We start from the raw sequence: 44,166 nt of genomic DNA, 5'->3' as shown, positions 1-44,166 counted from the left end.
CACCCACACCATGACCGCCTCCCTCTACCTGCCCGCCTCCCGCCTGCGCCCCTCCGCCCTTACCCTGCCCGGCTCGAAAAGCATCAGCAACCGCACGCTGCTCCTCGCCGCCCTGTCCGACAACGCCTGCCGCATCGAATCGCTGCTCGATGCCGACGACACCCGCCACATGCTCGCCGCGCTGCAAGCCCTCGGCGTGCGCATTGAAAAACACAGCGCCCACAGCGTAACCGTGCACGGCTGCGGCGGCCGTTTCCCGCAGAATCAGGCCGACCTGTTCCTCGGCAACGCCGGCACCGCCTTCCGCCCGCTCACTGCCGTGCTCGCCCTGCTCGGCGGCCGCTACCGCCTGCACGGCGTGGCGCGCATGCATGAGCGGCCGATTGGCGATTTGGTGGACGCGCTGCGCGTGGCCGGCGCCGATGTGCAATACGAAGGGCAGGCCGGCTACCCGCCGCTGCGCATCGGCGCATACCGCGAAAGCGGCGTGCGGCGCATACCGGTGCAGGGCAACGTGTCCAGCCAGTTTCTCACCGCGCTCTTGATGGCGCTGCCGCTCACCGGAAAGGTGCACGAAATCGAAGTGCGCGGCGAGCTGATTTCCCAGCCCTATATCGACATCACGCTCAAGCTGATGGCGCAGTTTGGCGTGCACGTAGCGCACGAAGATTACCGCCTGTTCAGGCTACCTGAAAAAGCAAAATACCACGCCCCCGCCGCGCTGCACGTGGAAGGCGACGCTTCCGGCGCATCCTATTTCCTCGCCGCCGGGCTCTTGGCCGCCGCGCCCGTGCGCGTATATGGCATCGGGCGGCACAGCATCCAGGGCGACACCGCCTTTGCCGCCGAACTGGCGAAAATCGGCGCCACGGTGGAATGGGGTGAAAACTATATTCAGGTAGCCCGCCGCTCCGGCCAGCCAATCCGAGCCTTTGATTTGGATGCCAACCACATCCCCGATGCCGCGATGACGCTGGCCATCGTGGCCTTGGCCACGGGCAAGCGGTGCAGCCTGCGCAATATCGGCTCGTGGCGCGTGAAGGAAACCGACCGCATCGCCGCCATGGCCGCCGAATTGCGCAAACTCGGCGCGCGGGTGGAAGAAGAAGCCGAAGCCATCCACATCACCCCGCCGCCACGCCTGGCCGCCAACGCCCGCATCGACACCTACGACGACCACCGCATGGCAATGTGTTTCGCGCTGGTGTCGCTTTTGGGTGTGCCCGTGGTCATCAACGACCCGCAATGCGTAAACAAAACCTTCCCCACTTATTTCAAAGTGCTTGCGGGCATGGTGGCATAAGGCTGCCCGAGGCGCAAAAGGCTACCTGAAAAATAGTTTTCAGGTAGCCTTTCAGCCTTTTGGGTTGAAGCAGGTTTGATCCGTTGAAACCAAGCGGCGCTTATTTCCCCGGCGCTTTCATCAGCTGGTCGAACACGCCGCCGTCGCCGAAGTATTTGGGCATGATTTCCTTCCACGGGCCGAACACATCGGTGGGGCGGAAGGTTTCCACCGGCGGCAGCGTGCTAGCGTGGGCGGCGAGCACTTCGGCATTGGCCGGGCGCAGATACAGGCTGGCGCCGAGCTCTTGCGCCTCCTTGCTCCACAGGTATTGCAGGTAGGCGGTGGCCGCTTCGCGCGTGCCGCGTTTGTCCACCACGCTGTCCACCACGGCCACCGGGCTTTCCATACGCACCGAGTAGGCGGGATACACGATTTCAAACTGCCCTTCGCCAAACTGCTTGGTGGCGAGCTGGGCTTCGTTCTCAAACGTTACCAACACATCGCCAATCTGGCGCTGCACGAAAGTGGTGGTGGCCGCGCGGCCGCCGTTGTCGAACACGGGCACGTTGTGCATTACCTTGCCCACGAATTCGCGCGCTTTGGCATCGTCGCCGTTGTTGGCCTTCAGCGCGTAGCCGTAGGCACCGAGGAAGGAATAGCGGCCGTTGCCGGTGGTTTTCGGGTTGGAGATGATCACCTTAATGCCGTCGCGCGCGAGGTCGTTCCAATCGCGGATGTTTTGCGGGTTGCCCTTGCGCACGAGGAAGACGGTGGTGCTGGTAAACGGCACTGCGTTGTCCGGCAGGCGGCTCTGCCATTCGGGAGAAACGAGGCCTTTCTCCACCAAAAGCTCGATGTCGGAGCTTTGGTTCATGGTGACCACATCGGCCTGCAAGCCGTTGGCCACGGCCAGCGCCTGCTTGCTGGAGCCGCCGTGCGACTGCTTAATGGTGATGTCGGGGTGTTGCTGGTTAAACAGGGGGTTGTATTGTTCGTAGAAATTGCGCGCCACGTCGTAAGACACGTTGGTGAGCACGATGTTGCCGGCGGGCGCGGCGGCATTGCCGGAAGCGGCAGAGGCGGCGGAAGCGCCGTTGCCGGAGGCGCCTTCTTGCGGCGAGCAGGCGGCCAGCAGCGCGGCGGCGGCCAGCAATGAGCCGAATTTGCGTATCGACATGATGTTTCCCTTTCGGATGGATTGGATTGCAGACAGGTGCTACTCTACCGAGCGGCGGCACAAAAGGGAAAGAACCGTTGGTTGTTTGTTTAGACGGTTTGCTTATATGGCGGGCGGCGATGCGCCAAGCGGGTAGTTTCTTTCGCCGAGCATGGTAAAGGCTACCTGAAATTTATTTTTCAGGTAGCCTTTTATCAATTCAAACCCAGCAAGAGTAGGCTGCCGGTAGGGTGTGTGGCGCAGCCACGCACGCGGCGGAGAATACGCCCAAACCGCGTGCGTGTGTTCCGCACACACCCTACGGTTAGGCTGAAATTTTAGGTAGCCTTTTCTTTTCAGGTAGCCTTCCATCCTTTCAGGCAAACCCATTCAAGGCTACCTGAAACCTTGCCGCCTCAGCCCGCCTGTGCGGCCAGCTTTTGCGAGAAGGCGGCCACTTCGTCGCGTTTGGCACGGGCTTTGCCGCTGTCGATGGCTTCGCGCGCCATGTCCACGCCTTCGTCGAGCGTGGCGGCCACGTTGCCGGCGTAGAGCGTGGCGCCGGCGTTGAGCAGCACGATGTCGCGGTATGCGCCCGCTTCTCCGGTGAGCACGCGGTTCATCATGGCGAGCGATTCGGCGGCGGAGGCCACTTTGATGTCGTCCAAATTAGCGCGCACGGGGAGGCCGAATTGCTCGGGGTGGATGTCGTATTCGGCGATGAGGCCGTCTTTGAGCTCGGCCACGCGGGTGGGGCCGGTGAGGGTGATTTCATCCAGCCCGTCGCAGCCGTGTACCACGAGGGCGTGCTTGCTGCCGAGCTGCTGGAACACGCGGGAGAGGATGCCCACCAAGTCGATGTGGAACACGCCGATGAGCTGGTTGGCGGCGCCGGCGGGGTTGGTGAGCGGGCCCAACACGTTAAACACGGTGCGCACGCCGAGCGCGCGGCGCACGGGGGCAACGTATTTCATGCTGCTGTGGTGGTTGGGGGCAAACATGAAGCCGGCGCCGCAATGGTCGATACATTGCCCCACCTGCCCGGGCGTGAGCGAGAGGGAGATGCCGGCCAGCTCCATCACGTCGGCCGAGCCGCTGGAGGAAGACACGCTGCGGTTGCCGTGTTTGGCCACTTTGGCGCCGGCGGCGGCGGCCACAAACATGGCGGTGCTGGAAATATTGAAGGTGTGAGCGCCGTCGCCGCCGGTGCCGACCACGTCCACCAGCTTATCGGGCTCGGCCACGGGCACTTGGGCGGCAAATTCGCGCATCACTTGGGCGGCGGCGCTGATTTCAGACACGGTTTCCACTTTGATGCGCAGGCCGATGAGGATGGCGGCAATCAGCTCGGGGGCCACTTCGCCGCGCATGATTTGGCGCATGAGGCTGGTCATTTCGTCGTGGAAGAGCTCGTTGTTGCTGAGCAGGCGCTGGAGGGCTTGTTGGGGGGTGAACATGGTTTGTGCTTTCTTTGCGGTGGGTTGGATATATTGGAAGAAACTGGCTTTGCTCGTTTTCAGGTAACCTTTGCGGAAAAAAGGAAAGGCTACCTGAAAAATGTTTTGGGTTTCAGGTAGCCTTTTGCCTGCGCTATTTTTGCAGGGCGGCTTTGAGCAGGCGGCTCACGTCGCTCATGTCGGCTTGGCCAGCGAGGCGTTTTTTCAGCACGCCCATGGCTTTGCCCATGTCGGCCATGCCGGAGGCGCCGGTTTCGGCAATGGCGGCGGCCACGGCGCTTTGGATTTCGGTTTCAGAAAGCATTTCGGGCAGGTAGCGCTGGAGGATGGCTACTTCGGCCAACTCTTTGTCGGCCAGGTCTTGGCGGCCGGCTTGGTGGTAGATGGCGGCGCTTTCTTTGCGCTGCTTGATCATTTTGCTAAGCATGCCAGTGATTTTGGCGTCGTCGGCTTCTTGGCGCTCGTCCACTTCGTAGCGTTTGATTTCGGCATTGGCGAGGCGGATGGTGGAGAGGGCGAGGGTGTCGTGGGCGCGCATGGCGTTTTTCATATCTTCGGTGAGGCGGGCTTTCAGGCTCATGATTTTTCCTTTGTTTGCGATGGATTGGGATGGGCTGCCGGGCTGGAGTTGCAGGCAGCCTTGGCGATTTTAACGCCGGGCGTGCTGTTTGAGGAAGTTGTTGAGCATGGCGTGGCCGTGTTCGGTGAGCAGGGCTTCGGGGTGGAATTGCACGCCTTCTATGGGGTGCTGTTTGTGGCGCACGCCCATGATTTCGCCGTCTTCGGTCCAGGCGGTGATTTCGAGGCATTCGGGCAGGCTGGCGCGCTCGATGGCGAGGCTGTGGTAGCGGGTGCAGTTTACGAGGTTGGGCAGGCCGGCAAACACGCCGCTGTTGGTGTGCCGCACGGGTGAGACTTTGCCGTGCATGAGCTTTTGCGCGCGCACGATGCGGCCGCCGAAGGCTTCGCCGATGGCTTGGTGGCCGAGGCATACGCCCAAAATGGGAATCTGCCCGGCAAAATGCTGAAGGGCGGGCACGGAAATACCGGCTTCTTTGGGCGAACAGGGGCCGGGGCCGATCACAAGGTATTGCGGCTGCATGGCGGCGATGTCGCTAAGGCTGATGTCGTCGTTGCGGCGCACGCTGATTTCTTGGCCGAGCTCGGCGAAATATTGAACGATGTTGTAGGTGAAGGAGTCGTAGTTGTCGATAAACAAAAGCATGATTTGGATATACTGCTGATTTAAAATTGATTGTTTGATACACGGCAGCTGATGCCCGCTTCTATTTTGCCGGTTGCTGCTGCGGTTTCAAGAACCTAATGCTGGATTTCGCTCTCCAGCGAATGCGTGATTCTGCCACCTTTTCGCCTTCTGGGGAAAGTGTCGTTTTCATGCAATGGCAAATTTTGCTGATGTTTTAGCCATCCATATAGCGGATTTCAGGTAGCCTGATTCGTCTTTCTGCTTGCTTTTTCTCTTCAAACTAAAAACCATCTGTCGGCAGCCAACCATCTGTTGCAACAGAGCTTGTTCGGCAAAGACATGAACGCGGTATCGCGCGAGCTGCTGGCCTTCTTTGAGGAACACAAACGCAGCGGCAAGGCTATTGCCGCGCTGCTGCGCAACTATTACGAGGCCTTGGCAGCGCAGGGCAACCCGAACCAGCAGGATGTGTTCGGCGAGCAGGCCGCACCCGACAAACAGCAACTTTTGGAAAGAACGATACATGACTACGAACAAGAACACGGACGAAACGCAGGCAGCGGGCAACTCTTCGAGCGGGCAGACGAGCGACCCGCTGGCGAGCCTGTTTCAGAAACTGAACCGCAACCCGCAGGCCGCCGAGGCGATGAGGCAGGCGCTGGCGAAAACCAAGGCGGAACTGGGCGAGACGGAGGACAAAGCGGAAGAGTAGCGGAGGAAGATGCGCCGAGATTCAGCCGTAGCGCGATGAAAGATATCGCGGCAAACATCCGCCGCGGGCGCGAGGCAATGAACCGGGCGCTGACGGAGAAAACCACCGTACACCGCGCGATGTACCGCAACGGCATCGGCTGGGTGGATTTTGTGTGGGGAAATGAGGGGGTTGTCCGTCTACGACCTCAACCGCTCCGACAACGTAGACACCGTATTCACCGGCAGCGGCTACACCCTCTCCGCCGGCCAAATGGACGCGCAAAACTACCGCAGCCAAAACGGCATCATGGTCACCGCGCCATCCAACCGCATCGCCTATAAAGATTGCAGCCCGCGCTAAACATCAAGCCGCCCGCCAAAGCAAACCGCCTGCCGGGGAAAGAACCGCAGGCGGTTTGCCTTGCCTACCAACAGAGGCTACCTGAAAAAAAGAAACCACCGTTTTTCAGGTAGCCTCTAATCATCCCCAGCTGCAAATTGCTAGCCCGCAGCCGCCTACCTTATACTGCTTCCCGGCATGCAGGCTACCTGAAAGAGTGAGCTTCAACGAAGTGGACCGATGTCTTGCGAAGCAAGGCTGAGTTCCTGCAAAGCCAAAACCTATCCCACTATTCTTAATAAGGATTTCCCCATATGCACACCCTCCCCCTTGCTAACAGCGTAACCATCCCCCTCGTCGGCTTCGGCGTGTACCAAATCGCCCCCGAAGAAACCGCCCGCGCGGTTGCCGATGCCGTTCAGGCAGGCTACCGCCACATCGACACGGCGCAGGTTTATCTGAACGAAACCGAAGTCGGGCAAGGGATTGCAATGTGCGGCGTACCGCGCGAAGAATTGTTCGTTACCACCAAAATCTGGGTGGAAAACGCAGGCGAAGCCGCCACCCGCGCCTCGCTCGACCGCTCGTTCAAACGCCTGAACCTCGACTACATCGACATGGTGCTTATCCACCAGCCCTACGGCGACGTCTATGGCACATGGCGCGCGCTGGAAGAAGCGCAGGCGGCAGGCAGAATCCGCGCCATCGGCGTGAGCAACTTCGCCCCCGACCGCGCCGTCGATTTGGGCACATTCAACCGCGTCATGCCGCAGCTCAACCAAATCGGCATCAACCCCTTCCGCCAGCGCGCCGACGAAATCGCCGCCCTGCAAGCCGAAAACATTGCCGTATCCGCCTGGTCGCCCTTTGCCGAAGGGCAGAACGGCATCTTCCAAAACCCCGTGTTAAGCCGAATCGGCGCGAAATACGACAAATCCGTGGCGCAGGTCATCATCCGCTGGCTGGTGGAACAGAACATCATCGTCCTGTCCAAATCCACCAAGCCCGAACGCATGGCGGAAAACCTCGACGTGTTCGACTTCGCCCTTTCAGACGACGACAAAGCCGCCATCGCCACGCTGGACGGCACATTCTCCACCGCGCCGCGCTATCAGGGCGTGGAACGCGTGAAGTGGATGGCGGAACGAAAATTCGGGCAGTAGCCGCCAAGCAGCAGGCTACCTGAAAACTCTTTTTCAGGTAGCCTCTAAACCAATCTCACACAAGGAAATCCCATGAAAACCCTCATCATCCTCGCCCATCCGAATCTCGCCCAATCCACCGTAAACCGCCGCTGGCTTGCCGAATTGGCGAAACACCCCGAACATTACACCGTCCATAAACTTTACGAAGCCTATCCCAGCGGCAAAATCGACGTGGCGCGCGAACAGGCCTTGGTGGAAGCACACGACAACTTGGTATTCCAATTTCCCGTGTACTGGTTCAACTGCCCGCCGCTGCTGAAACAATGGTTCGACGACGTGCTCGCCTACGGCTGGGCATACGGCTCGAAAGGCAAAGCCCTTGCAGGGCGCAAAACCGGCATCGCCGTCTCGCTCGGCGCGCCCGCCGCCGACTACACCGCGCAAGGCTCGGTCGGCCACACCGTTGCCGAAGCCCTGCGCCCCTTCGAACTTTCCCTGCGCTACTGCAACGCCGATTGGCAGCCCCCGTTCGCCTTCCACACCATCGACAGCAACGCGGGCTACGATGCTGCCGCCGAACAGCTCGTCGCCCAGAGCGCGGCGGATTATCTGGCGCACCTGCAAAAATATTTCGGCTGAACCCATTGAGGCAGCCTGAAAACACCCCGCTGTTTTTCAGGCTGCCCCGCACACAGTCCAACCAAAAGGAACACAACATGAAAGCCCTCGTTATCGGTGCCACCGGCGCAACCGGCCAAGCCCTGCTGCCGCTGCTCGCCGCCGCGCCGCAAATCGCGCAAATCGACAGCTTCGGCCGCCGCGCCCCCGATTTTGCCCACGAAAAGCTGCACAACCACATCATCGATTTCAATAATCCGCAGGATTGGGCAGACGCGGTGCGCGGCGACGTCGTGTTCGCCTGCCTCGGCACCACGCTCAAAGCCGCAGGCAGCAAACAAGCGCAGCGGCGCATCGATTTCGATGCCAACCTTGCCTTTGCCCGCGCCGCACGGGAAAACGGCGTGCAGACCTTGGTTTTGGTGTCCGCCGCCGGCGCAGACCCCACCTCGCGCATTTTCTATCCGCGCATGAAGGGCGAACTCGAACAGGCCGTTGCCGCGCTGCACTTTCCGCACCTGCTGGTTTTCCGCCCCCCGCTGCTCATCCGCCCGGGCAGCGACCGCTTCGGCGAAAAACTGGCCGAACGCCTGTTTGCCGCGTTCAACGCCGTCGGACTGCTGCAAAGCCAACGTCCGCTGCCCGTGGCAGATTTGGCGCGCGCCATGTTGCAGGCCGCCCTGAACCCGCCGCCCCGACCGGTGAAGATTTACCCGCCCGCCGACATCCGCGCCCTGCTTGCCAAGGCTGCCTGAAACCCCGCCCGCACAAAAAACGGCTTGAAACCGTCCCATCCGGTTTCAAGCCGTTTTCGTATTGCTTGGGGCTGTTAGAAAGGCATATCGCTTTTCACGTTCACGCCTTTGCCCGTGATATAAAACTGCCCGCCCGCCACATAGTGCAGGTTTTTCAATTCGTCGCCCACTTCGTCAAATTCCCAATGCCCGTTGCGGAACACGCGGTCGTCGGCATAGGCGGCGATGACTTGGCCGATAAACAAATCGTGCGTCTGCTGGTTGTGCGGCTCGGGGATGAGTTTGCACAGAATATAGGCGGAGCAGCCTTTAACCAGCGGAATGTCCGCATCGCTTTGGTAAAACAGTTCTATGCCATTGTCGGCGAGCTTGTTCGGGTTGTCCTTGCGGCTTTGCCCCATGGCGATGACGGTTGCCGCCTGATTGGCAAACGGCACTTGCAGGGCGAAATAGCCGCTGCCTTCCACCAGAGAGCGCGTGTAGGCGGCTTTGTCCAAAACGAGGGTTACTTTGGGATTGGGATAAAAATCCAGCACGCAAGACCATGCGGCGGACATGACGTTTTCCACGCCGCCGTGTTTGGCGGACACCATCACGGTGGGGCCGTGGTTGAGCAGGCGGTAGAATTTTTCCAAGGGTACGGGTTGCAGGGCCATATTTTTCCTCAATGCTTGTTGGAACGGGAACGGGATTATAGCCGAATACCGCTTTTCCCCCGATGCGGCGGCAAGCCAAACGGAACGCCGGCCGCAGGCGTGCCTGCCAAGCGGTTTCAGGCTGCCTGAAAAACCGCTTTCGCGAAGCCGGAATTTTTCAGGTAGCCTATTCTTGTTTTTGGCCGGCATCCGCTTTCCTTGAAAAGCCCGCCTGCCGCCCCCATTCTATGCCTGCCTGTGTTTGATTTTGTTAAAGCTTACGCTTTCGGGCAGCCTGCATCCGCAGGTTTTTTTAACCACATTATCAAGGAATAACAATGACCGAACTGTCCAAAACCCCCGTCCCTGACCGTGCCGAGCACAACGCGTTTTTCCCGTCCGAATACTCCCTGTCGCAATACACCGCCCCGAAAACCGACTACGACGGCGTGAAATTCGACAAGCCCTACACCGGCGGCAAGCATAAAGTGTTGATGGTCGCCACCGATGAACGCTACCTGCAAATGCAGAACGGCAAATGGTTCTCCACCGGCAACCACCCCGTCGAAACCCTGCTGCCCATGCTGCACATCCACAAAGCCGGTTTTGAAATCGACGTAGCGACCCTCTCCGGCAACCACGCCAAATTTGAAATGTGGGCGATGCCGCAGGAAGATGAAGCCGTTGCCGAAATCTACAACGAATACCTGCCCAAATTGGACAAACCCGCCAAGCTCGCCGACATCATCGACCAAGTTACCGCTGCCGACTCGCCCTACATCGCGGTACTGATTCCCGGCGGACACGGCGCGTTCAACAAAATCCCCGAAAGCCGCGAAATCAAACGCCTGCTGGATTGGGCGTTGGCAAACGACAAATTTGTCATCACCCTGTGCCACGGCCCCGCCGCACTTGCCGCCGCCGCGATTGACCGCGCCGACGCGGACTTCCCGTTCAAAGGCTACGAACTCTGCGTCTTCCCCGACGCGCTGGACGAAGGCGCGAACATCGACATCGGCTATATGCCCGGCAAACTGCCCTGGCTCTTGGCAGCGCGCTTGGAACAACTGGGCATGAAAGTGATGAACCAAGGCATCAGCGGCCAAGTCCACCAAGACCGCAAACTGCTGACCGGTGACAGCCCGCTGGCCGGCAACAAGCTGGGTATTTTGGCGGCACAGGAGCTGCTGAAAGCGGTGGGCGCGGAATAATCGGCCGGCCCGTTTACAGCACGAAAGGCTACCTGAAAAATGCGCCATCGTTTTTCAGGTAGCCTTTCCAAGCAAACAGCCTGAAACCCTTCATCATGGTTTCAGGCTGTTTGCCTTTCTCCTGCCGAAAATTTTTCAGGTAGCCTTCCATCCATTAAAGGCTACCTGAAAATCCATCAAAACGGCTTATACACCACCAAATACAGCGCCGCCGCCATCACCAGCACTGGAATCTCGTTAAACACGCGATGCCAGCGGTGCGAATAGCGGTTGCGCCGCTCTTTGAAATCGAGCAGCAGGCGGTAGCAATAGAAATGGTAGCCCAAGAGGATCACCGCTAGCGTGATTTTGGTGTGCACCCAGCCCTGCCCCCACCAGCCGGTGAAAAACGGAATCAGCAGCCCAAACAGCACCGCGCCGATGCCCAGCGGCGTCATGAATTTAAACAGACGCTGCGCCATGCCCAAAAGCTGGCGGTATTCCGTGCTGTTCGGCGGCACGGCAGCTAGGTTCACATAAATGCGCGGCAGGTAAAACAAGCCGGCAAACCACGAAATAATAAAGAAAATATGCAGCAGTTTGAACAGCAAATACATAAGAGGCTACCTGAAAACGATGTCTTGCGAAGCAAGGCCGAGTTTCTGCGAAGCTAAAACGTGTCTTGCGAAGCAAGGCCGAGTTTTAATGAAGCTAAAAAATATTGAAGCAGATGAAGGGAAACCAACAGCGGCCTACTGCGCCGCCCCCTCGCTCATAAACGACAAATTGTCCCGCCCGTATTCCAGCGCGGTTTCGCCCACGCGCCACCACTGGAACGCCATCAGCGACAGCACTTCCGTGACCATAAACTTGGCGCCGTTGCGCCCGCTGTAGCGGCTGCTGGGCGTGGGGTCGGTTTGGTAGTCCAGCCCCACATAATCGGCCACGGCGGCAGCGCGGGCGAGGTGGTAAGGGTCGCTGATGATGACAATACTTTCCAAACCGTTGTTGTATAGCAAAATTTTGGTGTTTTCCAGATTTTGCTGCGTATCGCGCGAAGTGGTTTCCAGCAGGATGTCTTTGCTCGGCACGCCGTGCGCACGGGCATAGCGCCGCCCCACTTCAGCCTCGGTCATATAGCCCGGCTTGGGCGTGCCGCCGGTGAAAATCAGCTTGCGCACCAAGCCGTTGCGGTAGAGCGTGATGCCATGGTTGATACGCTCGCGGAACACGGGCGAGGGATTTTTGCCCCATGCCGCCGCGCCCAACACCACGGCCGCATCCGCCGGCCGCTGAGCCGTGCGCGTGCTGTAGCGGTACACCAGCCAGGTACACCACGCGGCCTGCGCCAGCAGCAAAATCAGGCAGAGCTTGATGCCCCGCCAGATTTGGCGCAACAGGGAACCGCGGAAGAAGGGCAGCATGGCAGGCTCGCTCGCTTAGTCAAACAGCGCGATGATGTTTTCCAAAGGCCGGCCGATGGCGGCGCGTTGGCGGTACACCGCGATGGGGCGTTGCAGCAGCGCGGGATGGCGGTGCAGCGCGGCAATCAGCTCGTCTTGGCTCAGGCCGGGCCGGTTCAGCCCCAGCTCGGCGTAGGCAGCATCGGCGGTGCGCATGATGTGGCGCACGTCGTCTGTGCCGAGCCGGTGCAGCAGTTCGCGCAATTCGGCTTCGGCAGGCGGGTTGGCACGGTAATCCACGGTTTGCACGGCGATTCCGGGCTGCTGTTGCAGCCAGGCGAGGGCGGCGCGGGATTTGGAGCAGTGCGGGTTGTGATACAGCAAAACGGTTTCGCTCATGGCAGGCTCATTTGGAGATTGCGGGGTGCTATCGTACAATAAACGCCGTTGTTTTCACAATTTGGAAGCCTGTTTTGAAAAAATATGTTGGATTGGCCGCCCTGCTTTTGGCCGCCCCGCTTTATGCTGCGGATTTGGTAAACCATGCGAACAACCGCCCCGCTTCGCTCGATGCCGGTGCGCAAAAGCGGGTGCAGGTGGTGATGTGTGGGCCACTTGGTGCGCACCCTGCCGGCGCGAGATGCCGGCGCTGTCGCAATGGTATGCCGCCGAGCAGGGGCGGCGGCGCGGCGTGCGCGTGGAGATGGCCGGCGTGGCGCTCGATAAGCCTGCAGAAGTGAGCCGCTTTTTGCAGGGCACGCCGGTGCGCTACCCGGTGTGGCGCTACACCGGCGCCGACAGCACGGCCTGGATGCGCGGTCTCGGCAACCCCACCGGCGCCCTGCCCTTCACCGTCGTCCGCGCGCCCAACTGCGGCAATTTCCGTAAAACGCTGCTGGGCGAAGTTTCCCCGCAGCAGCTCACACAGGCGGTGGAAGCCGCGGCGGCACAGTGTAAGGCTTAACGTTCCCTGCCCACCCAATCAGAGGCTACCTGAAAACCGACTAGAGATAGGCAACGGTTTTCAGGTAGCCCTTTTGTTTGCACGCCATGCTCAATGCCGCCCTTATTTTTCAGGTAGCCTCACCCCGCGCCAGAGGCTACCTGAAAAATCCAAGCGCACTAGTATCACCAAAAGTAATATTCAATCTGGCGAAAATAAACTTTACTTTTCCCGCAAAGCCCCGTAGCATTCCGCCAACCCAACCCGCCGCCATCAGCCCCATGACCACCCGCCTGCCCCTCCGAACTGCGCCGCCGCAACCTGCGCGAATGGATCAACCGCCTGCACCAAGGCCGGCAGGTCGATTTCGTGGCCGCCACCGGCATCAACCAAGGCGAACTCTCCGCCCTTTTGAAAAACAAAGCCTTCGGCGAGCGCAAAGCCCGCAAAATCGAGCAGGCCGCCGGCATGCCCGCCCTCTGGCTCGATGCCGACCACAGCGCCGCCGCGCCCGCCCCTTCCCATTCATCCCAAAGAAAGCCACAAACCATGCCCGCCCCCATCGCCACCATCCCCGAAATCCTCGCCGACCTCAAAGCCGGCAAAATGGTCATCATCACCGACGCCGAAGACCGCGAAAACGAAGGCGACCTCCTAATGGCCGCCCAATTCGTTACCCCCGAAGCCATCAACTTCATGATCAAACACGCCCGCGGCCTCGTGTGCCTGCCCATGGCCGAAGCGCTGGTAGACAAACTCAAGCTCCCCCTCATGACCCAGCAAAACGGCGCCCAATACGGCACCAACTTCACCGTATCCATCGAAGCTGCCGCCGGCATCTCCACCGGCATTTCCGCCGCCGACCGCGCCCTCACCATCCAAACCGCCGTTTCCCCCGCCGCCCAGCCCGAAGACATCGTGCAGCCCGGCCACATCTTCCCCCTGCGCGCCCAAAAAGGCGGCGTGCTGGTGCGCGCCGGCCACACCGAAGCCGGCGTCGATCTCGCCCAAATGTGCGGCCTCATTCCCGCCGCCGTCATCTGCGAAATCATCAACGACGACGGCACCATGGCCCGCATGCCCGAGCTGACACAGTTTGCCGAAGAATACGGCCTCAAAATCGGCACCATCACCGACCTCATCGAATACCGCAGCCGCACCGAAACCCTGCTCGAAGAAATGGGCAGCAGCCCCATCCGCACCCCCTGGGGCGATTTTCGCCAACACGTTTACGTAGACAAACTCTCCGGCGAAACCCACCTCGCCCTCGTCAAAGGCAGCCCCACCCCCGAAACCGACACCCTCGTGCGCGTGCACGAACCCTTCAGCGCCATGGACTTCCTGCAAACCAACCCCCGCCACTCCTGGCCGCTGCCCCGCGCGCTCGAACGCATCCAGCAGGCCGAACACGGCGTGGCCATCCTGCTGCACCGCACCGAAGACGGCGCCGCCCTGCTCGACCGCACCCTGCCCAAAGGCAAAAACCAAGCCCGCCAGTGGGACAGCAAAACCTACGGCATCGGCGCCCAAATCCTCGCCAACCTCAACGTGAAAAAAATGCGCGTGCTCGGCCAGCCCTCCTCCCTCACCGGCCTCACCGGCTTCGGGCTCGAAGTGAGCGGCTTCGAAAGCGCAGAGTAAGGCTTTGCTGGTGCAATAAAAAGGCTACCTGAAAACGAGCTTCGCGAGTTTCTGCGCAGCTAAAATTTTCAGGTAGCCTTTTACTATTACTTCGGTGCTTACTCATCAAAAAACAATCGGTTGTTGTAGCCTTGGCTGGTAAACTCTTCATCAAACATAACCTGCATCGTGTAACGCTCAGAACAAATTTCACTGCGCAGCAAGCGATGTGGCCCCTTCCACACCTCCACCCCTCTTACTAGCTCATAAGGTATATTCTTTTCATTGCTCAACACATATGCATCATATTGCTTTGAACCAGGCACGCGATGATATTCCTCATTCCTTGTCCCATCCAGCAGAGAATAAACACGATATCGGTAGCCCTTGTCCACCAACACCATCGCCATCCACTTTCTCCATCCCGCATAACGGCCACGCGGACTTTGCGCAATCACTTGTTGACGGGTATTGATGAACACCAACTGAGGCGGCTGCCCTTCCCTACCAAAACTATAGCGATACACACTACCCACACGCGCCACCTCCACCTGATTTCCCTGTTCCGTAGTACAGGAAAACACAGTATGCGGCACCATATTCGCCAAGGCGGGCATACATATACACAAAACAAACAGCCCGCAAGCTATCATTCGTTTCATATTCACCTCCCTATCCAAAGCTCAATAAATACCCATAGCGAATTCTACAACTCTGCTAAAAGATAACCAATCCACCCACACCCAAATAAATAAAGGCTACCTGAAAACGAGCTTCGCGAGTTTCTGCGCAGCTTGTTTTCAGGTAGCCTCTTCCTTTGCCTGCCAATCAGCCCGGCAAACTACACATCATAAGTGCCCATCAGATACGCCTCGGCCAAGATATGCCCGCGCATGGCGAAGTGCAGGTCGTTGTAGCGGAAGCCCTGCGGCAGGTTGAGCTTGGTGTCGAGCGCATACACGAAGAGCTCGTAGCGGTGGCGGCAGTTGGGCGGCGCCATGCCGCCATAGGCCGAGGCTTCCTCCGGCTCGAATTTGCCCAACACGCTGGCCCAGCTGTTGGCGCCCTGCACATAATCTTTGGCGCTTTGGCTGTCGTTTTCCGGCACGGAGGTGCGCGTGAGGTCGGCAATCAGCCAGTGCACCCACACGAAGCCGCTGGCGGTAACGGCGTCTTTGTCTTCCAGCACCACGGCGAAAGACTGCGTGCCGGGCGGGGCCTCGCTGATTTCAAACGGGATGGAATAGGTGGGCATGCCGTTGGGGCTGAACTGGCTGCCGCGCTTGCCGAAGCGGTCGGCGAAGGCGCCGTTTTGAATGGCGGAACTGCTGACTTTCATTGGAAATCCTCCTTGGGTTGGGATGAAGCAGGGTGAGCCCGATTATAGCCAATCCGCGCGGGCATGCGGCAAACGGCGTTGGCTTGGCGGAAAATTTTTCAGGTAGCCTCAAACACATCAAAGGCTACCTGAAAAATATTTGGCTCGTGAGAGCTGGCTTTCCAGCTTGGTTAAAGCCGACTCTTGCAGCCGGCCTCCTCCTGCAACAGCAGCCGCGCAATTTGCTCGTCAGCGGGCCAGGTGAGCTTCAGGTTTCGGCTGTCGCCCTGCACCAGCAGGGGCTGCAAACCGAGCCGCTCGATGGCGGAGGCTTCGTCGGTAATCTCGGCGGGGTTGGCGGCGGCGAGGGCGCGTTGCAGCAGGCCGGCGGCGAAAAGCTGCGGCGTTTGCGCCTGCCACAGGCCGCTGCGGCTCACAGTTTCGGCAATGCAGCCGCTGCCGTTGTCGCGTTTGAGCGTGTCGGCGGCGGGCAGCGCGAGAATGCCGCCCACTGGGTGTTCGCCCGCCTCGTCCAGCAGGCGTTGCAGGGCTTCGTGCGGCAGGCAGCAGCGCGCGGCATCGTGCACCAGAATTTTGTCGCCCTCCCGCGCCAGCCTCTGCGCCAGCAGCGCGTTCAGGCCGTTGGCCACGCTTTCGGCACGGCTTGCCCCGCCGCAGCGCAACGCCATCAACCGCGCCGCCAGGTTTTCAGGTAGCCTGATGTGCCGTTCAAACCATTCGTCGCCCGGCGCCAGCACCACGGCTACCTGAAAAATTTGCGGTGCCGCCAGCAAACGGCGCAGGCTGTGCTCGAGCACGCAGCGCCCGGCAATCGGCACATACTGCTTGGGCAGCGCGGCGCCGAAACGGCTGCCCACGCCCGCCGCCGGCACGAGGGAGAGATACCGGCTCACGGTGCTTTCCGCCATACGCTGCCGCCTTCGGCTTTTTTGTCGAGCTCGTCCAGATAGGCTTCGTGGGCGGCGGTTTCGCTGCCGTTGGCGGCGATGATTTTCAGGTGCGCCGGGCGTTCGGTGGTGGCCACGGCGGCAACGGGCGCGGCGGCGGTGCTTTCTTCTTCGGCAAACTGGTCGGCTAGGCTAAACTGCGATCGGGTCATGCCCAAATACACTTCGCTCAACAGCTCGCAGTCGATCAATGCGCCGTGGAACACACGTTTGCTGCGGTCCACTTCCAAGCGGGCGCAGAGCGCGTCGAGCGAATTTTTCTGCCCGGGATACATCGCCCGCGCCATCACCAGCGTGTCCACCACGCCGGCGGTTAAGTCTTCCACCGGCGGCAGCCCCGCGCGGCGGAATTCGGCATTGAGGAAACCCACGTCGAACGGCGCGTTGTGGATCACCAGCTCGGCGCCGCTGATGAAATCGGCAATCTGCCGCCCCACTTCGGCAAATTTGGGCATGCCTTCGAGCTTCTCCAGCGTGATGCCGTGCACTTTGGCGGCTTCTTCGGGAATATCGCGCTCGGGGTGGACATACAGGTGCAGATATTGGCCGGTGAGGCGGCGGTCGATCATTTCCAGGCCGGCGAATTCGATCAGGCGGTCGTCGCGGTCATAGTAAAAACCTGTGGTTTCAGTATCAAGAATGATTTGGCGCAAATGTTTCATGGCGGTTTCGGATTTATAATGTTGGCAACGGGCGGCATATTAACCCAAAAGCCTGCTCGGCGGTTAGTTGGATTTCGCCTTTGCAGGCGCCTCTTCCCGCTAGCCTTGTCAAAACAATATTTACAAATATAACAAACAATTACATATTTATACTATAATACAAATAATTATCATTTGCTAAATACGCCGGTTTTCGGTATGATTCGCCCAAGTTCAGCAAAGCAAGGCTGCGAAGCGTTGCAGATGGTTGAACAGAGAGTTTTCAGAGTTCTGCCCCAAGGCGGGATTCTCCAGTTTTGGTAGTGGTTTGTGTTCCTTTTGCGCCCCGGTTTCCGGGGCGGTTTTTTTGCGCGGCGGATGCGGAAAATGGTGCAAGGCTTTGATTATTCGCGGTGATAGGGATGGTTGTGCAGGATGGAAACGGCGCGGTAGAGCTGCTCGGTGAGCAACACGCGCACCATGCCGTGCGGCAGGGTGAGGCTGGAGAGGCGCAGCAACAGGCCGGCTTGCTGCTTAATGCGATCGGTGAGGCCGTCGGCGCCGCCGATGATCATGCAAACGTGCCTTCCTTCCTGTTGCCATTTTTTCAGGTAGCCCGCCAGCTCTTGCGAGGTGGGGGCGGCACCGCGTTCGTCGAGCGCCACGAGGAATGAATCGGTGGGGATGGCTTCGAGCAGGCGTTTTTCTTCGGCGGCCATGCCTTGCGCGGCATTCACGCCGGCGCCGCGTTTTTCGGGTTTGATTTCTTTGAGGGTGTATTTGATGTCGCGGCCGAAGCGTTTGGCGTATTCTTTTACGGCTTGGTCTACCCAGCCGGGCATTTTGTTGCCCACGGCCAATACGGTGATGTTCATGTGTTTCCTGCCGGTATGCGGCGGTTTTGAGTTTTGGATAACATTATTTTACAATGTGCGCGGCGGCGGGTTAAGCCTGCTGGGGTAACTTGGCCGCATTATTTTGAAATATAAGAATAAATCTATCCAAACCATTTGAAGGCTACCTGAAAATGTATTCGTTGAAGTTTTCAGGTAGCCTCTTCCGGCCCGAACACCATCATGCGCCTATTGCCTAAATTCTCGTTGCCCGAACCTTTGCGCCGCTCGCGCCGCTTGGCGTTTGCGCGTTTCCTTTATGCGCGGTTTTATGAGGTGAACATCCCGCAGGTGGCGGGCAGCCTCACGTTCACCACGCTGTTGGCGCTGGTGCCGCTGTTTACGGTGGTGATTGTGGTGGTGTCGGCATTTCCGGTGTTTGCGGATTTTTCGGCGCAGTTTCATGATTTGGTGTCGCAAATCATGATGCCGGCGGGCGTGGAGGCGGTGGGCGATTATATTTTCCAGTTCCGCGAGCAGGCGAGCCAGCTCACGGCCATCGGCATTGCGCTGATGATGATTACTTCGCTGATGCTGGTACACACCATCGAGCGCACGTTCAACCAAATCTGGCGGGTGAAACGCCAGCGCAGCATCGTAACGCGCGTGTTGGTGTATTGGGCGCTGCTGAGCCTGGGGCCGCTGCTGGTGGGCGTGGGCATGTCGCTGTGGGGGATGGTGTGGCGGCGCACGTTGTTTTATCTGCATTTTCCGCTGTTGGCGAATGTGGTGCAGTTTTGCGTGGCACTTTCGGCCACGGGCGTGCTGCTGTGTTTCCTCTATAAATTGGTGCCGGCGCGCTATGTGCCGGTGCGGCATGCGGTGGTGAGCGCGGCGCTGGCGGCGGTGTCTATTGAGCTGTTGCGGCGCGGTTTCGGCGTGTATGTGGCCAATTTCAACAACTATAAATTGGTGTACGGCACGTTTGCCGCCGTGCCGATGTTTCTGTTGTGGCTGAATTTAAACTGGATTGTGATTTTGAGCGGCGCGCTGTTGGCGGCTTCGCTTTCCTATTGGGAGGGCGACGCTTTCCGCCGCCAAGGCCGCCACGGCACGCGTTTCCACGATGCGCTGGGCATCCTCAGCCTGCTCGCCCAAGCGCAAACGCACGGCCAAAGCATCAAAACCCAGCAGTTCCGCCGCCATATCAACCTGGGCTACGACGAGCTGGGCGACCTTTTGGAACACCTCGCCCGCAAGGGCTATGTGGCACAGAGCACTCGCCAGGGCTGGATGCTGAAAACCAGCCCCGAAGCCATCCGCATTGCCGATTTGTTCCGCCTGTTTGTGTATGGCGAGCAGCCCGGCCAGCACGATTTCATCGGCCGGAATGTACAGCAGATTATGTCGCCCGCCCTCGCCGCCGCCGATATGACGCTGGCGGAATTTATTCGGCAAAGCAACCAACAGGGCCAGCAAACGGCCGGCTAAACCTGTTGCCCGATATGCTTTCCAAGCCTTTGCTGTTTTTCAGGTAGCCTGTTTCCCCAAAAGGCTACCTGAAAAACTGTTTTAGCTTCGCAGAAACTTTGCTTCCTTCGGAAGCCCCGTTTTCAGGTAGCCTCCCTCTTCTTTTCCGATTGCAATTAAACCAATAATAATCATATTGTTATACTGATTTCCTAGCCATCAAACCGCCAAACGGCTATAATAAGCCGCTGTTATATCGCAAACAATCTGGCCATAAATTGATTCAGGGAGGATAAATTATGATGGTATTGTATTCAGGCATCACCTGCCCCTTCAGCCACCGCTGCCGCTTCGTGCTCTACGAAAAAGGCATGGACTTCGAAATCAAAGATGTAGATGTCTTCAACAAGCCCGAAGACCTCGCCGTGATGAACCCCTACAACCAAGTGCCCGTGTTGGTGGAGCGCGACCTCATCCTGTTTGAATCCAACATCATCAACGAATACATCGACGAACGCTTCCCCCATCCCCAGCTCATGCCCGGCGACCCCGTGATGCGCGGGCGCGGCCGCCTAGTATTGTTCCGCATGGAAAAAGAGCTTTTCAGCCACGTGCAGAAGCTCGAAAGCCCCGAAACCCCCAGCAAAGAGCAAACCAAAGCCCGCGACGCCATCAGCCAAGGCCTCACCCTGCTCGCCCCCGCCTTTGCCAAAAACAAATACGTGCTCGGCGACGACTTCTCCATGATCGACGTCGCCCTCGCCCCCCTGCTCTGGCGCCTCAACCACTACGGCATCAAGCTCGGCAAATCTGCCGCCCCCATCCTCAAATACGCCGAACGCATCTTCCAGCGCGAATCCTTCATCGCCGCGCTCACCGCCGCCGAAAAAGCCATGCGCCGCTAACACCAAGCCGGCCGGCGGGGAAACCCGAACCGGCCGGCTTCTTCATTTTCAGGTAGCCCTTTTTCAGGTAGCCCCAATCCAGGAAAACCCCATGATGAACTCCACCTTCAAACCCTACCTCCTGCGCGCCCTCTACGAATGGTGCAACGACCGCGGCCACGCCCCCTACATCCAAGTATGGGTAAACGAGCACACCCGCGTGCCCATGCAGTTTGTGAAAGACGAGCACATCATCCTCAACATCAGCCACACCGCCTGCGCCGGCCTCACTATCGACAACGACTGGATCAGCTTCTCCGCCCGCTTCGGCGGCGTGGCGCAGGAAATCTGGGTGCCCGTAGGCCATGTGGCCAGCATGTATGCCCGCGAAAGCGGCGAAGGCATGAGCTTCGAAGTGATCCCCTACCAGCCCGACACCCCGCCCGAATCCGGCGCCGACTCAGGCGACAAACCCGCCGCCAAACGCAAAGGGCTCAAGCTGGTGAAATAAGCATTGCCGCAATCAAAAGGCTACCTGAAAACTGTATTAATCGTTTTCAGGTAGCCTTCTTGTTCGGCAAACTACTTATTCTTCAGCATTTCCCGCCTGGCCTACGCTTTCCGCCACGGCAGCAGCCTGGTTCAGCCCCTGCGTGAGGCCGTTGATGTCGCCGCCGCTCAAGCCCAGCTCTTTGAGCAGGCTGTCCACCAACGGGGCTTGGGCGCGGTAGCGCAGGGCGCTGTTCACCACTTGGTCGGAGAGGGCGGCGTTGCCCGGCGCGGCATGGGCGCCGGCAGACACGCCTTCCGCGCCGCCTGCGCCGTTGCCGAAACCGCCCAAGCCGTTCACCTGCAAAATCTTGATGTCGTCGATGTTTTCCATCGGGCGCACGGATTCGCGGATGATGTCGGGCAGGTGTTTCAACAGGGCGAGGCGCACCTGCATTTCAACCTGCTCAACGCTCAACACGTTGGCGGCTTCGTTCACGGCGCGCGTACCTTCGGCATCGACTTTGTATTGCTGCTCTTGCGCTTGTGCCAGCAGCACTTTGGCATCGGCTTCACCCTTGGCCTGTAAACGCTGTTTCTCGGCTTCGGCTTCGGCGGCGATGCGCACGGCTTCGGCGCGGTCTTGCGCGGCCTGTTTCTCGGCTTCGGCGGCTACGGTGAGCGAAATCGCGTCTTTTTGCGCGGCTTCTTCGGCGGCAATCAGCTCCACAGCTTTGGCACGTTCGGCGCGTTCGGTTTCGCGCACGGTAATCACGCTTTCTTCTTCGCGCACGGCGGCGGCGCGGGCTTTGTCGGCCTCGGCTTTGGCTTCGGATTCGGCACGTGATTTTTCGGCCACGGCGATGGCGCGGTCTTGTTCGGCAAGCTCGATGGCTTTGCGGCGTTCAACCTCTGCCTGCTCGACGGCTTGGGCTTTGCGGATGTCTTCGTTTTTAATGTCGCGTTCGGCGGCGATGCGCTTCAAATCCACTTCGCGCTCGGCGGCGATTTTGGCTTCTTCCGCTTCGCGTTTTTTCTGCGCTTCCTGCTCGGCGATGCTGGCTTCCTGTTCGGCGCGGCGCACGGCGATTTCGCGTTCTTGTTCGAGTTTGGCGTATTCTTCTTCGCGCGAGATTTTCAGGCGTTGCTGCTCGGCTTCGAGGTTTTTGGTTTTAATCGCCAAATCGGTGTCTTGTTCGATTTCGTTGCGTTTTTTGCGGCGGCCTTCGATGGTTTCGGTGAGTTTGGTCAAGCCTTCCGCGTCAAAGGCGTTTTGCGGGTTGAAAAACTCAAAGCTGGTTTGGTCAAGGCCGGTGAGCGACACGGTTTCCAGTTCCAAGCCGTTTTTAAACAAGTCTTCGCTCACCACCTGCTGCACTTTCTGCACAAAATCAACACGTTTTTCGTGCAGCTCTTCCATTGCCATTTCGGCGGCCACGGCGCGCAGGGCATCCACAAACTTGCCTTCCACCAGCTCTTTCAGCTCGTCTGGCGACATGGTTTTCATGCCCAGCGTTTGCGCGGCGGTGGCGATGCTTTCGGCGCTGGGTTTGACGCGCACGTAAAACTCCGCCATCACATCCACACGCATCCGGTCGCGGGTAATCAGGGCCTGCTGCGCCGCGCGGCGCACTTCAAGGCGCAGCGTGTTCATGTTCACCGGAATGATTTCGTGCAGCACGGGCAGCACCATCGCGCCGCCGTTCATGATGACTTTTTCGCCGCCGAAGCCGGTGCGCACAAACGACACTTCTTTGCTGGCGCGGCGGTACAGGCGGGTGAGGATGAGGCCGAGCACAAACAGCGCGGCCAGAATCACGCCGGCGATGGTGGCAATGGAGATAAGGTTCATGGTTTTCCTTTCTGATACTTAGGTTTATAAAATGCCTGTACAGGCCTCGTGGATTTTAGCTTCGCAGAAGCTGATGCTTTCAGGTAGCCTCAAACAGCCAGAAGACTACCTGAAAAGTCAGTTAAAACAAGTGAAGCAGAATTTCTGCCAAACTCAACACATCTTGCCGCATATAATTTGCCCTAAAGCAAACACTTTCCCTTAAAGATGAAATCATTATGGCGGCTTAAATACGGATGCGCTATGATGGGGATACCGCATTCCTTTTCACAACTTTACTTATAAGGAGCCCGCCATGCGCTTTCTTTCCCGCCTATCCGCCCTGCTCTTGGCCGGATTATTCTGCCTCCAGCCCGCCGCCGCGCAAAACCTGCCCTCTATCGTGAATATGCGCGATGCCTCGCTGCAAACCGGCAGCCCGGAAGAAGTGGCCGCCGCAGAAAGCAGCCTGCTTGGCCGGCATATGTTTTCCCTGCAATGGGTGAGCTGGGAGCGCTTCGGCACCGCCACCATCCGCCGTGGCAGCAACGGCTTGGAAATCAATGCCTACCAAGCCCTAGACGGCAATTACGTGAAGCTCGACGGCCTGATTGAAATCATCGACCGGCGCCATTTCTACTTCACCGGCAACGTCATCACCCGCGTTTCCTACCTCAACAACGGCCAAGCCTGCGAACGCAGCGGCACCTTCCTCTTCCAAGCCAAAGACGCCCGCCGCTACTGGCGCATGCAGCCGATAGGCAACCCCTGCGACAACGCCGCCGACTACATTGACATCTACTTCAAACGCTGATGCCGTTTTTCAGGTAGCCTCAAGCGGCCAAGAGGCTACCTGAAAATGACTAAGGCCGCCGGAAGAGCAGCTCGCGGGCAAACACATTCCCGCGCAGATACACCGTGCTGCCGTCTTCCAGCAGATACACATCGTCCCTCAAACGGCTGCACCACGCGCCGTCAAACGCTGCATATTCCTCCGGCAGCCGCACCACAATGCTCGGCACCCGCGGCCCGTATCTGCCAGAGAGGCACGTATCCCCCGTATCCGCCAACTCCACGGCCGACACCGCCTGATACGGCTGCCACTGCAAGCTCAGCCAGCCTCCCACCCAAGCCACCGGGCACGCAAATATCGCCCCCATCACCAGCCAAAACAGCGCCAGCTTCCCAGCAAACAACACCGCTGCCGCCACCCGCCCGGCAGCAGAACGCCGCCAAACATGATGTTCAGGCAGCCTAAAGCGCCGGTTGCCCGCCAGCACACCCCTGCCCCACCAAGCCATCGGCAGCAGCCACAACGCCGTCAGTGCCGCCGCCGCACACCAAACCGTCGGCAGCAGGCGGATGGAAAGCCACTCCCCCGACAATATCGGCCACGTCGTCAGCAAGAAAGCTGCTGTCTCCGCATATATCGCCACTAGAAGCTTTTTATGACGCAGCGGCTGACTTTGCGCGAACTCACGCCACCACTGCTGCCAATCCTCCCGCACTTGGCCATCACAGACCTCCGCTCCTAATCTGTCCAATAAAGCATAACGGTTGGCACAGCAAATCAGCGAAAACCAGCGGGAACGCCCATCTGGCGAGACAGCACACAAACCCCCATCGTATTCAAACTGCCAGTTGAGCCCGCAACGGAAACGCACCCGCCCCAACGCCCCATATACCACCAACTGCCTGCCGTCCACCATCGCAAAGCGTCGGCAAGTCAGCCCAAACCACCAGCCTTCCGAGCATTTCAAGCCCAGCAGCACCGCCGACAGACCCGCCCACTTAGCCGCCCTATCCCCCAGCACGCTCCCAGCAAGAGCACAAACCAGCAAACCCAGCAGTCCCACAATCGCCCACGCCAACAACGCCGGAAGCAAACTGCGCAGCCATCCGTTCAGATATACCGTCTGCCCGCCCGCACGGCGCACCCCCGGCTCGGCCATCAGCCCCACATCCGAGTCGATACGCAAATACCCGCTGTTCCAACCCGCCTTCCCGCCGCCCTTGCGGTAACGCGGTTTTTTGCTTTTTCCAGCCATGATTTCTCTCACTTCCGTTGTGATGCTTCCGTTTTGCAATACACCCAATACCCCGAGATTTTTCAGGTAGCCTCAAGCGGCCAAGAGGCTACCTGAAAATCCTTTGCCAGCAAATTCCCAATCATCCATTTCCTTTTTTCAGGTAGCCTCCATCCCCGCAGCCCGCCTGAAACCGCCCGCCATTTTCCCCCAAAACCCTTTTCAGGTAGCCTATTCCCCGCCCGGCCCCGCCCTTTTCATTCAACTCCATGCCAATCTGTAACCCTTTTGCAACAACACCCCGCTTTTACAAACAATTTTTCATCAACAAAACATCACGTTAACCAAAAACAGCCCGCCTGCGGCTTGCCAAACAGCCAGCGCCCATTAGAATGCCAACCGTTCTCAATACCGCTTGTTTTAACCGATACGGCAGTAGCTTAGCTCTCACTGCCTTTCTTTATGGAAAACCGTCTATGAAAAAACCGCAGCACGCACACCTCAAAACCCTCATCCTCGCCCTCGCCGCCATCGGCAGCCCCGGCCTGCTCCAAGCCGAAGGCACGCAAGCCGCGCCCGCCCAGGCAAACGCCGAAGCCGCCGACAGCGCCGAGCTCGAAACCATCGAAATCACCGCCCGCCGCCGCTACGCCAGCGGCTACCAGCCCATTTCCGCCGACGTGATCGGCGGCGGCAACACCCCTCTGCTCGAAGTGCCGCGCAGCGTAAACATCGTTACCCCCGCCGTGCTTGAAGACCGCCGCCCCGGCTCGCTGGATGAAGCCCTGCTCACCGTGAGCGGCATCCGCCAGGCCAACACCCTGGCCGGCACGCTCGAAGCCGTGGTAAAACGCGGCTTCGGCGACAACCGCGACAACTCCGTGCTGCGCAACGGCATGCAGATGACACAAACCCACGTGTTCAGCCCCACCGCCGAGCGCGTGGAAGTACTCAAAGGCCCCGCCTCCACACTCTACGGCGTGCAAGACCCCGGCGGCGTGGTAAACGTGGTTACCAAACAGCCGCAGCTCAAACCCGCCCGCTCCGTCAGCGCCAGCCTCGGCAGCCACAGCGCCCGCCAAATCGGCGTGGATTTCACCGGCCCCATCGGCAACAGCCACAGCCTGGCCTACCGCTTCATTGCCGATCACCGCCAAAGCGACTACTGGCGCAACTTCGGCGAAATCAAGCAAACCACCCTCGCCCCCTCCATCAAATGGATCGGCGAGAAAACCACCCTCACCGCCTCCTACGAATACTTAAACTACACCGTGCCCTTCGACCGCGGCACCTTCATTGATTCCGCTGACACCGCCAACTACGGCAAACCCCTCGCCATCCCCGCCGAGCGCCGCCTAGACGAACCCTTCAGCGAGCAGAGCGGCAAAAACCACCTCTTCCAGTTCACCCTCGACCACTATCTGAACGACAACTGGAAAGCCCGCCTCAACTATGGCTTCACCTACCACACCTACGACGACTGGAAAGCCCGTATCCTCAATACCGAAGCAGGCATTAGAAGTGATCCCGCATTACCAAACTACGGTAGGGTACGCCGCCGTATCGACGGTACGCAGGACGCCCGTTTGCGCGTGCACAACCTCGCCCTCAACCTCAACGGCGACGTGCGCTGGGGCCGCGTGCGCCACAAACTCGGTTTTGGCATCGAAGCCATGCACAACGACCGCCTGCTGGGCAAAATCTATCAAAGCCCGCTCCAGTACAACCTCGATATGCATAACCCCGTGTATGGCCAAATCTCCCCACAGCCCGGCGTGAACACCATCGACGGCCAGGGCAACAACACGCAGCAAACCGAAATCCTCAAAACCTTCGCCCTGTATGCCAACGACGACATCCACTTCGGCGAAAAATGGATTGTGTCTGCCGGCCTGCGCGCAGACTACTACGACCAATACGCCGGCCGCGCCAACCGCAACTTCGTATTCAAAGCCAACACCGACAACCACGGCTGGAACCTCTCGCCCTCGCTCGGCGTTACCTACCGCCTCACCCCGCAATGGTCGCTCTACGGCAGCTACGCCACCTCCTTCCGCCCGCAGGTAGCCATCGCCAACGAAGTTCCGGGTAGTGTTAATCCCGAAAAAGGCCGCGCCTTTGAAATTGGCGCCAAATTTGCCGGCGAGCGCCTCTCCGCCGCTGTGGCTGCCTTCCATATCATTCGGGATAACGTCAGCTATTCTGTCGGCCCCGCTAGCAACAGGCAGTATTTCTACGATGCCCGCGCCCGCTCCATGGGCTTTGAAGCCGAAATGGGCGGTCAGATTACCGAGCGCCTGGGCGTGAACGCCAACTACGCCTACACCGAAACCAAGATGCTGGATGGCAGACCCACATTGGTCGGCCTGCCGCTGAACAACACCCCGCGCAACCAGTTCGGCCTCTACCTCACCTACGATTTCGGCAACGCGCTGGGCGGCAACTGGCGTGCCGGCCTCGGCGCCAAATACAACGGCGCTTGGTATATTGCCAAAGATGCCGACAACAACGGCCGCTTGTGGAAAGTGCCTTCTGCCACCGTGGCCGACGCCTTCGTTTCCTATGAAACCCGTTTCGGCGGCAACAAACTCAACGTGCGCCTCAACGGCAAAAACCTGACCAACCGCCTGTATTACACCTCCACCGTGGGCTCTTCCGCGCAATACCCGATGATCGCCATCGGCAACCCGCGCGAAGTCAGCATTTCCGCCAAGTTTGAGTTTTAAGCGTTGGGGCGGCACAGCCCCCGCAAGAGGCTACCTGAAAAATGCAGCTCCGTTTTTCAGGTAGCCTTCCGCGCTGTTTGGCTTGCCTGCTTTCAATACGCATTTTGATTTTTCAGGTAGCCTGCCGCCCGCCCAAACCCGCTTAAAGGCTACCTGAAAATAACCTTACCCCACCCCACCCGCACACCATGAAACAAGAACAATGGAAAACCGAGCTCTTGGGCAGCCCCCTGTGGCTGTTGCAAAGCTTTTGCGGCGTATTGCTGTTTTGCCTGCTCGCCGCCCTGCTGCTGCGGCGCACCACCTTCGGCCGGCGCTTCGAGCGCATCGTGCGCCCCTGCCTCTCGCGCAGCAGCGCCGTGCAAACCGCCCTGCTCCTGGGCACGCTGCTCCTGATGGTGCTGCTCGAAGTGCGCATCAGCGTGCTCAACACCTTCTTCTACAACGGCCTCTACAGCTCGCTGCAAGACAAAGCCGCCGCCGCCTTCTGGTTTTTCGCCAGCATCAACATCATGCTGGTGCTGTGCAAAATCATCCACATCATCACCAACGACTTTCTGGAGCAGGTTTTCCTCATCCGCTGGCTGGAAAAGCTCAACGCCGCGCTCACCGAGCGCTGGCTCGCGCATAAAAACTACTACCGCCTGCACATGCGCCGCCACGCCCCCGACAACGTAGACCAGCGCATCCAGCAAGACGCACAAGACTTCATCGCCTCCACCATGAGCTTGGTGCGCGGGCTCATCAACGCCGTCGTGTCTACCGTGGAATTCACCGCCATCCTGTGGAGCCTCTCCGGCGTGCTCGCCGTCATGGGGCTGGAAATCCCGCGCGGCATGGTGATGTTTATCTACCTCTTCATCCTCTTCGCCACCGCCACCTCCGTGTGGATCGGCCGCCCGCTGGTGAAGCTCAACTTCCAAAACGAACGCTACAACGGCGACTACCGTTACGCCCTCGTGCGCATCCGCGAGCACGCCGAAAGCATCGCCTTCTACAACGGCGAAGCCGCCGAACAGCGCAACCTGCGCCGCCGCTTCCACCGTATCATCCGCAACCGCTGGCAGATTGTGTACCGCAGCCTCGGGCTGAACGGCTTCAACACCGGCATCACCCAAATTTCCAACCTGCTGCCCCTCATGCTGCAAGCCCCCCGCTTTTTCGCCGGCCAAGTGAAAATCGGCGATATGCACCAAACCGTACAAGCCTTCAACCGCCTGCAACGCGCCCTCTCCTTCTTCCGCAACTCCTACAAAGACTTCACCGCCTACCAAGCCCGGCTCGAACGCCTCGACGGCTTCTTCCAAAGCATGCAAGACCACCTACCCTACCGCCAGCCCGAACACCGCAGCCACCAACACATCCTCCACACCCAACACCTCACCCTCTACCGCAACAACGGCGAGCCCCTCATCAGCAACATCAACCTGCACGCCCAAAGCGGCGACGCCCTCCTCATCCAAGGCCCCTCCGGCTGCGGCAAAACCTCCCTGCTGCGCGCCCTCGCCGGCCTCTGGCCCTTCGGCAGCAGCGGCCACATGGCCGGCCCCCGCGCGAACACATCCTCTTCCTCCCCAGCGCCCCTACACCCCCAAGGCAGCCTGCGCCGCGCCATCTGCTACCCCAACATCACCCCTCCGAGCCCGAGCTCGCTGCCGCCCTCGACGCCTGCCGCCTAGGCTACCTGAAACCCCAGCTCGACACCGAAGACGACTGGCAAAACAACCTCCCCTGGTGAGCTCCAGCGCATCGCCTTCGTGCGCGCCCTCGTTGCCCGCCCCCGCCTCGTGCTGCTCGACGAAGCCACCTCCGCCCTGGATGAAGACACCGAGGCCGCCCTCTACCGCCTCCTGCGCCGCGAGCTGCCCGAAAGCATCATCGTGAGCATCGGCCACCGCAGCAGCCTCCACGCCTTCCACAGCCAAATCATCTGCGTGGGCGACACCTTGGTCGATTGCGGCGCCAGCCGGATTTAACATACCGGATTGTTAAAGAACACATATTCCCCAGCCAGGCAGCCGCCAAAGGCTACCTGAAAACCGCAAACCCATGCACACAACCGCACAAAGCAAGCAAGCCTTTTCCCTTGCAGGAGTTCCCGTTTCCTTTTTTCAGGTAGCCCGAACCAGATAGGCTACCTGAAAAAAGAAAGGCTACCTGAAAAAAGAAAGGCTACCTGAAACCCCTATATCTCCATACTCCCAATCCGAACACGCGGCAATCCGGTGTAGCGGGAAATTTTGTATTGCACCGCCTCCAGCTTATTCAATCCCCTCGATGCAGCGCATTCCGCAATCATCAAATCATGCTGCCCATCCGCCCCCGCCAGCCACAACCGCTCATAGCTGCCCCAACCCAAAGAAACGTTGCATACCCGCTCCCCCGCCACCGCAGCAAAGGCCGAAATCGGATATTCCGACAACTCCCGCCAACCCCAACGCCAATAACCGTGCAACAACACCCCGCGCACCACATCCAAACGCAGAATCTTGCCGGCAGTCAGCTCCCGCCACCACTGCTCCAGCAGCTTCCACGTCAATATCCCACACAACAACAGTAGCACCCCGCCAACCAACTTGCCTAGCCACGGCTGCTCCGGCCGCAGCAAACCCGGCACCAGCAGCCACACAGCAGGGCAAGCCAACAACAAAACCATCCCCCACACCAGCACCCCCTTCAGCCAGCATTCCGCAGCAGAATACGGGTAAAGCCAAATCACTTTTCCGCTCTTCTCCGTCATTTCCTCTTTCTCCCTCCTCACCCAAAACCGATATTTTCAGGTAGCCTCTTCCCCTTGCACATATTCCAGCAGCGGCAGCCCGCAAGCCCGGCTGATTTTTTTCGCCGTCCGCTTTGCCGCTTTCAAATTATTCCGCATCATAAAATCCGCCTGAAGCAGCCGCACATCCTTGCCGCCCGCTTTGCCCGCCAGCCAGATTTCGCTCGGCGTGGCGCTAAACAAGCCGTCCCGCGCCCGGCAGTACACGCCGCAAAACTCCCGCAGCGCATAACGTTTTTCAGGTAGCCATCGGAAACTGCGCAGACGGTACACAATCAGTTCATCCTCCCGCGCCGCATAACGCAGCTTGCGCAGATGGCGACAATGGTAGGCCATCCGCCCCACGATACACACCAGCAACGCCAGCCAAAACAGCTGCCAGCTAACGCTGCCCCGGCCAAGAAACGTCATCAGCCATGCCAACAGCAGCAACGGAATACGCGAGAGCAAAGTGCCCAGCGGATACGCCGCAAACTCCGCCCCATCCCGCGCCTGCGGTGCTGCCCGCCCCGGCAGCCTCGGCGCGGATACCGCCTGCCGTGCTGCCAACGCCGCTTTCGCCTCCGAAGGCTGCCGCCACCCCCTTGCCCGCTTAGCCTTCGGCTGCAACGCCCGCACGTTTTGCGGATTGGTCGCCATTTCCCCTACCGCACGGACTCTCGTGTAGATAATCGGCTGCTTGGCCAAACCCGTGGCGCGGGCAATATAGCTTTGCAGCCCGCCCAGCCGCACCGATAAGTTCCGATACGGCGGCAGTTTTTCCTCCAGCACCAAATCGTTCTGCCCATCCACCGACACCAGCCACAAACGCCCGTAGTAGCCGCGGTAATCATCAGTCACTTCCTCCGCCGCCACCGCCGCAAACATCAAAAGCGGATATTCCCGCTGCCCCTGCCAGCCCCGATGCCAGCGCCCGTGCAACAGCATTCCACGTGCCGTATCCAGCCGCAGGAACTTTTTGCCCTTCAGCCTGCGCCACCACGCCAGCCACAGATTGCCCGCCGGCACCATAACCAGCCAGCAGAACCACAGCTGCAACACCAGCCGCACAAATTCAAACTAAAATCCGTGGCCGAGCCACCCCTGCGTAACCACAAGCCAATACAGCGCCCCAACCGCCGCCGAGCAAACCAAGGTTTTCGGCCATGGCGGCATGGTTTCGGAATACGGATACAGAAACATGATGTTGTTTTTATTCATCTTTCATTTCCTTTACCGTCTTCCGCACAAGCGATATTGTTCGCCCGCTTCGCTCTTTTTAACCGCGTTGGAATTTGTGCTGTTGCTTCGCAGCAACTCCGCTTTGGCTGCGGTTTTCAGGTAGCCTCTTCCCCTTGCACATATTCCAGCAGCGGCAGCCCGGTAACGCGGCTGATTTCCCGCGCCGTTTTCGCCGCCGTTTGCCGGTTGTCGCGCATCATCGAATCCGCCTCCAAGAGCCGCACGTTTTTGCCGCCTGCCTTGCCCGCCAGCCAGATTTCGCTCAAGCCTACGCTGATGCCGTTGCAGCGCACGCGGCTGTAAATGCCGCAAAAATCGGAAAGCGCATAGCGTTTTTCAGGTAGCCATTGGAAACTGTGTAGGCGGTACACAATCAGCTCGTCTTCCCGCGCCGCATAACGCAGCTTGCGCAAATGGTGCCAACGGTGCGCCAGCCGCCCCGCGATAGAGAGCAGGACCAACACCAGCCAAAACAGCCGCTGCCAGCCAAACTCGCTCCCGCTCCACGCCACCAGCAGCGCAAACAGCAGAAACGGCAGGCGCGAAAGCAAAGTGCCCAGCGAATACACGGCAAACTCCGCCCCGTCCGCTTGCTGCGGCGCGGCGCGCTCGGGCAGCTTCGGCTGCGGCTCGCTTGCCGACCGCCGTGCCGCCGCCAGCGCCGCTTTAGCCTCCGAAGGCTGCCGCCACGCCGTATTCGGTTTTTCCGCCTTGCGCCGCGAACGGATTACCGCCGCCACATCCGACACCGCCACCGCCAACAGCCCGAGCGCCAGCAGCACCATCAAGCCCTGCAACGGCCCCGGCAGCTCCCCCGCCTGCGCGCCTGCCGCCTTGCGCACCAGCCACAGCGCCAGCCAAACCCACAGCCCCGCCGCCGCCAAATTCACCGCCTGCCGCCACAGCGGCAGCACCTTCGGCCGCAGCGCCTGCAAGCGGGCAGGATCGGCCGCCGTTTCCTCTGCCGCGCGGATTTCCGTCTTGATAATCGGTCTTTTGGCCAAACCCGTGGCGCGGGCAATATGGGCCTGCACTTTGTCCAGCTCATTCAATGAGTTTCTAATCGGCAGCAGTTTTCCCCCCAGCATCAAATCGGTTTCCCCATCCGCCGATCCCAGCCACAAACGCCCGTAGTAGCCGCGGTAATCGTCCTGCACCTTCCCCGCCGCCACCGCCGCAAACATTGAGAGCGGATATTCCCGCTGCGCCTGCCTATCGCGCCAGCGCCCGTGCTGCAGCACCCCGCGTTCTGTGTCCAGCCGCAGGATGTCGTTCACCATATATTTCCGCCACCACGGCACGGCAATCACGCCCGCTATCACGGCCAATATTAAAACCGACAGCAGGCCGAGCAGCACCAGCCACCAATCCTTGCCCACAATGCCGAGCAAAACAGCCGCCGCAATAAACGCAAACACTGCCAGCGCCACGCCCACCAGCACGCCTTCCAACACCATATCGCCAAACGAGGCCGGATACAGCAGCACAGTTTTGTTTTTATTTTTATCCATCATTTCCTCTTTTTCAGGTAGCCTCTAGCGCTCCCGCACCGGCAAACCCGTGGCGCGGCTCAATTCCGCCAAACACGCCGCAAAGCGTTTCCGCAATGCGCCCGTGCCCAAAAATATCCTGTCCAGCAGCACATCCTGCCCGCCGTTTTTGCCCGCCAGCCACACCTCGGCGATTGAGCCCTCGCCACCGCGGTACAGCCCGGCAAAATCAGCCAAGGGATAGCGCCCGGCCAGCCGCCAGCCGCGCAGCGACACGGCATATACCAACAGGCAATCTTCTTCCGCGCGATAACAGATTTTGCGCAGCCCCCGCCAGCACCGCCACAAATAAAAGCCGGTCAGCAGCAAGCCGCTGATTTGTTGCAGCCGCAGCGTGGTGGTCGCCTCGCCCGTCAGCCAAGAGCCGGCAAACAGCAGCCACCCCAGCGTGAGCGCCGCCAGCAGCCCCATCTGCCTGAACACCAGCTCCGTATCGTACCGCCCCGCAGGCTCAGCTCTCGGCGGCAAATCTTTGATTTTGTTTGACATGGTTTTCTCTCCATCCGGCCGCAGCCCAACTTTTCCATCCGATATGGCTGACTGCTTTGCCTTATCCCAAAATATTTTCAGGTAGCCTCAATCCCCGCCCCAACGCCAGGCCGAATAAACCGGCCAGCCTGCCGTATCCGCCAGCTTATGCCTCGGCGGCCGTGGCGCCGATATTGTGCCTGTCCCACCCCAGCACCAAGCCCTGCCAAAAGCTTCTGCCTCGGCGGCCGGTGAGCAGCGAGAGGCCGCCCGTGAACATTTCGTATTGCGTGGGAAGGCCGGCAAAAAAGCCCCGATACGCCCCTTCATGCCCGCCTTGATAGCGGATGCGCCCAAACGCGCCATACACCACCAGCCGCTCGCTATCGAGGTACAGCGATTTGCGCGTGGTCAGCGGGCACCACCAGCGCTCCGTGCGCCACAGCCAAAACAGGGCAAACAGCGCCGTGAGCGGCCAATATGCCGCATCCGGCAGCGGCAGCACGCTCCATTTCAGCAGTTGCAACCCGCCGCCCACCCAGCAAAACACGCCGAGCCACAAGGCCATCAATGGTTGCAGCAGCTAGCCGCGCAGCAGCGAATGGCGAAACAGCAGCCCCTCGCCCGCCACGCCCACGCCCTGCGGCGGCTTGTGGCGCAACGTCGCCAAGCGGGCAGCCAGATTTTGCCCAACAGCATAGTTATTCATGGTTTCCTCTTGATTTTTGTTTTTCAGGTAGCCTCTAATCCACCAAGCTCCCGCTCGGATTGGCAATCGCCTTAAACGTATTGCCCGCCAGCGACACCAGCAGCACCGCCTCGCCCTGTTTGAGCACGCCCTCGCCGTCGGGCTCGGCCATCACGTAGTGCTGCTGGCCGTAGCTGTCTTTCACGCGCACCTGCGCCGGGCTGCCCGGCCGCGCCTCGCCCAGCACCACCGTGCCCACACGCCCCACCAGGCTGGCCTGCGGCACGGCGGTGGTTTCGTCTTTCGGCATGATTTTGTATAAGCCGCCCGCCGTGAGCCGCACCAGGGGCAGCGAGAGGAACCAGGCCGCCAGCGCCGCCAGCCACCCATTCAGGTAGCCGCCAAACAGGCTGGCACACAAGGATTGCAGCACATAGCCCGAGAGCCCGAACACGGCGAGAAACACCACCAGCAGCATCATCAGCGGCACGCGCCCCACATACAGCCAATCCAAAAAGCGCACGAAAGCGCCCGCGCCTTCGATGCCGCCGTGCAGGTCGGTATCCAAATCGGCTTCGGTGAGGCTGTCGGGCAGCAGGTTGTCGAGCCAGTCGGTGAAGCCGCCGGCCAGCAGCGAGAGCAGCTCTAAGAGGCCGAGCATCAGCATCAGGGCGATGGCAATGCCGAAGATTTCGGTTTCGGGGGCGTTGATTAAGTTCCACATGGCGGGTCTTTCGCGGGTTGTCGGTTAATCGGGTGTTCAGCTTGGCGGAAACTTGCTTCTTTCGTTTTAACTGCATTGAAGCTTGCGCTTTCAGGTAGCCTCAAGGCGGGGGAAGGCTACCTGAAAACCGTATTGCCTCTTTAGCCAGCTTCTTAGAATGGATTTTCTAAAGAGTTCATTCCATCTCTTGCAAGGGCACGCGCTGCCGCCCCTGCGCATCGAAATTCTCCTCGGCCAGCCAGCGCTGCATTCGCCGCTTAATCTGCGGCCATTCCGAATCGAGCATGGCAAACCAGGCGGTATCGCGGTTGCGGCCTTTGTACACCACCGCCTGCCGAAACACGCCCTCGAAACGGAAACCCAAACGCTCGGCGGCGCGGCGCGAGGCTTGGTTCAGCGCGTCGCACTTCCATTCGTAGCGGCGGTAGCACAGGGTTTCAAACACATATTGCGACAGCAAAAATTGCGCCTCGGAGGCAATGCGGCTGCGCTTGAGCCGCTCGGAATAAATTACCCAGCCCACCTCAATCACGCGGTTGGCCGTATCCACACGCATCAGCGCCATGGTGCCGACTGCCCGGCCGTCGGCCTGGTCGATGATGGCGAAGTAATACGGGTCGGCGGATTGCTCCAGCTTGTGCAGCAGCGCGCCCAGCTCGGCGGCATCGGCCACGGGGTCGAGCGGTAGGTACGTCCAGTTCGGCAGCGGCGAATCGGGGCCGTACACGGCATACAAATCCGCACCGTGCCGTGCGGCGGAAAGTTTTTCCAAACGGCAGTAGCGGCCGGAGAGCACTTCGGCGGTGGGGCGTTCGCCGGGCGTGTAGCCGGGCAGGCTTTCGCCGATGGGTTGGTTAAATTCATTGATAGGCATGGTTTTTCTCCTTGTATTGAAGATGGATAAAGCTACCTGAAGCGCTAGCTTCAACGTAGTTAAAACGGCTGCAAAATTTTTCAGGTAGCCTCGTTCTCCCCGGCTCGGGCTACCTGAAAACAAAGGCATAAGCACAAAGAAACAGCCACAGCCCGAGCGCGGGCGGCAGGATTTTCGGCCACGATGGGCTGGGCTTGCCAAACAGGGTTTGGATAAACGACACCAGCGAATACACGGCGGCGAGGATGCTCCAGAAGATGGTGAACATGGCCACGCGCGCGATGCCGTAAGACATGCTGCCGCCGGCATTGGCCACGGCCGCCCACAGGGCGGAAATCAGCAGCCAGATGACGGCGAGCGTGCCGAGGTGTTTGAGTTTCTCCTGTGTGTTGAGCTGCTTGCTTGAAGGTTTCATCTTGTTTCCTTTGCGGTTTTTGGCTACCTGAAATTGTTGGCAAGAGCCAGCCCGGCCGATGGCTAACCGAATTTGGCATAAGCCAACGCGCCCACCAGCATGCTGATCAGCATCCAGATTATGAGTTTGGTTTGCCCCCAATCGTCTTCCTCGTCTGAGCCAGGAAAAAGAAAGCTGGGAAGGAAGAGCTCGGGGGTGAAGCAGGATTTCACGCTTTCGATAAATTCGCGCCCATCCTCAAACAGCAGGGTGTAAAGCAAGGCGGCGGTAACGAGGGCGGCGGCGAGGGCGAAAATCATGGTTGGCTCCTTGGGCTAGGGCTTGGTTTTGCCGGAATTTTCAGGTAGCCCTATCTGCCTGCTTGAGGCTACCTGAAATTGGCCGCTCACTCTTTGCTGTTGGCTTTCAGCGCGGCCAGGCGTTCGGCGATGCGGTTGCTGCGGCTGAGGTCTTCCAGCTCTTTCAGCTTGGCCAGCTGGGCGGCGTCGGTGCTGCCGTGGATGGCGTTTTGCCGGCCCATGATGCGGTCGAAGGCGTTACCGCTTTTTTCGGCACTGCGGGCAATGCGGCTCATGTCGCCGCCGCTGCGGCCTGCGCTGCCGGCGTTTTGCTGGGCGGCGCGCCAATCTTGCAGCTGCTGCTGCATTTCGCGTTTTTTCGCTTGCAGGGCGGCGATGAAGCCTTCGAGCTCTTTTTCCTGCGCAGCACAGTCGGCAATGGTGTTTTCCAACACAGGCAGGCGGGCTTCGATATCCATCTGCTCGGCAATGCCGGCTTCGGCCAGGTCGTCGCGCCCGGCGGCCACGGCGGCTTGCAGGTTGGCGTCGATGGCTTCGTGGCGGTTGCTCTCGTCGGCCATTTTCTTGGAGGCGAGGTGTTTCTGCGCCAGCACTTTGCCCAGCTCGGCGCGCACTTCGTCTACGGCGCGCTCGATTTCGCGGATGCTTTCATTCATCACGGATTCGGGCGCGAGGTTTTCCGCTGCGTCAATCAGGGCATGGAAGCCGCCGCTCACCAAACGGCCCACTCTGCGGGATAGGGTTTCGCTCATTTTGATTTTCCTTTCTGTTTTAAATACAAGCTGCAAAGCTTATCCAACACGGGGCAGCCAGTCATAACACTGCTCCCATAACAATGTTTCTTCTTCATTTTTCCTACCTTCCAGCAAGGCTTGTTCCAAAGCCCGTTTGAATGCAGCACGTGTATCGGGATGAGCAAACCAAGCTGAAAGTCAGTCGGCAAATTGTTCCCTGTCAGGACAATGTTCGGGCAGATAGCAGACTTTGTACCAATCCGGCTCGCTGCCTCCATACGGAATTTCCGAATACAAACCGACAAATTCGCGCACAGCCCCTGTTTTATCCGTCTGCTCCGTCCATAATGCCAACAGTTCGTCGATGACATCCAATCTGGCAAATTGAAACATATTCAGCCACGCGACCAAGCAGCCTTCGTAGCGGGGTGCGGTCAGTTGCGCGGCAAACCAAGCGGCGGCAAAGCGTTTCAGCCAATGAATTTCTTTATCAGTCCAGCATTCGGGCAAATCACAGCGCAATTTATCGAGCAGCGTTTCATCAAGCGGTCTGACATCTTCTCCATCAACCAAAGCCTGCAAAATACGTGGCAGGAAATGTTTCATATCTAAAGCCGTCGCAGCTTCATCCTCCAAAGGCACGCTGCCCAAATACGCCTGCAACATATCGGTCGGGACATCCCGCAACGGATAACGCAGCAGTTCTCGCTGAAAATCTTCAGGGGAACAACTGTTACAGGTACAGATATTTAGCGGAAATCGCACGCCATAAGGTGCAAATATTTCATATGCTTCTGCTATCCATTTTTCCATCTACTTGCCCCTGCCTTTCCAGGCGAGCTCAAACTTCGCCGGCCTGCTGCACGATTTTTGCCAGCTTCAACGTATTTTCAAGCTGTTGCAGCACGGTATCGTCGTAAGCCGCGCCTTTGCCGGTTACGGCGAGCTGCAAAATGCTGTCGCTGAGGCGCACGATTCGCCACATCAGCTCGCGTTCGTATTGCTTCAAATCGGCTTCCTGCGCATTGGCGGGCAGGTCGGCGGCGAGGGTGGCGCCGAGGTCGGGCAGCTGCTCAAACAGACGCGCCACAATGTGCGAATGGATGCCGAATTCTTTTTCGGCGTGCAGCACGTCGCGCTTGGCTACCTGAAAAAACTGCTCCTGCGCGGCCAGGGCGGCGCCGTAATCGTGGATTTGGCTGTGTGCCAGCCGCGCCTGCTTGAGCAGCTCGCGGATTTTCTCGGAGGGCGTATTCGCGCCTTCGATTTTAAGTTCAGCAATAAAATCTGCGTCTTCCTGCGATATTCGCACGCTGATGGGGATTCGGTTTATCGCGGCCATATGCAAACACCTCTCTTTGTATTCATTTGTATGCAAATATAGCGAAAAAGATTTAATGCTGCAATATTTTATTTGCCAATCAAGCATAAAATCAAAACAACACAATGATATTAAACCATAAATATTTTGCATACACGTGCATACGCGCAACACACCAACCCCGCTGCGCAGCATTAGCCGCCCGCCCCGCTTTGGTATAAAATAAATTTTTCCCACCGGAGGCAGAATATGGCAGGCAAACACACCCACGAAGAACACCACATGCGGCTCGACAAATGGCTGTGGGCCGCCCGTTTCTTCAAAACGCGCGGCCTGGCGCAGAAGCACATCGAGCTCGGGCGCGTGCAGGTGAACGGCGCCAAAGTGAAAAACAGCAAAAACATCGAGCCGGGCGACACCATCGACCTCACGCTCAACTCCCTGCCCTACAAAATCACCGTGCTTGCGCTCAACCACCAGCGCCGCCCCGCCCCCGAAGCCCGCGCCCTTTATGCCGAAGACAGCGCCACCGCCGCCAAACGCGAAGCGCAGAAAGCCCTCGACCAAGCCAGCCGCATCAGCGCCGCCTACCACGACGGCCGCCCCACCAAACGCGACCGCCGCGCGCTCGACAAAATCAAACGCGGCTGGCAGGAATAGCACAAAAGGCTACCTGAAAATGAGCGCAGCGAAGTTTCTGCGAAGCTAAAATGAGCGAAGCGAAGTTTCTGCGAAGCTAAAATGAGCGAAGCGAAGTTTCTGCGAAGCTAAAACCCAAGTCAAACCGTATTGCCGATTTTTCAGGTAGCCTTCCCCCTCCCTTCCAAGTTAAGGAAATATCATGCCCCAAGAAAAAACCCTCTCCGGCAGCGTCAAAGCCCTCGGCCTGCTGCTCGCCGTCGGCCTCGTGGCCGCCGCCTTCGTGCTCGGCACCCAGTTTAAAAACTTCCGCCAGCCCGGCACCATCACCGTGAAAGGCCTGGCCGAGCAAAACTTCCAATCCGACCGCGCCCGCTGGAACACCGCCGTGCGCGTGCACGGCAGCAGCTATCAGGAAGTGCTCGACCAGCTCAAACAGCAGCGGCCCAAGCTCCACCAATTCCTGCGCAGCCAAGGCTTCGACCCCGCCGAAATCCAAACCGACGCCCCCGAAATCAGCCCCGCCTTCCTAGTGGAACACGATGCCCACGGCAACGAAATCCGCACCCCCAACGGCTACGACGGCAAACAGCAGCTCACCGTGGCCACCAACAAGCTTGACCGCATCCAAAGCGCCCACCAAAACATCCTCACCCTGCGCGCCGGCAACGACGCCATCGACTTCGAAGCCCCGCAATACTTGCTCGGCAACCTCGAAACCATCAAACACAGCCTGATTAAGCAAGCCACCGAAGACGCCCGCCGCCGCGCCGACGAATTCGCCGCCACCGGCGGCGGCAAAGTCGGCGCCATGCGCTCCGCCTCGCAAGGCTCGTTCAACATCTACGCCGACAGCGGCAGCAGCGGCGACGACGAATACGGCGGCAGCTACGACAAAAGCACCGTCGGCAAACAAGTGCGCCTGGTCGTCACCATCGAATACGCCATCGAATAAACGCCGCCGCGCAACAGGCTACCTGAACTTTTTCAGGTAGCCTGTTATATAATCCGCCCCCACCACATCAACCCAAGGAACACCCAATGAAACTCGGCAACCAGCGCAGCAGCAGCAATATCGAAGACCGCCGCGGCTCCGGCGTCGGAGGCTACGGCGGAGGCGGCGGCAAAATGGGCATCGTCGGCCTGATTATCGTGCTCATCGGCGCGTATTACGGCGTCGATTTGAGCGGCCTGATGGGCAGCGGCCAAATGCCACAATTGCAGCAAGAGCAGCCAAGCCGCCCCGTGGCCGCCAGCGCCGAAGAAGAAGCGCTCGCCCGCTTCTCCGCCCAAATCCTCGCCACCACCGAAGACGCCTGGGGCAGCTACTTCCGCAGCCAAGGCCGGCAGTATGTGCAGCCCAAAATGGTGCTCTACCGCGGCAGCACCCCCACCGCCTGCGGCACCGGCCAGGCCGCCATGGGCCCCTTCTACTGCCCCGCCGACCAAAAAGTGTATCTCGACCTCTCTTTCTACGACGACATGAAAAACCAGCTCGGCGCAGCGGGTGACGCCGCCTTCGCCTACGTGATTGCCCACGAAGTCGGCCACCACGTGCAAAACCTCGACGGCACCATGGCCCGCGTCAACCGCGCCCGCGCCCGCCTAAACGAGCGCGATGCCAACCGCCTCTCCGTGCTGGTGGAGCTTCAGGCCGACTGCTTGGCCGGCGTGTGGGCCAACCGCGCGCAGGAGCGGCAATTGTTTGAAGAAGGCGATTTGGAAGAAGCCTTCAACGCCGCCGAAGCCGTGGGCGACGACCGCCTGCAACAGCGCAGCCGCGGCTATGCCGTGCCCGACAGCTTCACCCACGGCACTTCCGCCCAGCGCCTGCAATGGTTCCGCCGCGGCCTCAACAGTGGCGACCCCGCCCAGTGCAACACCTTCGCCGGCAATATTTAATTCCAAAATCGCGCCCCATTCCGGCAAACAGGCTACCTGAAAAACCCAAGGCAAGGCACAAGCGCCCTGCCAAGCCGTTTTCAGGTAGCCTTTTTTTGTTTTCTTGAGCAGAGGGCTTGTCAAACGCTTTGCTACAAGAGTATCTTTCGAGCTTTAGCACAAATCACAAGGAATTATCATGGCAAAAGCAGTTCCTGCCGTTTTCGGCAGCGTTTTCCACCGCGAGATGCCGGTGCTGGTTTACACTAATGGCGCATGGCAGCCGGTGCGCTGGCAATCTTCCGATTCGCTTGCCCTGCCGCCCGGCGCGCACAGCCTGCACTACGGCAGCGAATGTTTCGAAGGCCTCAAAGCCTTCCGCCAGCAAAACGGCCGCATCGTCATCTTCCGCCCGGAAGCCAACATCGCCCGCATGCAGCAGAGCGCCCGGCTGCTGGAGCTGCCCGTGCCCGACGCGCAGGCGTTTTTGTCGGCCATGCTGGAACTGGTGGCGCGCGCCGCAGACGAGGTGCCCGATGCTCCCGCCGCGCTCTATCTGCGCCCCACACTCATCGGCACCGACCCGGTAATCGGCAAGGCCGGCGTGGGCTCCTCTTCCGCCATGCTCTATATCCTCGCCTCGCCGGTGGGCGACTATTTCAAAGTAGGCTCGCCGATGAAGCTGTTGGTGGAAACCGAGCACATCCGATGCGCCCCGCACATGGGCCGCGTGAAATGCGGCGGCAACTACGCCTCCGCCCTGCAAACCGTGGTGCGCGCGCGGCAGCAATACGGCGCCAACCAAGTGCTGTTCTGCCCCGGCGGCGACGTGCAGGAAACCGGCGCTTCCAACTTCGCGCTGATTAAAGGCAACGAAATCATCACCAAGCCGCTCACCGAAGAATTCCTGCACGGCGTAACCCGCGACTCCGTGCTGCACGTGGCCAAAGATTTGGGCTACCAGGTGAGTGAGCGCAACTTCACCGTGGCCGAACTGCAAGAAGCGGTGGAAAACGGCGCCGAAGCCATCCTCACCGGCACCGCCGCCGTGGTATCGCCCGTAACCTCGCTGGTGATCGACGGCAAGGAAATCCTCGTGCAGAGCCAAGAGCGCGGTATGGCCATCCGCCAAGCCATCACCGACATCCAATACGGCCTCGCCGAAGACCGCTACGGCTGGCTGATTCCGGTGCCTGCCGCCGGGGAGGCGAAATAAAATCCCGCCTTCGCATTTTTTGTGTTAAATTAACCCAAGCTTACATCAAATTTTTCAGGTAGCCCGAAGCAGGCTACCTGAAAAACACAGTGGGGCAAAATAAACATACCCACGGCCGAGCGCCGCGCATATTTATTTTGCCCCGCTTTCATTTTCAGCAAAGCAGCGGCTGCGTGCAACAAGGCAACTGCTTAAGCTATCGGGGGAAATTTTTTCAGGTAGCCTTTACCATTCCCCCGCCCGCCGCAGTCGGCATGCATTTCCTCCCGGCTGTTTTCCTCCCAACCACCCTTCTTTTCACCCACGGCCAAGCGGCACACATCAAGGAAACGCTTCGGCCGCTAGTTTCCAACCCCCTATTTTGCGAGGTGCTAACTATGGAAAAAATACTCTCTAACCTGGTGGATAAAGTCAATTTCGTGTTGTGGGACTATCTGCTGATCTACGCCCTGCTCGGCATCGGCCTGTTTTTCACCCTATATTTGGGCGCGCCGCAAATCACCCGGCTCGGCGCCGCATTCAAATCCGTGTTCGGCGGGCTGTTTGCCAAAAAAGACCCGGCCGACAAAGACCATAAATCCCTGTCGCAGTTTCAGGCGCTGGCGGTGGCCGTGTCTGCCCAAATCGGCACGGGCAACGTGGCCGGCGTGGCCACGGCGATTACCGCCGGCGGGCCGGGCGCGATATTCTGGATGTGGTTTTCCGCCATTTTGGGCATGTCCACTATCTTCGCCGAAGCACTGCTGGCGCAGAAATACCGCGTGGTCAGCCACGGCAAATACATCGGCGGCCCGGCCTTCTACATCACGCACGGCCTCACGCCGAAAATCGGCCGCAGTGCGGCGCGCTTCCTCTCCGGCGGCTTCTCCATCGCGCTGATTATCGCGCTGGGCTTCATCGGCAATGCCACGCAGTCCAACTCCATCGCTTCAGCGGTTACCGTGGCGTTCAACGTGCCCGCGCTGGCGGTGGGCATCGGCTTGGCGGTGCTGGCCGGGCTGATTATCGTGGGCGGGGTAAACCGCATCGCTAATGTGGCGCAGTTTGTGGTGCCGTTTATGGCCATTATCTACATCATTTGCGCGATTGTGATTCTGTTCCAATTCTCCGGCCACATCGTGCCGATGTTTAACCATATTTTCGTGGCGGCTTTCCAGCCGGAAGCGGTGTTGGGCGGCGCGGCCGGCATCGGCATGCGCGAGGCGGTGCGCTTCGGCGTGGCGCGCGGCCTGTTTTCCAACGAGGCGGGCATGGGCTCCACGCCGCACGCGCACGCCACGGCGGATATGCAGCACCCCGTGCAGCAGGGCATGGCGGCGTTTGTGGGCGTGTTTATCGACACCGTGCTGGTGTGCACCGCCACCGCGCTGATTATCCTGCTCACCGATGCCAACATCACGGCGGCGGAGCAAGGGCTGAAAGGCGCAGCAGTAACGCAGCAGGCTTTTGTGATTGCCTTCGGCGGCTTCGGCGCGCAGCTCTTGGCGGTGTGCCTCACCTTTTTCGCCTTCACCACCATCATCGGCTGGTATTACTTCGGCGAATCGAACATCCGCTTCCTGTTCCGCGACCGCCATTTGGGCATCTACCGCGCGCTGGTGCTGCTGGCGATTGTGTTGGGCACGCTGGGCAAGGTGGACGTGGTGTGGAATCTTTCCGATATGTTCAACGGCTTCATGGTGATCCCGAACTTGATCGCCCTCTTCCTGCTGCGCAAGGAAAT

At 59.4% G+C, this 44,166-nt stretch carries 50 protein-coding genes and 1 pseudogene (1 of these 51 cut by a window edge); 21 read left to right on the top strand and 30 right to left on the bottom strand.

What is annotated here, in order from left to right; all coding sequences use genetic code 11:
- Positions 1-10: 10 nt before the first annotated feature.
- Positions 11-1,303 carry a 3-phosphoshikimate 1-carboxyvinyltransferase gene (gene aroA, locus LG371_RS10865; protein ID WP_225748485.1) on the top strand — a complete coding sequence of 431 codons (1,293 nt, stop codon included), beginning with the start codon at positions 11-13 and terminating at the stop codon, positions 1,301-1,303.
- A 100-nt stretch (positions 1,304-1,403) separates the two neighbouring features.
- Here aroA and LG371_RS10860 read toward each other — a convergent pair whose 3' ends face one another.
- From LG371_RS10860 to LG371_RS10840, 5 genes are all read right to left on the bottom strand, one after another.
- A complete protein-coding gene (locus LG371_RS10860) occupies positions 1,404-2,462 on the bottom strand; it encodes a sulfate ABC transporter substrate-binding protein (RefSeq protein ID WP_067591488.1) in 1,059 nt (352 codons plus the stop codon).
- 395 nt (positions 2,463-2,857) lie between these two features.
- Positions 2,858-3,898, bottom strand: coding sequence for an anthranilate phosphoribosyltransferase (trpD, locus tag LG371_RS10855; RefSeq protein WP_225748482.1), 1,041 nt, complete (start codon positions 3,896-3,898; stop codon positions 2,858-2,860).
- A 133-nt stretch (positions 3,899-4,031) separates the two neighbouring features.
- On the bottom strand, positions 4,032-4,478 hold the full coding sequence (locus LG371_RS10850) for a GatB/YqeY domain-containing protein (protein WP_067591478.1): 447 nt from the start codon (positions 4,476-4,478) through the stop codon (positions 4,032-4,034).
- Between the two features lie 69 nt (positions 4,479-4,547).
- On the bottom strand, positions 4,548-5,123 hold the full coding sequence (locus LG371_RS10845; protein ID WP_225748481.1) for an aminodeoxychorismate/anthranilate synthase component II: 576 nt from the start codon (positions 5,121-5,123) through the stop codon (positions 4,548-4,550).
- Between the two features lie 168 nt (positions 5,124-5,291).
- Complete coding sequence (locus LG371_RS10840; RefSeq protein ID WP_067591472.1) at positions 5,292-5,630, bottom strand: hypothetical protein; 339 nt, start codon at positions 5,628-5,630, stop codon at positions 5,292-5,294.
- Here LG371_RS10840 and LG371_RS10835 point away from each other — a divergent pair.
- From LG371_RS10835 to LG371_RS10815, 5 genes are all read left to right on the top strand, one after another.
- A complete protein-coding gene (locus LG371_RS10835) occupies positions 5,629-5,817 on the top strand; it encodes a hypothetical protein (RefSeq protein WP_225748480.1) in 189 nt (62 codons plus the stop codon). The two genes, LG371_RS10840 and LG371_RS10835, sit on opposite strands and share 2 nt — an antisense overlap.
- Positions 5,818-5,988: 171 nt before the next feature.
- Complete coding sequence (locus LG371_RS10830) at positions 5,989-6,159, top strand: hypothetical protein (protein ID WP_225748479.1); 171 nt, start codon at positions 5,989-5,991, stop codon at positions 6,157-6,159.
- Between the two features lie 293 nt (positions 6,160-6,452).
- Positions 6,453-7,301, top strand: coding sequence for an aldo/keto reductase (locus LG371_RS10825; protein ID WP_225748478.1), 849 nt, complete (start codon positions 6,453-6,455; stop codon positions 7,299-7,301).
- Positions 7,302-7,373: 72 nt separating this feature from the next.
- Positions 7,374-7,922 carry an NAD(P)H-dependent oxidoreductase gene (locus LG371_RS10820; protein WP_067591460.1) on the top strand — a complete coding sequence of 183 codons (549 nt, stop codon included), beginning with the start codon at positions 7,374-7,376 and terminating at the stop codon, positions 7,920-7,922.
- Between the two features lie 77 nt (positions 7,923-7,999).
- The gene (locus LG371_RS10815) at positions 8,000-8,656 is read left to right on the top strand and encodes an NAD(P)H-binding protein (RefSeq protein ID WP_067591457.1); all 657 of its coding nucleotides are present in this window, start codon (positions 8,000-8,002) and stop codon (positions 8,654-8,656) included.
- Positions 8,657-8,730: 74 nt separating this feature from the next.
- Here the strand turns inward: LG371_RS10815 and LG371_RS10810 are convergent, their stop codons facing one another.
- Entirely contained in the window at positions 8,731-9,312 is a 582-nt protein-coding gene (locus tag LG371_RS10810) for a flavin reductase family protein (RefSeq protein ID WP_067591455.1), read from the bottom strand.
- A gap of 317 nt (positions 9,313-9,629) precedes the next feature.
- On the opposite strand from LG371_RS10810, the gene hchA reads away from it, so the two are divergent.
- Positions 9,630-10,502 carry a glyoxalase III HchA gene (gene hchA / locus LG371_RS10805; protein WP_225748477.1) on the top strand — a complete coding sequence of 291 codons (873 nt, stop codon included), beginning with the start codon at positions 9,630-9,632 and terminating at the stop codon, positions 10,500-10,502.
- A 176-nt stretch (positions 10,503-10,678) separates the two neighbouring features.
- On the opposite strand, the gene LG371_RS10800 is transcribed toward hchA, so the two are convergent.
- The 3 genes from LG371_RS10800 to arsC all read right to left on the bottom strand — a co-directional run bounded on the left by LG371_RS10800 (position 10,679) and on the right by arsC (position 12,283).
- Entirely contained in the window at positions 10,679-11,098 is a 420-nt protein-coding gene (locus LG371_RS10800) for a CopD family protein (RefSeq protein ID WP_067591449.1), read from the bottom strand.
- A gap of 135 nt (positions 11,099-11,233) precedes the next feature.
- Positions 11,234-11,905 carry a YdcF family protein gene (locus LG371_RS10795; RefSeq protein WP_067591446.1) on the bottom strand — a complete coding sequence of 224 codons (672 nt, stop codon included), beginning with the start codon at positions 11,903-11,905 and terminating at the stop codon, positions 11,234-11,236.
- A 15-nt stretch (positions 11,906-11,920) separates the two neighbouring features.
- Positions 11,921-12,283: an arsenate reductase (glutaredoxin) gene (arsC, locus tag LG371_RS10790; RefSeq protein WP_067591441.1), complete on the bottom strand. Its 363-nt coding sequence runs from the start codon at positions 12,281-12,283 to the stop codon at positions 11,921-11,923.
- A gap of 205 nt (positions 12,284-12,488) precedes the next feature.
- Between arsC and LG371_RS10785 the strand changes: the two genes are divergently transcribed.
- Both LG371_RS10785 and ribBA read left to right on the top strand, forming a co-directional pair.
- Positions 12,489-12,848: a TlpA disulfide reductase family protein gene (locus LG371_RS10785; protein WP_225748476.1), complete on the top strand. Its 360-nt coding sequence runs from the start codon at positions 12,489-12,491 to the stop codon at positions 12,846-12,848.
- 285 nt (positions 12,849-13,133) lie between these two features.
- The gene (ribBA, locus tag LG371_RS10780) at positions 13,134-14,468 is read left to right on the top strand and encodes a bifunctional 3,4-dihydroxy-2-butanone-4-phosphate synthase/GTP cyclohydrolase II (protein ID WP_225748484.1); all 1,335 of its coding nucleotides are present in this window, start codon (positions 13,134-13,136) and stop codon (positions 14,466-14,468) included.
- 98 nt (positions 14,469-14,566) lie between these two features.
- Here the strand turns inward: ribBA and LG371_RS10775 are convergent, their stop codons facing one another.
- The 5 genes from LG371_RS10775 to rlmH all read right to left on the bottom strand — a co-directional run bounded on the left by LG371_RS10775 (position 14,567) and on the right by rlmH (position 18,249).
- Positions 14,567-15,109, bottom strand: a complete 543-nt coding sequence (locus tag LG371_RS10775; protein ID WP_225748475.1) for a hypothetical protein — start codon at positions 15,107-15,109, stop codon at positions 14,567-14,569.
- 179 nt (positions 15,110-15,288) lie between these two features.
- Positions 15,289-15,786 carry a YbhB/YbcL family Raf kinase inhibitor-like protein gene (locus LG371_RS10770; protein WP_225748474.1) on the bottom strand — a complete coding sequence of 166 codons (498 nt, stop codon included), beginning with the start codon at positions 15,784-15,786 and terminating at the stop codon, positions 15,289-15,291.
- Positions 15,787-15,956: 170 nt separating this feature from the next.
- The gene (gene ispD / locus LG371_RS10765; RefSeq protein ID WP_225748473.1) at positions 15,957-16,694 is read right to left on the bottom strand and encodes a 2-C-methyl-D-erythritol 4-phosphate cytidylyltransferase; all 738 of its coding nucleotides are present in this window, start codon (positions 16,692-16,694) and stop codon (positions 15,957-15,959) included.
- Positions 16,676-17,395: a DNA polymerase III subunit epsilon gene (dnaQ, locus tag LG371_RS10760; protein ID WP_225748472.1), complete on the bottom strand. Its 720-nt coding sequence runs from the start codon at positions 17,393-17,395 to the stop codon at positions 16,676-16,678. The genes ispD and dnaQ overlap by 19 nt, the downstream gene beginning before the upstream one ends.
- Before the next feature lie 383 nt (positions 17,396-17,778).
- A complete protein-coding gene (gene rlmH, locus LG371_RS10755; protein ID WP_225748471.1) occupies positions 17,779-18,249 on the bottom strand; it encodes a 23S rRNA (pseudouridine(1915)-N(3))-methyltransferase RlmH in 471 nt (156 codons plus the stop codon).
- A gap of 201 nt (positions 18,250-18,450) precedes the next feature.
- Between rlmH and LG371_RS10750 the strand changes: the two genes are divergently transcribed.
- The 3 genes from LG371_RS10750 to LG371_RS10740 all read left to right on the top strand — a co-directional run bounded on the left by LG371_RS10750 (position 18,451) and on the right by LG371_RS10740 (position 21,072).
- Positions 18,451-19,698, top strand: a complete 1,248-nt coding sequence (locus LG371_RS10750) for a YihY family inner membrane protein (RefSeq protein WP_225748470.1) — start codon at positions 18,451-18,453, stop codon at positions 19,696-19,698.
- Positions 19,699-19,976: 278 nt separating this feature from the next.
- Complete coding sequence (locus LG371_RS10745; protein WP_225748469.1) at positions 19,977-20,582, top strand: glutathione S-transferase N-terminal domain-containing protein; 606 nt, start codon at positions 19,977-19,979, stop codon at positions 20,580-20,582.
- 94 nt (positions 20,583-20,676) lie between these two features.
- The gene (locus tag LG371_RS10740; RefSeq protein WP_067591606.1) at positions 20,677-21,072 is read left to right on the top strand and encodes a ClpXP protease specificity-enhancing factor; all 396 of its coding nucleotides are present in this window, start codon (positions 20,677-20,679) and stop codon (positions 21,070-21,072) included.
- A gap of 75 nt (positions 21,073-21,147) precedes the next feature.
- Here the strand turns inward: LG371_RS10740 and LG371_RS10735 are convergent, their stop codons facing one another.
- Complete coding sequence (locus tag LG371_RS10735; RefSeq protein ID WP_067591408.1) at positions 21,148-22,902, bottom strand: flotillin family protein; 1,755 nt, start codon at positions 22,900-22,902, stop codon at positions 21,148-21,150.
- A gap of 295 nt (positions 22,903-23,197) precedes the next feature.
- Here LG371_RS10735 and LG371_RS10730 point away from each other — a divergent pair, with 295 nt between their 5' ends.
- The gene (locus tag LG371_RS10730) at positions 23,198-23,695 is read left to right on the top strand and encodes a hypothetical protein (protein WP_156503486.1); all 498 of its coding nucleotides are present in this window, start codon (positions 23,198-23,200) and stop codon (positions 23,693-23,695) included.
- Between the two features lie 49 nt (positions 23,696-23,744).
- Here LG371_RS10730 and LG371_RS10725 read toward each other — a convergent pair whose 3' ends face one another.
- Entirely contained in the window at positions 23,745-24,860 is a 1,116-nt protein-coding gene (locus LG371_RS10725; protein WP_225748468.1) for a hypothetical protein, read from the bottom strand.
- A gap of 524 nt (positions 24,861-25,384) precedes the next feature.
- On the opposite strand from LG371_RS10725, the gene LG371_RS10720 reads away from it, so the two are divergent.
- The 3 genes and pseudogenes from LG371_RS10720 to LG371_RS12335 form a co-directional block, all read left to right on the top strand.
- Entirely contained in the window at positions 25,385-27,634 is a 2,250-nt protein-coding gene (locus LG371_RS10720; RefSeq protein WP_225748467.1) for a TonB-dependent siderophore receptor, read from the top strand.
- A 188-nt stretch (positions 27,635-27,822) separates the two neighbouring features.
- Positions 27,823-29,313, top strand: a complete 1,491-nt coding sequence (locus LG371_RS10715) for an ABC transporter ATP-binding protein/permease (protein ID WP_305054852.1) — start codon at positions 27,823-27,825, stop codon at positions 29,311-29,313.
- A 39-nt stretch (positions 29,314-29,352) separates the two neighbouring features.
- Positions 29,353-29,610: pseudogene (locus LG371_RS12335) on the top strand (ABC transporter ATP-binding protein/permease); the annotation flags it as partial.
- Between the two features lie 209 nt (positions 29,611-29,819).
- Here LG371_RS12335 and LG371_RS10710 read toward each other — a convergent pair.
- The 14 genes from LG371_RS10710 to LG371_RS10650 form a co-directional block, all read right to left on the bottom strand.
- Positions 29,820-30,374 carry a hypothetical protein gene (locus tag LG371_RS10710; RefSeq protein ID WP_225748466.1) on the bottom strand — a complete coding sequence of 185 codons (555 nt, stop codon included), beginning with the start codon at positions 30,372-30,374 and terminating at the stop codon, positions 29,820-29,822.
- 36 nt (positions 30,375-30,410) lie between these two features.
- Positions 30,411-31,463 (bottom strand): hypothetical protein, encoded by a 1,053-nt coding sequence (locus LG371_RS10705; protein ID WP_225748465.1) that lies wholly within the window; start codon positions 31,461-31,463, stop codon positions 30,411-30,413.
- A 9-nt stretch (positions 31,464-31,472) separates the two neighbouring features.
- Positions 31,473-31,613 carry a hypothetical protein gene (locus LG371_RS10700; protein ID WP_225748464.1) on the bottom strand — a complete coding sequence of 47 codons (141 nt, stop codon included), beginning with the start codon at positions 31,611-31,613 and terminating at the stop codon, positions 31,473-31,475.
- Positions 31,614-31,729: 116 nt separating this feature from the next.
- Positions 31,730-33,148 carry a hypothetical protein gene (locus tag LG371_RS10695; protein ID WP_225748463.1) on the bottom strand — a complete coding sequence of 473 codons (1,419 nt, stop codon included), beginning with the start codon at positions 33,146-33,148 and terminating at the stop codon, positions 31,730-31,732.
- A 21-nt stretch (positions 33,149-33,169) separates the two neighbouring features.
- The gene (locus tag LG371_RS10690; protein WP_156503483.1) at positions 33,170-33,673 is read right to left on the bottom strand and encodes a hypothetical protein; all 504 of its coding nucleotides are present in this window, start codon (positions 33,671-33,673) and stop codon (positions 33,170-33,172) included.
- Between the two features lie 145 nt (positions 33,674-33,818).
- Positions 33,819-34,220, bottom strand: a complete 402-nt coding sequence (locus tag LG371_RS10685) for a hypothetical protein (RefSeq protein ID WP_225748462.1) — start codon at positions 34,218-34,220, stop codon at positions 33,819-33,821.
- A gap of 15 nt (positions 34,221-34,235) precedes the next feature.
- Positions 34,236-34,361, bottom strand: coding sequence for a hypothetical protein (locus LG371_RS12285; RefSeq protein ID WP_255593132.1), 126 nt, complete (start codon positions 34,359-34,361; stop codon positions 34,236-34,238).
- Positions 34,362-34,395: 34 nt separating this feature from the next.
- Positions 34,396-35,064, bottom strand: coding sequence for a YqiJ family protein (locus LG371_RS10680; protein ID WP_225748461.1), 669 nt, complete (start codon positions 35,062-35,064; stop codon positions 34,396-34,398).
- A 175-nt stretch (positions 35,065-35,239) separates the two neighbouring features.
- Entirely contained in the window at positions 35,240-35,938 is a 699-nt protein-coding gene (locus LG371_RS10675) for a GNAT family N-acetyltransferase (protein WP_225748460.1), read from the bottom strand.
- Between the two features lie 109 nt (positions 35,939-36,047).
- Positions 36,048-36,353, bottom strand: a complete 306-nt coding sequence (locus LG371_RS10670; protein ID WP_225748459.1) for a hypothetical protein — start codon at positions 36,351-36,353, stop codon at positions 36,048-36,050.
- 62 nt (positions 36,354-36,415) lie between these two features.
- Positions 36,416-36,652, bottom strand: a complete 237-nt coding sequence (locus LG371_RS10665) for a hypothetical protein (protein ID WP_067591382.1) — start codon at positions 36,650-36,652, stop codon at positions 36,416-36,418.
- An 86-nt stretch (positions 36,653-36,738) separates the two neighbouring features.
- Positions 36,739-37,404: a PspA/IM30 family protein gene (locus LG371_RS10660; RefSeq protein WP_225748458.1), complete on the bottom strand. Its 666-nt coding sequence runs from the start codon at positions 37,402-37,404 to the stop codon at positions 36,739-36,741.
- Positions 37,405-37,584: 180 nt separating this feature from the next.
- Positions 37,585-38,199 carry a hypothetical protein gene (locus LG371_RS10655; protein ID WP_225748457.1) on the bottom strand — a complete coding sequence of 205 codons (615 nt, stop codon included), beginning with the start codon at positions 38,197-38,199 and terminating at the stop codon, positions 37,585-37,587.
- Between the two features lie 28 nt (positions 38,200-38,227).
- Positions 38,228-38,728 (bottom strand): hypothetical protein, encoded by a 501-nt coding sequence (locus LG371_RS10650; RefSeq protein WP_067591372.1) that lies wholly within the window; start codon positions 38,726-38,728, stop codon positions 38,228-38,230.
- A 228-nt stretch (positions 38,729-38,956) separates the two neighbouring features.
- Here LG371_RS10650 and LG371_RS10645 point away from each other — a divergent pair, with 228 nt between their 5' ends.
- The 5 genes from LG371_RS10645 to LG371_RS10625 form a co-directional block, all read left to right on the top strand.
- Complete coding sequence (locus LG371_RS10645) at positions 38,957-39,367, top strand: RNA-binding S4 domain-containing protein (protein WP_225748456.1); 411 nt, start codon at positions 38,957-38,959, stop codon at positions 39,365-39,367.
- Between the two features lie 181 nt (positions 39,368-39,548).
- A complete protein-coding gene (locus tag LG371_RS10640; RefSeq protein ID WP_067591369.1) occupies positions 39,549-40,301 on the top strand; it encodes an SIMPL domain-containing protein in 753 nt (250 codons plus the stop codon).
- An 86-nt stretch (positions 40,302-40,387) separates the two neighbouring features.
- Positions 40,388-41,248 carry a neutral zinc metallopeptidase gene (locus LG371_RS10635; protein ID WP_225748455.1) on the top strand — a complete coding sequence of 287 codons (861 nt, stop codon included), beginning with the start codon at positions 40,388-40,390 and terminating at the stop codon, positions 41,246-41,248.
- A 178-nt stretch (positions 41,249-41,426) separates the two neighbouring features.
- Positions 41,427-42,443 (top strand): branched-chain-amino-acid transaminase, encoded by a 1,017-nt coding sequence (ilvE, locus tag LG371_RS10630; protein ID WP_225748454.1) that lies wholly within the window; start codon positions 41,427-41,429, stop codon positions 42,441-42,443.
- 377 nt (positions 42,444-42,820) lie between these two features.
- A protein-coding gene (locus LG371_RS10625) for a sodium:alanine symporter family protein (protein WP_225748453.1) crosses the window boundary here: on the top strand, positions 42,821-44,166 show its 5' portion. 94 nt of this gene lie beyond the right edge of the window; 1,346 of the gene's 1,440 nt are visible here — the first part of the coding sequence; its start codon is at positions 42,821-42,823; the stop codon falls past the right edge of the window.

The organism is Eikenella sp. Marseille-P7795 (assembly GCF_916618725.1).
Taxonomy (GTDB): Bacteria; Pseudomonadota; Gammaproteobacteria; order Burkholderiales; family Neisseriaceae; genus Eikenella; species Eikenella longinqua.
This window is presented reverse-complemented; position numbering and strand designations above follow the sequence as displayed.

Excerpts from the sequence above, each read along its gene's own strand:
- aroA (WP_225748485.1), top strand. The coding sequence starts at position 11 with ATGACCGCCTCCCTCTACCTGCCCGCCTCCCGCCTGCGCCCCTCCGCC.
- LG371_RS10860 (WP_067591488.1), bottom strand. The coding sequence starts at position 2,462 with ATGTCGATACGCAAATTCGGCTCATTGCTGGCCGCCGCCGCGCTGCTG.
- trpD (WP_225748482.1), bottom strand. The coding sequence starts at position 3,898 with ATGTTCACCCCCCAACAAGCCCTCCAGCGCCTGCTCAGCAACAACGAG.
- LG371_RS10850 (WP_067591478.1), bottom strand. The coding sequence starts at position 4,478 with ATGAGCCTGAAAGCCCGCCTCACCGAAGATATGAAAAACGCCATGCGC.
- LG371_RS10845 (WP_225748481.1), bottom strand. The coding sequence starts at position 5,123 with ATGCTTTTGTTTATCGACAACTACGACTCCTTCACCTACAACATCGTT.
- LG371_RS10835 (WP_225748480.1), top strand. The coding sequence starts at position 5,629 with ATGACTACGAACAAGAACACGGACGAAACGCAGGCAGCGGGCAACTCT.
- LG371_RS10840 (WP_067591472.1), bottom strand. The coding sequence starts at position 5,630 with ATGTATCGTTCTTTCCAAAAGTTGCTGTTTGTCGGGTGCGGCCTGCTC.
- LG371_RS10825 (WP_225748478.1), top strand. The coding sequence starts at position 6,453 with ATGCACACCCTCCCCCTTGCTAACAGCGTAACCATCCCCCTCGTCGGC.
- LG371_RS10820 (WP_067591460.1), top strand. The coding sequence starts at position 7,374 with ATGAAAACCCTCATCATCCTCGCCCATCCGAATCTCGCCCAATCCACC.
- LG371_RS10815 (WP_067591457.1), top strand. The coding sequence starts at position 8,000 with ATGAAAGCCCTCGTTATCGGTGCCACCGGCGCAACCGGCCAAGCCCTG.
- LG371_RS10810 (WP_067591455.1), bottom strand. The coding sequence starts at position 9,312 with ATGGCCCTGCAACCCGTACCCTTGGAAAAATTCTACCGCCTGCTCAAC.
- hchA (WP_225748477.1), top strand. The coding sequence starts at position 9,630 with ATGACCGAACTGTCCAAAACCCCCGTCCCTGACCGTGCCGAGCACAAC.
- LG371_RS10800 (WP_067591449.1), bottom strand. The coding sequence starts at position 11,098 with ATGTATTTGCTGTTCAAACTGCTGCATATTTTCTTTATTATTTCGTGG.
- LG371_RS10795 (WP_067591446.1), bottom strand. The coding sequence starts at position 11,905 with ATGCTGCCCTTCTTCCGCGGTTCCCTGTTGCGCCAAATCTGGCGGGGC.
- arsC (WP_067591441.1), bottom strand. The coding sequence starts at position 12,283 with ATGAGCGAAACCGTTTTGCTGTATCACAACCCGCACTGCTCCAAATCC.
- LG371_RS10775 (WP_225748475.1), bottom strand. The coding sequence starts at position 15,109 with ATGAAACGAATGATAGCTTGCGGGCTGTTTGTTTTGTGTATATGTATG.
- LG371_RS10770 (WP_225748474.1), bottom strand. The coding sequence starts at position 15,786 with ATGAAAGTCAGCAGTTCCGCCATTCAAAACGGCGCCTTCGCCGACCGC.
- ispD (WP_225748473.1), bottom strand. The coding sequence starts at position 16,694 with ATGGCGGAAAGCACCGTGAGCCGGTATCTCTCCCTCGTGCCGGCGGCG.
- dnaQ (WP_225748472.1), bottom strand. The coding sequence starts at position 17,395 with ATGAAACATTTGCGCCAAATCATTCTTGATACTGAAACCACAGGTTTT.
- rlmH (WP_225748471.1), bottom strand. The coding sequence starts at position 18,249 with ATGAACATCACCGTATTGGCCGTGGGCAACAAAATGCCCGGCTGGGTA.
- LG371_RS10750 (WP_225748470.1), top strand. The coding sequence starts at position 18,451 with ATGCGCCTATTGCCTAAATTCTCGTTGCCCGAACCTTTGCGCCGCTCG.
- LG371_RS10745 (WP_225748469.1), top strand. The coding sequence starts at position 19,977 with ATGATGGTATTGTATTCAGGCATCACCTGCCCCTTCAGCCACCGCTGC.
- LG371_RS10740 (WP_067591606.1), top strand. The coding sequence starts at position 20,677 with ATGAACTCCACCTTCAAACCCTACCTCCTGCGCGCCCTCTACGAATGG.
- LG371_RS10735 (WP_067591408.1), bottom strand. The coding sequence starts at position 22,902 with ATGAACCTTATCTCCATTGCCACCATCGCCGGCGTGATTCTGGCCGCG.
- LG371_RS10730 (WP_156503486.1), top strand. The coding sequence starts at position 23,198 with ATGCGCTTTCTTTCCCGCCTATCCGCCCTGCTCTTGGCCGGATTATTC.
- LG371_RS10720 (WP_225748467.1), top strand. The coding sequence starts at position 25,385 with ATGAAAAAACCGCAGCACGCACACCTCAAAACCCTCATCCTCGCCCTC.
- LG371_RS10715 (WP_305054852.1), top strand. The coding sequence starts at position 27,823 with ATGAAACAAGAACAATGGAAAACCGAGCTCTTGGGCAGCCCCCTGTGG.
- LG371_RS10710 (WP_225748466.1), bottom strand. The coding sequence starts at position 30,374 with ATGACGGAGAAGAGCGGAAAAGTGATTTGGCTTTACCCGTATTCTGCT.
- LG371_RS10700 (WP_225748464.1), bottom strand. The coding sequence starts at position 31,613 with ATGAATAAAAACAACATCATGTTTCTGTATCCGTATTCCGAAACCATG.
- LG371_RS10695 (WP_225748463.1), bottom strand. The coding sequence starts at position 33,148 with ATGATGGATAAAAATAAAAACAAAACTGTGCTGCTGTATCCGGCCTCG.
- LG371_RS10690 (WP_156503483.1), bottom strand. The coding sequence starts at position 33,673 with ATGTCAAACAAAATCAAAGATTTGCCGCCGAGAGCTGAGCCTGCGGGG.
- LG371_RS10685 (WP_225748462.1), bottom strand. The coding sequence starts at position 34,220 with ATGGCCTTGTGGCTCGGCGTGTTTTGCTGGGTGGGCGGCGGGTTGCAA.
- LG371_RS12285 (WP_255593132.1), bottom strand. The coding sequence starts at position 34,361 with ATGAATAACTATGCTGTTGGGCAAAATCTGGCTGCCCGCTTGGCGACG.
- LG371_RS10680 (WP_225748461.1), bottom strand. The coding sequence starts at position 35,064 with ATGTGGAACTTAATCAACGCCCCCGAAACCGAAATCTTCGGCATTGCC.
- LG371_RS10675 (WP_225748460.1), bottom strand. The coding sequence starts at position 35,938 with ATGCCTATCAATGAATTTAACCAACCCATCGGCGAAAGCCTGCCCGGC.
- LG371_RS10670 (WP_225748459.1), bottom strand. The coding sequence starts at position 36,353 with ATGAAACCTTCAAGCAAGCAGCTCAACACACAGGAGAAACTCAAACAC.
- LG371_RS10665 (WP_067591382.1), bottom strand. The coding sequence starts at position 36,652 with ATGATTTTCGCCCTCGCCGCCGCCCTCGTTACCGCCGCCTTGCTTTAC.
- LG371_RS10660 (WP_225748458.1), bottom strand. The coding sequence starts at position 37,404 with ATGAGCGAAACCCTATCCCGCAGAGTGGGCCGTTTGGTGAGCGGCGGC.
- LG371_RS10655 (WP_225748457.1), bottom strand. The coding sequence starts at position 38,199 with ATGGAAAAATGGATAGCAGAAGCATATGAAATATTTGCACCTTATGGC.
- LG371_RS10650 (WP_067591372.1), bottom strand. The coding sequence starts at position 38,728 with ATGGCCGCGATAAACCGAATCCCCATCAGCGTGCGAATATCGCAGGAA.
- LG371_RS10645 (WP_225748456.1), top strand. The coding sequence starts at position 38,957 with ATGGCAGGCAAACACACCCACGAAGAACACCACATGCGGCTCGACAAA.
- LG371_RS10640 (WP_067591369.1), top strand. The coding sequence starts at position 39,549 with ATGCCCCAAGAAAAAACCCTCTCCGGCAGCGTCAAAGCCCTCGGCCTG.
- LG371_RS10635 (WP_225748455.1), top strand. The coding sequence starts at position 40,388 with ATGAAACTCGGCAACCAGCGCAGCAGCAGCAATATCGAAGACCGCCGC.
- ilvE (WP_225748454.1), top strand. The coding sequence starts at position 41,427 with ATGGCAAAAGCAGTTCCTGCCGTTTTCGGCAGCGTTTTCCACCGCGAG.